The 57,671-nt window shown below is 65.7% G+C and carries 49 protein-coding genes and 1 pseudogene (2 of these 50 only partly in view); 26 read left to right on the top strand and 24 right to left on the bottom strand.

Going from position 1 to position 57,671, the window contains the following annotated elements; genetic code table 11:
* The 12 genes and pseudogenes from rpmC to E0E39_RS16255 all read right to left on the bottom strand — a co-directional run.
* A protein-coding gene (gene rpmC / locus E0E39_RS03405; protein WP_014847250.1) for a 50S ribosomal protein L29 crosses the window boundary here: on the bottom strand, positions 1-207 show its 5' portion. The gene continues 27 nt to the left of window position 1, outside the view; only the first 207 of its 234 coding nucleotides appear in the window; its start codon is at positions 205-207; its stop codon lies beyond the left edge, outside the window.
* The gene (gene rplP / locus E0E39_RS03400) at positions 207-626 is read right to left on the bottom strand and encodes a 50S ribosomal protein L16 (RefSeq protein WP_130873485.1); all 420 of its coding nucleotides are present in this window, start codon (positions 624-626) and stop codon (positions 207-209) included. The genes rpmC and rplP overlap by 1 nt, the downstream gene beginning before the upstream one ends.
* A gap of 3 nt (positions 627-629) precedes the next feature.
* On the bottom strand, positions 630-1,442 hold the full coding sequence (gene rpsC, locus E0E39_RS03395; RefSeq protein WP_130873484.1) for a 30S ribosomal protein S3: 813 nt from the start codon (positions 1,440-1,442) through the stop codon (positions 630-632).
* A gap of 2 nt (positions 1,443-1,444) precedes the next feature.
* On the bottom strand, positions 1,445-1,846 hold the full coding sequence (gene rplV, locus E0E39_RS03390; RefSeq protein WP_130873483.1) for a 50S ribosomal protein L22: 402 nt from the start codon (positions 1,844-1,846) through the stop codon (positions 1,445-1,447).
* A gap of 26 nt (positions 1,847-1,872) precedes the next feature.
* Positions 1,873-2,154 (bottom strand): 30S ribosomal protein S19, encoded by a 282-nt coding sequence (gene rpsS, locus E0E39_RS03385; protein ID WP_130873482.1) that lies wholly within the window; start codon positions 2,152-2,154, stop codon positions 1,873-1,875.
* Positions 2,155-2,172: 18 nt separating this feature from the next.
* Positions 2,173-3,009: a 50S ribosomal protein L2 gene (gene rplB / locus E0E39_RS03380; RefSeq protein WP_130873481.1), complete on the bottom strand. Its 837-nt coding sequence runs from the start codon at positions 3,007-3,009 to the stop codon at positions 2,173-2,175.
* A gap of 17 nt (positions 3,010-3,026) precedes the next feature.
* Positions 3,027-3,335: a 50S ribosomal protein L23 gene (rplW, locus tag E0E39_RS03375; protein ID WP_207302398.1), complete on the bottom strand. Its 309-nt coding sequence runs from the start codon at positions 3,333-3,335 to the stop codon at positions 3,027-3,029.
* Entirely contained in the window at positions 3,332-4,039 is a 708-nt protein-coding gene (rplD, locus tag E0E39_RS03370) for a 50S ribosomal protein L4 (protein WP_130873480.1), read from the bottom strand. The genes rplW and rplD overlap by 4 nt, the downstream gene beginning before the upstream one ends.
* Positions 4,036-4,698, bottom strand: a complete 663-nt coding sequence (rplC, locus tag E0E39_RS03365; RefSeq protein ID WP_130873479.1) for a 50S ribosomal protein L3 — start codon at positions 4,696-4,698, stop codon at positions 4,036-4,038. Before rplC ends, rplD begins: the two co-directional genes overlap by 4 nt.
* A gap of 8 nt (positions 4,699-4,706) precedes the next feature.
* Complete coding sequence (rpsJ, locus tag E0E39_RS03360; protein ID WP_014847259.1) at positions 4,707-5,018, bottom strand: 30S ribosomal protein S10; 312 nt, start codon at positions 5,016-5,018, stop codon at positions 4,707-4,709.
* 275 nt (positions 5,019-5,293) lie between these two features.
* Positions 5,294-5,968: a response regulator transcription factor gene (locus E0E39_RS03355; RefSeq protein WP_130873478.1), complete on the bottom strand. Its 675-nt coding sequence runs from the start codon at positions 5,966-5,968 to the stop codon at positions 5,294-5,296.
* Positions 5,969-6,424: 456 nt separating this feature from the next.
* Positions 6,425-6,673, bottom strand: a pseudogene (locus E0E39_RS16255) (histidine kinase); the annotation flags it as partial.
* 378 nt (positions 6,674-7,051) lie between these two features.
* On the opposite strand from E0E39_RS16255, the gene E0E39_RS03345 reads away from it, so the two are divergent.
* Together E0E39_RS03345 and E0E39_RS03340 are read left to right on the top strand one after the other, a co-directional pair.
* Positions 7,052-7,762 (top strand): ABC transporter ATP-binding protein, encoded by a 711-nt coding sequence (locus E0E39_RS03345; protein ID WP_130873477.1) that lies wholly within the window; start codon positions 7,052-7,054, stop codon positions 7,760-7,762.
* Positions 7,759-9,171 carry an FtsX-like permease family protein gene (locus E0E39_RS03340; RefSeq protein WP_130873476.1) on the top strand — a complete coding sequence of 471 codons (1,413 nt, stop codon included), beginning with the start codon at positions 7,759-7,761 and terminating at the stop codon, positions 9,169-9,171. The genes E0E39_RS03345 and E0E39_RS03340 overlap by 4 nt, the downstream gene beginning before the upstream one ends.
* Before the next feature lie 50 nt (positions 9,172-9,221).
* On the opposite strand, the gene E0E39_RS03335 is transcribed toward E0E39_RS03340, so the two are convergent.
* Genes E0E39_RS03335 through E0E39_RS03325 form a run of 3 tightly spaced genes read right to left on the bottom strand, consistent with a single transcriptional unit; the run spans position 9,222 to position 11,759 of the window.
* Entirely contained in the window at positions 9,222-10,007 is a 786-nt protein-coding gene (locus tag E0E39_RS03335) for an ABC-2 family transporter protein (protein WP_130873475.1), read from the bottom strand.
* Position 10,008: 1 nt separating this feature from the next.
* Positions 10,009-10,788 (bottom strand): ABC transporter permease, encoded by a 780-nt coding sequence (locus E0E39_RS03330; RefSeq protein ID WP_130873474.1) that lies wholly within the window; start codon positions 10,786-10,788, stop codon positions 10,009-10,011.
* On the bottom strand, positions 10,785-11,759 hold the full coding sequence (locus tag E0E39_RS03325; RefSeq protein ID WP_130873473.1) for an ABC transporter ATP-binding protein: 975 nt from the start codon (positions 11,757-11,759) through the stop codon (positions 10,785-10,787). Before E0E39_RS03325 ends, E0E39_RS03330 begins: the two co-directional genes overlap by 4 nt.
* A 243-nt stretch (positions 11,760-12,002) precedes the next feature.
* On the opposite strand from E0E39_RS03325, the gene E0E39_RS03320 reads away from it, so the two are divergent.
* From E0E39_RS03320 to E0E39_RS03275, 10 genes are all read left to right on the top strand, one after another.
* Positions 12,003-12,755, top strand: coding sequence for an NAD(P)H-binding protein (locus E0E39_RS03320; protein ID WP_130873472.1), 753 nt, complete (start codon positions 12,003-12,005; stop codon positions 12,753-12,755).
* A gap of 4 nt (positions 12,756-12,759) precedes the next feature.
* The gene (locus tag E0E39_RS03315; RefSeq protein WP_130873471.1) at positions 12,760-13,329 is read left to right on the top strand and encodes an LbetaH domain-containing protein; all 570 of its coding nucleotides are present in this window, start codon (positions 12,760-12,762) and stop codon (positions 13,327-13,329) included.
* A 52-nt stretch (positions 13,330-13,381) separates the two neighbouring features.
* Positions 13,382-13,810, top strand: coding sequence for a nuclear transport factor 2 family protein (locus E0E39_RS03310; RefSeq protein WP_130873470.1), 429 nt, complete (start codon positions 13,382-13,384; stop codon positions 13,808-13,810).
* A gap of 354 nt (positions 13,811-14,164) precedes the next feature.
* The gene (locus tag E0E39_RS03305) at positions 14,165-14,731 is read left to right on the top strand and encodes a flavodoxin (RefSeq protein WP_130873469.1); all 567 of its coding nucleotides are present in this window, start codon (positions 14,165-14,167) and stop codon (positions 14,729-14,731) included.
* Positions 14,728-15,414 (top strand): ferric reductase-like transmembrane domain-containing protein, encoded by a 687-nt coding sequence (locus E0E39_RS03300; protein ID WP_130873468.1) that lies wholly within the window; start codon positions 14,728-14,730, stop codon positions 15,412-15,414. Before E0E39_RS03305 ends, E0E39_RS03300 begins: the two co-directional genes overlap by 4 nt.
* Positions 15,415-15,516: 102 nt before the next feature.
* Entirely contained in the window at positions 15,517-16,125 is a 609-nt protein-coding gene (locus E0E39_RS03295; RefSeq protein ID WP_130873467.1) for a ferric reductase-like transmembrane domain-containing protein, read from the top strand.
* 426 nt (positions 16,126-16,551) lie between these two features.
* Positions 16,552-17,427 (top strand): cysteine ABC transporter substrate-binding protein, encoded by an 876-nt coding sequence (locus tag E0E39_RS03290; protein ID WP_130873466.1) that lies wholly within the window; start codon positions 16,552-16,554, stop codon positions 17,425-17,427.
* 28 nt (positions 17,428-17,455) lie between these two features.
* Positions 17,456-18,115 carry an amino acid ABC transporter permease gene (locus E0E39_RS03285; RefSeq protein ID WP_130873465.1) on the top strand — a complete coding sequence of 220 codons (660 nt, stop codon included), beginning with the start codon at positions 17,456-17,458 and terminating at the stop codon, positions 18,113-18,115.
* The gene (locus E0E39_RS03280; protein ID WP_130873464.1) at positions 18,096-18,776 is read left to right on the top strand and encodes an amino acid ABC transporter permease; all 681 of its coding nucleotides are present in this window, start codon (positions 18,096-18,098) and stop codon (positions 18,774-18,776) included. The genes E0E39_RS03285 and E0E39_RS03280 overlap by 20 nt, the downstream gene beginning before the upstream one ends.
* Entirely contained in the window at positions 18,773-19,531 is a 759-nt protein-coding gene (locus tag E0E39_RS03275) for an amino acid ABC transporter ATP-binding protein (RefSeq protein WP_130873463.1), read from the top strand. Before E0E39_RS03280 ends, E0E39_RS03275 begins: the two co-directional genes overlap by 4 nt.
* A gap of 113 nt (positions 19,532-19,644) precedes the next feature.
* Here E0E39_RS03275 and E0E39_RS03270 read toward each other — a convergent pair whose 3' ends face one another.
* Positions 19,645-19,875: a hypothetical protein gene (locus E0E39_RS03270; RefSeq protein ID WP_130873462.1), complete on the bottom strand. Its 231-nt coding sequence runs from the start codon at positions 19,873-19,875 to the stop codon at positions 19,645-19,647.
* A 622-nt stretch (positions 19,876-20,497) separates the two neighbouring features.
* Positions 20,498-21,877 (bottom strand): glutamate--tRNA ligase, encoded by a 1,380-nt coding sequence (gene gltX / locus E0E39_RS03265; RefSeq protein WP_245988401.1) that lies wholly within the window; start codon positions 21,875-21,877, stop codon positions 20,498-20,500.
* 120 nt (positions 21,878-21,997) lie between these two features.
* Between gltX and E0E39_RS03260 the strand changes: the two genes are divergently transcribed.
* The 12 genes from E0E39_RS03260 (at position 21,998) to E0E39_RS03205 (ending at position 48,730) form a co-directional block, all read left to right on the top strand.
* Positions 21,998-22,546: a DUF4112 domain-containing protein gene (locus E0E39_RS03260; protein WP_130873460.1), complete on the top strand. Its 549-nt coding sequence runs from the start codon at positions 21,998-22,000 to the stop codon at positions 22,544-22,546.
* A gap of 1,281 nt (positions 22,547-23,827) precedes the next feature.
* Positions 23,828-24,157 (top strand): DDE-type integrase/transposase/recombinase, encoded by a 330-nt coding sequence (locus tag E0E39_RS03255; protein ID WP_207302397.1) that lies wholly within the window; start codon positions 23,828-23,830, stop codon positions 24,155-24,157.
* Positions 24,158-24,170: 13 nt separating this feature from the next.
* Positions 24,171-24,404 carry an integrase core domain-containing protein gene (locus E0E39_RS03250; protein WP_130873458.1) on the top strand — a complete coding sequence of 78 codons (234 nt, stop codon included), beginning with the start codon at positions 24,171-24,173 and terminating at the stop codon, positions 24,402-24,404.
* Between the two features lie 710 nt (positions 24,405-25,114).
* Positions 25,115-26,167, top strand: coding sequence for a 2,3-diaminopropionate biosynthesis protein SbnB (sbnB, locus tag E0E39_RS03245; RefSeq protein WP_130873457.1), 1,053 nt, complete (start codon positions 25,115-25,117; stop codon positions 26,165-26,167).
* The gene (locus tag E0E39_RS03240; protein WP_130873456.1) at positions 26,164-27,141 is read left to right on the top strand and encodes a cysteine synthase family protein; all 978 of its coding nucleotides are present in this window, start codon (positions 26,164-26,166) and stop codon (positions 27,139-27,141) included. The genes sbnB and E0E39_RS03240 overlap by 4 nt, the downstream gene beginning before the upstream one ends.
* Before the next feature lie 32 nt (positions 27,142-27,173).
* Positions 27,174-27,929 carry an ABC transporter permease gene (locus E0E39_RS03235; RefSeq protein WP_130873455.1) on the top strand — a complete coding sequence of 252 codons (756 nt, stop codon included), beginning with the start codon at positions 27,174-27,176 and terminating at the stop codon, positions 27,927-27,929.
* Entirely contained in the window at positions 27,926-28,900 is a 975-nt protein-coding gene (locus tag E0E39_RS03230; RefSeq protein WP_165444621.1) for an ABC transporter ATP-binding protein, read from the top strand. Before E0E39_RS03235 ends, E0E39_RS03230 begins: the two co-directional genes overlap by 4 nt.
* On the top strand, positions 28,897-36,423 hold the full coding sequence (locus E0E39_RS03225; protein WP_130873453.1) for a non-ribosomal peptide synthetase: 7,527 nt from the start codon (positions 28,897-28,899) through the stop codon (positions 36,421-36,423). Before E0E39_RS03230 ends, E0E39_RS03225 begins: the two co-directional genes overlap by 4 nt.
* Positions 36,424-36,454: 31 nt before the next feature.
* Complete coding sequence (locus tag E0E39_RS03220; protein ID WP_130873452.1) at positions 36,455-36,703, top strand: MbtH family protein; 249 nt, start codon at positions 36,455-36,457, stop codon at positions 36,701-36,703.
* Positions 36,700-45,054 carry a non-ribosomal peptide synthetase gene (locus tag E0E39_RS03215; RefSeq protein ID WP_165444620.1) on the top strand — a complete coding sequence of 2,785 codons (8,355 nt, stop codon included), beginning with the start codon at positions 36,700-36,702 and terminating at the stop codon, positions 45,052-45,054. The genes E0E39_RS03220 and E0E39_RS03215 overlap by 4 nt, the downstream gene beginning before the upstream one ends.
* A 689-nt stretch (positions 45,055-45,743) precedes the next feature.
* Positions 45,744-47,423 carry a glutamine--tRNA ligase/YqeY domain fusion protein gene (locus E0E39_RS03210; RefSeq protein ID WP_130873450.1) on the top strand — a complete coding sequence of 560 codons (1,680 nt, stop codon included), beginning with the start codon at positions 45,744-45,746 and terminating at the stop codon, positions 47,421-47,423.
* 38 nt (positions 47,424-47,461) lie between these two features.
* Positions 47,462-48,730 carry a mechanosensitive ion channel family protein gene (locus tag E0E39_RS03205; RefSeq protein ID WP_130873449.1) on the top strand — a complete coding sequence of 423 codons (1,269 nt, stop codon included), beginning with the start codon at positions 47,462-47,464 and terminating at the stop codon, positions 48,728-48,730.
* A gap of 150 nt (positions 48,731-48,880) precedes the next feature.
* On the opposite strand, the gene tuf is transcribed toward E0E39_RS03205, so the two are convergent.
* Both tuf and rpiB read right to left on the bottom strand, forming a co-directional pair.
* Positions 48,881-50,080 carry an elongation factor Tu gene (tuf, locus tag E0E39_RS03200; protein WP_014847268.1) on the bottom strand — a complete coding sequence of 400 codons (1,200 nt, stop codon included), beginning with the start codon at positions 50,078-50,080 and terminating at the stop codon, positions 48,881-48,883.
* Between the two features lie 175 nt (positions 50,081-50,255).
* Positions 50,256-50,723 (bottom strand): ribose 5-phosphate isomerase B, encoded by a 468-nt coding sequence (gene rpiB / locus E0E39_RS03195; RefSeq protein ID WP_061788462.1) that lies wholly within the window; start codon positions 50,721-50,723, stop codon positions 50,256-50,258.
* Positions 50,724-51,142: 419 nt separating this feature from the next.
* On the opposite strand from rpiB, the gene E0E39_RS03190 reads away from it, so the two are divergent.
* On the top strand, positions 51,143-52,156 hold the full coding sequence (locus E0E39_RS03190; protein ID WP_130873448.1) for a TIGR01777 family oxidoreductase: 1,014 nt from the start codon (positions 51,143-51,145) through the stop codon (positions 52,154-52,156).
* Between the two features lie 352 nt (positions 52,157-52,508).
* Positions 52,509-52,919, top strand: coding sequence for an SEL1-like repeat protein (locus E0E39_RS15670; protein ID WP_014847270.1), 411 nt, complete (start codon positions 52,509-52,511; stop codon positions 52,917-52,919).
* Positions 52,920-53,109: 190 nt separating this feature from the next.
* Here the strand turns inward: E0E39_RS15670 and fusA are convergent, their stop codons facing one another.
* The 5 genes from fusA to E0E39_RS03160 form a co-directional block, all read right to left on the bottom strand.
* Positions 53,110-55,209 carry an elongation factor G gene (fusA, locus tag E0E39_RS03180; RefSeq protein WP_130873446.1) on the bottom strand — a complete coding sequence of 700 codons (2,100 nt, stop codon included), beginning with the start codon at positions 55,207-55,209 and terminating at the stop codon, positions 53,110-53,112.
* A 66-nt stretch (positions 55,210-55,275) separates the two neighbouring features.
* Positions 55,276-55,746 (bottom strand): 30S ribosomal protein S7, encoded by a 471-nt coding sequence (rpsG, locus tag E0E39_RS03175; RefSeq protein ID WP_014847272.1) that lies wholly within the window; start codon positions 55,744-55,746, stop codon positions 55,276-55,278.
* Positions 55,746-56,117, bottom strand: coding sequence for a 30S ribosomal protein S12 (gene rpsL, locus E0E39_RS03170; RefSeq protein ID WP_014847273.1), 372 nt, complete (start codon positions 56,115-56,117; stop codon positions 55,746-55,748). The genes rpsG and rpsL overlap by 1 nt, the downstream gene beginning before the upstream one ends.
* A 221-nt stretch (positions 56,118-56,338) precedes the next feature.
* On the bottom strand, positions 56,339-56,749 hold the full coding sequence (locus E0E39_RS03165; RefSeq protein WP_165444619.1) for a prolyl oligopeptidase family serine peptidase: 411 nt from the start codon (positions 56,747-56,749) through the stop codon (positions 56,339-56,341).
* Positions 56,750-56,917: 168 nt separating this feature from the next.
* A protein-coding gene (locus E0E39_RS03160) for an ABC transporter ATP-binding protein (protein WP_165444618.1) crosses the window boundary here: on the bottom strand, positions 56,918-57,671 show its 3' end. It continues 947 nt past the right edge of the window; 754 of the gene's 1,701 nt are visible here — the last part of the coding sequence; its start codon lies off the right edge, out of view; its stop codon occupies positions 56,918-56,920.

Below are 57,671 nucleotides of genomic sequence, written 5' to 3'. Positions count from 1 at the left end.
GACGATGCCGAGGTTGCGTTCCTGCAGCACGGTGTAGACGCGAGCGATGTCCTTGCGGACCTCGCGCAGCCGTCCGTGGGACTCCAACTGCCCCGTGGCCGCAGCGAAGCGGAGACCGAACAGCTCCTCCTTCAGCTCCACGACCTTGGCGTTGAGCTGCTCGCGGGACAGGCCGCGCAGCTCGTTGGCGGTCAGGGCCTTGCTCATCAGATCTCACCTGCTTCGCGTTTGATGAAACGGGCCTTGAAGGGCAGCTTGTGGATGGCGAGGCGCATCGCCTCACGGGCCACGTCCTCACCCACACCGGAGAGCTCGAAGAGCACCCGACCGGGCTTGACGTTGGCGATCCACCACTCGGGCGAACCCTTGCCGGAGCCCATGCGGGTCTCGGCCGGCTTCTTGGTCAGGGGACGGTCCGGGTAGACGTTGATCCAGACCTTTCCGCCACGCTTGATGTGGCGGGTCATGGCGATACGAGCCGCCTCGATCTGACGGTTGGTCAGGTAGGAGGACTCGAGCGCCTGGATGCCGTACTCACCGAAGGCGAGCTTCGTGGCGCCCTTGGCAACACCGTCGCGTTTCGGGTGGTGCTGCTTGCGGAACTTGACGCGACGAGGAATCAGCATGGCTCACGCTCCTGCGTTCGAGGTTTCGGGAGCAGCCTCGGCCGCGGCCTGGGCTGCTTCGGCGCGACGGCGTCCGCCGCGCTCGGGACGATCTCCACGGCCCTCGCCGCGTCCCGGGCGACGGCCCGAACGCTGACGACCGGTGGGGGCGGAGTTGCGGGCGGCCTTCTGGGCGGCGCGTTCGGCGCGGGTGCCGGTGACATCGCCCTTGTAGATCCACACCTTGACGCCGATCCGCCCGAATGTGGTGCGGGCCTCGTAGAAGCCGTAATCGATGTCGGCGCGGAGGGTGTGCAGCGGCACCTGGCCGTCGCGGTAGCCCTCGGAACGCGACATCTCGGCCCCGCCGAGACGCCCGGAGCACTTGATGCGGATGCCCTTGGCGCCGGCGCGCATCGCCGTCTGCTGGGCCTTGCGCATCGCGCGGCGGAAGGCCACGCGCGCGCCCAGCTGCTCGGCGACACCCTGCGCGACGAGCTGGGCGTCGATCTCCGGGTTCTTGACCTCGAGGATGTTCAGCTGCACCTGCTTGCCGGTCAGCTTCTCCAGCTCGGCCCGCACCCGCTCCGCCTCGGCGCCGTTGCGGCCGATGACGATCCCGGGACGCGCGGCGTGCAGGAAAATGGTGACCCGCTTGGAACGGCGCTCGATCTCGATGGAGGAGATGCCGGCGCGTTCCAGCGACTTGGTCAGGTAGTTGCGGATCTTCACGTCCTCGGCCACGTAGTCCGCGTAGTTCTTCGTCGCGTACCAGCGGGTGACGTGATCCGTGGTGATGCCGAGACGGAAGCCGTTCGGGTTGATCTTCTGCCCCATGCTCAGGCCTCCTTCGACTCTCGGGGTTCGACGACCACTGTGATGTGGGAGCCGCGTTTCAGGATCCGCGAGGCGGAACCCTTGGCGCGGGGACGGATGCGACGCAGGGTCACGCCCTCGTCGACGAATGCCTTCGAGATGTACAGGTCCTGGGAATCCAGGTCCTCGGTGTTCTCGGCGTTGGCGACGGCCGAGGCCACCACCTTGTACACGGGCTCCGAAGCCGCCTGGGGGGCGAACTTCAGGGCGGTGAGGGCCTCGGAGACGTCCATGCCGCGGATCAGATCCACCACACGACGCACCTTCATCGGGCTCATCCGGACATGACGCGCGATGGCGTAGGAGCCGGGACGATCACCGAGCAGGGCCTCGCGACGGGCGCTGTTGCCGTTTTCGTTGCTCATCGTTTCGTTAGTCCTATCCTCGCGCCTCAGCGGCGACGGGCCTTCTTGTCTTCCTTCACGTGCCCCCGGAAGGTGCGCGTGGGGGCGAATTCGCCCAGCTTGTGACCGATCATGGCCTCGGTGATGAACACCGGGACGTGCTTGCGGCCGTCGTGCACAGCGATGGTGTGGCCCAGCATGTCCGGGACGATCATCGAGCGTCGCGACCAGGTCTTGATGACGTTCTTGGTGCCCTTTTCGTTCTGAGCGTCCACCTTCTTCATCAGGTGGTCGTCGACGAAGGGGCCTTTCTTCAGGCTGCGTGGCATATTTCCTCAGGCTCCCTATCAGCGCTTCTTGCCGGTCTTGCGGCGACGCACGATGAGACGGCTGCTCGCCTTGTTCTTGTCGCGGGTACGGCCCTCGGGCTTGCCCCACGGGGACACCGGGTGGCGGCCACCCGAGGTGCGGCCCTCGCCGCCACCGTGCGGGTGGTCGACGGGGTTCATCACGACGCCACGGACGGTCGGGCGGATGCCCTTCCAGCGGTTGCGTCCGGCCTTGCCCCAGTTGATGTTCGACTGCTCGGCGTTGCCGACCGTGCCGATGGTGGCGCGGCAGCGGACGTCGACCATGCGCATCTCACCCGAGGGCATGCGCAGGGTGGCGTACTTGCCCTCACGGGCCACCAGCTGGATGGCCGCGCCGGCGGAACGACCCAGCTTGGCGCCGCCTCCGGGACGCAGCTCAACGGCGTGCACCGTGGTGCCGACAGGAATCTGCCGCAGCTCCAGGTTGTTGCCGGGTTTGATGTCGGAGCCCGGACCGGAGACCACGACGGTCCCCTGGGTCAGGCCGTTGGGGGCGATGATGTAGCGCTTCGCGCCGTCGCGGTAGTGCAGCAGCGCGATGCGGGCGGTGCGGTTGGGGTCGTACTCGATGTGAGCGACCTTGGCCGGAACCCCATCCTTGTCGTAGCGCTTGAAATCGATGATGCGGTAGGCCTGCTTGTGGCCCCCGCCGATGTGGCGGGTTGTGATGCGGCCCGAGTTGTTGCGGCCGCCGGTCTTCGACTTCGGGGCGAGCAGCGACTTCTCCGGGGTCGAACGGGTCAGTTCGATGAAGTCGGAGACGCTGGCGCCGCGGCGGCCCGGCGTCGTCGGCTTGTACTTGCGGATACCCATGACGATTCAGTCCTTCTTCACTCGCCCTGACCGGCGAAGATGTCGATGCGGTCACCCTCGGCGACGGTCACGATGGCGCGTTTGACATCGACCCTCTTGCCGATGCCGAAGCGGGTACGACGACGCTTGCCCTGACGGTTCTGGGTGTTGACGGCGATGACGCGAACATCAAAGATCTTCTCGATCGCGATCTTGATCTCGGTCTTGTTGGCGCGGGGGGACACGACGAACGTGTACTTGTTCTCGTCGAGGAGGTTGTAGCTCTTCTCACTGACGACGGGACGCAGAATGATGTCGCGGTGGTCGCGAATCTTCAGGTCGCTCACTTCTCCTCCTCGTTCTCCTGGGCTTCCGCAGCACCGGCGGATTCGGCGACCTCGCTCTCGGAGGCGACGGCCTCGGCCCCGCGGTTGGTGAAGGCCGCGAGGGCAGCGGATGTGAACACGACCGAATCGGCGACCAGCACGTCGTAGGCGTTGAGCTGGTCAACGGCCAGCACGTGGACGGTCGGGATGTTGCGCAGGCTCAACCAGGCGACCTCCTCGAAACGATCGAGAACCACGAGCACCTTCTTCAGCTCACCCAGCTGCGCCAGTGTCGCCATGGCGGTCCGGGTGGAGGGAACCTCGCCGGACACCAGCTCGGAGACCACGAAGACCTGGCCGTCGCGGGCGCGATCGGACAGGGAGCCGCGCAGGGCCGCGACGATCATCTTCTTCGGGGTGCGCTGGGAATAGTCGCGTGGCTTGGGGCCGTGAACGGTGCCGCCACCGGTCCATATCGGGGAACGACGCGAGCCGTGACGGGCACGGCCGGTGCCCTTCTGGCGCCACGGCTTGATGCCACCGCCACGGACCTCACCGCGGGTCTTGGTGGAGTGCGTTCCCTGGCGGGCAGCGGCAAGCTGGGCCACCACGACCTGATGGATCAGGGGGATGTTGGTCTGGACGTCGAAGATCTCGCCGGGCAGCTCGGCCGTCCCGGCCTTCCTGCCCTCGGGGGCGTGGACGTCAACGGTGATGGAACTCATGCCTGTTCACCCTTCTTTGCTGCGCTGCGCACGACGACGAGCGAGCCGTTGTTGCCGGGGACCGCGCCGCGAACCAGCAGCAGGCCGCGTTCGGCGTCGACGGCGTGGATCTTGAGGTTCTGGACGGTCACCTTGGCGTTGCCCATGCGACCCGCCATGCGGAGGCCCTTGAACACGCGGCCGGGGGTGGAACAGCCACCGATGGAACCGGGCGCGCGGTGCTTGCGGTGCACACCGTGGGAGCCCTTGAGGCCACCGAAGCCGTGACGTTTCATCACACCCGCGGTGCCCTTGCCCTTGGTGGTGCCGGTCACGTCGACGATCTCACCGCCGGCGAAGAGCTCGGCGGTCAGCTCCTGGCCGGGGGCGAACTCGGATGCGTTGGCGGTGCGCAGTTCGAGAAGGTGCCTGCGGGGGGTGACGCCGGCCTTGTCGAAATGCCCCTGGGCCGGTTTCGTGACCTTCCTGGACGCGATGGCCCCGAAGCCGAGCTGGACGGCGTTGTAGCCGTCCTTCTCAGGGGTGCGGACCTGGGTGACGACGCAGGGCCCGGCCTGGATGACGGTGACGGGGACGATCTTGTTGTTCTCGTCCCAGAGCTGGGTCATGCCGAGCTTGGTGCCCAGGATGCCCTTGACGATTCGTTCGCTGTTGCTCATCTCGGACCTCACGGAAGCTTGATTTCGATGTCGACACCGGCCGGAAGGTCGAGACGCATCAGCAGATCGACGGTCTTCGGCGTGGGGTCGAGGATGTCGATCAGCCGCTTGTGGGTGCGCATCTCGAAGTGCTCGCGGCTGTCCTTGTACTTGTGGGGCGAACGGATCACACAGAACACGTTCTTCTCTGTCGGCAGCGGCACGGGGCCTGCCACCTTGGCACCGGTGCGAGTCACGGTGTCGACGATCTTGCGCGCCGAGCTGTCGATGACCTCGTGGTCATACGCCCGCAACCGGATGCGGATCTTTTGTCCCGCCACAGTTCGTTCCTTCTACTCGTCCCTGATGGAGTTCTCATGAACTTTCTTGGGGCCTGGACCCCTTGCCGCTCCGACCCCCGAGGTCGGGAGTGTCGGGCCCGAAGCCGCAAGGAAAGACCCGCCTCCAGTTTTCCGGAGGTCACATCTTGCGCTTGGGCGACCTGCTCGACCTCGACAAGGAGAGCATTCGTCGCACACACGACAGACGCCACCCCTTGCGGAGCAACCTGCACATTCTTGCACGCCCTCGCCGAGGCGCCAAATCGCCGCTGTTTTCAGGGAGTGGTGCGGTTCAGGAAGGCGAGGATGGCGCGCACCCGGCGGTTCTCGTCGCCGGGTTCGAAACCGAGTTTGGCGAAGATGTTGGAAACGTGCTTCGCCACGGCGGCCCCGGACAGGAAGAGCCGTCCCGCGATCTGGTTGTTGGAGAGCCCTTGGGCCATGAGCTCCAGCACCTCGAGTTCACGCGGGGTGAGCTCCCCCAGCCCGGAACGGGAGGTCTGCATCATGGCCCGCGCCACCTCCGGGTCGATCACCACTCCCCCGCCGACCACCATCCGCAACGCCCCGATGAAGTCCGCGACCTGCGCCACTCGGTCCTTGAGGAGGTAGCCGGCCCCTCCCGCGCCGGGTGGGGCCGGGAGGGCGAACAGCTCCTGGGCGTGCAACGGGGAGACGTACTGGCTCAGCACCAGGACCGCCACCCGGGGATGTTCCTCCTTGATCCGGACTGCGGCCCGGAGGCCGTCGTCGGTCATGGTCGGCGGCATTCGCACGTCGGTGATGACCACGTCGGGCAGAGCCTCGCGCCCGGCCAGTTCGGCGACGGTGGCGAGGAGCGCGTCGGCGCGGTGTTCCTGTCCGACGATCTCGTACCCCTGACGTTCCAGGAGCCCGACGAGTCCCTCGCGGAGCAGGGCGGAGTCGTCGGCCATCAGCACCGTGGTCATGGGATCACCACCGCGGGTTCGCCCCGGTCCAGGAGGGGGGATGGTGGCGGCCAGCTGCGGGCCTCCGGGTGGGGAAGAGATGGTGAGTTCACCGCCCGCGGCCGCCAGGCGTTCCCTCATGCCCGCGAGTCCGCGCCCGGGAACGATCCTCGCGCCACCCGGCCCCTGGTCGACGACGGAGACCCGGAGGTTCCGGTCGGCGGCCAGCAGCACGGTCACGTCTGCACGGGGTGCGTACTTCGCGGCGTTGCCGATGGCCTCGCAGGCGAAGAAATAGCCGACGGCCAACACCCCCTCGGGAAGTTCGGGCAACGGTTGCGGGGCGACGATGCGGACTCGGTTGGCGGAGGTGGCCGCCACCTCCTCGAGCGCCGCCGGGAGGCCCTGCTGCCTGAGCAGCTGGGGATGGATTCCGCGGATCGTCCGGCGAAGCGCCCCCAGGCCCTCCTGAATGGCGGTGTTGGCCTCGGCCAGGAGTTGCGCGGCGACGGGGTCGTTCTCGACGGCCGGGGAGAGCTGCGCCTCCCCCACCTTCATGGCCGCGGCCACGAGGTACTGCTGGGCGCCGTCGTGGAGGTCGCGTTCGATGCGGCGGCGTTCCACCTCGTAGGCCTCGACGATGACCCGCCGCGACGCGGTGAGCTCGGCGATCCGCTGGGCGGCCTCCTGCTCATGGCTGACCCACCGTTTCCTTCCCCAACGCATGACAGGAATCTATCGCGCGTACCCCTCGAATCCCACGATCAAGGGTTGAACCGGTAACTGAACGCCCCTTCTCCGAAGTTGGTTGAGCCAGCACGTGAGCGAAGCGAACGGCTGAGTCGAAACCACCCCACAGCCGACAAGCACACCCGCCCCCAGCCCCTGACACCCCACCATGAGCTGACGGCCAGCTCGCAGAGCGAGCAGGCCGGCTCAACCAGCTTTGATCGGGATGATTTTCGACACGACCGATTCGCTGGCACTCGGCTCAACCCCCTTCGGGGAGGGCATGCGGTGGAGGAGAATGGGTAGTGCTGGCACCACCCCGAATGTGGAGTGCGCCCTGTGGCGCACGACCGATCCCGGCGATGGAATTGAGACATGTTCGACGACACCTATTCAGCGGCCCTGCTGGCCACCCACGACATCACCAAGAGCTTCGGCACGGTCAAGGCGCTGGCCGGGGTCTCCCTCACCATCGCCTCCGGGGAGTCCGTCGCCATCATGGGGCCCTCCGGCTCCGGCAAGTCCACACTCCTGCACTGCCTGTCGGGGGTGCTGGTCCCGAACGACGGCCGGGTGCTGTTCGCGGGCCAGGACCTCACCGAGATGTCCGATGCGCAGCGCTCCCACCTGCGCCTGGGCCAGTTCGGTTTCGTCTTCCAGGACGGCCAGCTGATCCCGGAGCTCCCGGCCCGCGAGAACGTGGCGCTGCCACTGCTGCTCACCGGCACCCGGCGTCGCGCCGCGCTGGCGAAGGCCGATGAGGTCCTGGCGAAGATCGGTATTCCCGAGCTGACCGATCGCCGCCCCTCCGACATGTCCGGTGGGCAGGCACAGCGGGTCGCGATCGCCCGTGCGCTGGCGGCGAACCCCCGGGTGGTGTTCGCGGACGAACCGAGCGGCGCCCTCGACCAGGCCACGGGCCACGAGGTGATGCAGCTGTTGACCGCGACCGTCGCCCAGGCCGGGGCGTCACTGGTGGTGGTCACCCACGACCCTGCGGTCGCCCGTTGGTGCTCGCGGCTGGTGGAGATCCGCGACGGCCTGGTCCACACCGACCGCCGCCTCGACGTGGAGGTCTCGCGATGAGCGCCGCCACCGGTTTGACCGGACTCACGTTCCAGCTCACCCGCGCACGTTTCGCGGTTCGCCAGGGCGAGACCCTGCTGTTCTTCGCCTCGGTGCTGGCGAACACCATATCCGCGGCCCTGGCTTTCACCGTCGCGGGTGGAACCATGATGTTCCACGAACGCTGGCGCCACCCCACGGGCCTGTTGGCCGCCCTCAAGGCGGAGGATTCCTCCTTCGACCTGGTCCTGATGTTCTACTTCGTCCTGGCCCTGATCGCCACGGCCCTGCTGGTGCCCACGATGATCTCGCTGTCCGCCTCGGCTGCGGTGCTGGGGGCACGGGGCCGGGAGCAGCGGCTGTCGGCCCTGCGGTTGCTCGGCCTGAGTTCCGGTGACGTGACCCGCATGTCGCTGATCGACTCGGCCATCCAGGCGGGCATCGGCACCCTCCTCGGCGGCCTGTTCTACCTGGTGACCGCCCCCGCCTGGGGAGCACTGGAGTTCCAGACCCAACCGGTGACGCTGGTGCTTCCATGGTGGCTGGCGCTGGCCGTTGCCGCCGCGAACATCGTCATCGCGCTGGTCGCCACCTGGTGGGGTCTGCGGCAGGTGCGGATCTCCCCGCTGGGAGTCGCACGCCGCGGCGTGAAGCCCCCCACGACCTGGAAGCGGGTCGCAGTGTTCGCCGGAATCCTGGTGGCCGCATTCGCCGTGCTTCCTCACCTCCAGGCCGGCCGGGAGGTCATGGGCTACGTGGTGTTCGCTGCGATCATCGGCTGCGTGATCTTCGGCTACAACCTCTTCGGACCGTGGATGCTCCAGCGCTTCTCCCGTTTGTACTTCCTGCTTCCCGGGCCCGCGGTGCTGATGGCCGGGCGCCGGATCCTGGCCGATCCCCGAAGCGCCTGGCGCCGCATCGGCGGGCTGGGGATCCTGGCCCTGATCGCGGGCTACCTCGGGAGGATGCCCATCGAGATGAACGGCAAGAACAGCGAGGCCCTCACGGCCTTCTCCGAAAAAGCCACGTGGGATTTCACCAAGGGGGTCGTCATCACCCTGGCTGTCGCTCTACTGCTGACCGCCACCTCCATCCTCATCAGCCAGGCCTCGTCGGTGTTCGAACGCTCCGACCTCACGATCGCGCTGCACCGCCTCGGTACCCCCGAGCCCTTCCACACGCGGGCGCAGTGGCTGGAGAACCTGGGACCGCTGGCGCTGGTCACCGCCACTGGTTATCTGCTCGGGTTCGGCATGGCACAGCCGATGGTGAACATAGCGGAGAAGCACGGGTATCAGCTGCCCACGACCGGGGTCGTGGTGGTGATCGCGGTGATCGTGACGGGCTTCGTGCTCGCGGCCCTGGCCCTGTTGGCCACCCACCCCCTCCAGAAACGGGTGCTGGGGACCCAGCGTCGTCGCAACGACTGAGCATCGCCGATCTCCCGGCCCGGATCAAGGACACGCCCCGGGCCGGGAGATCACCATTGTGCTCCGACGTAACCGCGGACCGCGAGTTTCCACGCACCGATGGCGAGCAGGACGGAGCCCGTGAAGGAGATCGCCAGTACAACCAGGTGGCGGCTCCCGTCGATGAAACTGCTCGCGGGGATGGTGATGGCCAACCCGACGGGGATGATGAAGGTCAGGACGATCTGCAGCGGAAGCGCATGGAGACCCAGGGGCCAGCGTCCCACGGCCTCGAGGATCTGATTCGCCACGATCAGCACCCCCTTGCCCCTGCGCATCATCATGCCGAGGGCGGCGATCAGGTGGCACCAGGCGGCGAGCGTACCGATACCCAGGGCGAGCGCCACGACGTAGTGGGCGAGCCTCAGCGGGCCACCGCCCTCGTTCAGCCAGGTCGCCACGGTGATCCCGACACCGAGCAGCACGTGCGTCAGGGGGCCGAACGCCACCTCCGACACACCGATCAGGAGTGGCCGCGGTCCGGGGTTCACCAGGATCAGGTCCGCGCTTCCGTCGTGGATGCCCTCGATGAACCGAACCGTGGACGGGTACAGCGTCACCTCGATGACCCCGAGGACGATGAAGTGCGTACCCAGCAGAAAGATCAGCCCCTGAGTGGACCACCCCGCCAGCACCGATGTCCTGGACGCGACGACCCACAACCCGAGAAGATCCGCGCCCAGTGTGATGGCGCTCAACAGGAGCGACATCCAGAAATCCGCCCGGTAGGCCCAGAGCCTGGTCAGGCTCATCCTCAACAACGCCGAGAAACACCGAATGAAGTACCGGATCGGCATCTCAGGCGGCCACCGTTTCGAATCGGGCCACCGCCCTGCGGGACAGCGCACCGGCCACCAGCAAAGTCAGAACGACCCATATTCCCTGCTGCCCCAGAACCACCCACCCGGAGACGCCGTCATCGAACAGGCTCAGGGGCAGCGCCAGCATGCTCGGGAACGGGGTCAGCGACGCGGCCGTGCCGAACCAGTCCGGGAGCAGCGCCAGCGGGGCGAAGGAACCCGAGGCCAGACCCTGAACCGCGAAGTACAAACCATTGACGGCGTTCATCCGCGTGGTCCAGAAGGACAGCTGCGCGAGCCCCCACTCGACCTGGAACCGGATCACGATCGCCATCGCCACTGAGACCACGAAGAACAGGGTCTGATCCCACCGAACGTCCAGACCTGCCCTCCCCACGACCCACATCACCGCCGCGCCGACCAGCGCCACGGGCCCGGAGAAGAGCTTCGACCCCAGCGTGAGCGCCACGTCACGACCCACGAGCGCGCCCGGACGCAGCAACTGGAGGGCGTAGTCGCCGGAGCGGATCCGATCGCCGTAGTCCCACATCAACCAGGTGTAGGACAGGTTGTTCACGGCGAACGCCATGCTGAAGTACGCCGTCAGTCTCGCCCCGCCGGCACCGCCACCGATCCCTTCCACGTTCGTCCAGATCGCCAGCATGACGACCGGTTGGAGGAGACTCAACAGGATCCACACGACAGCGGCCCCCGGGTACCGCCACTCCGCCCGGTAGAACACGAGGGCCTCCGCCCAGACTCCCCTGACCGTCCTCACCCGGCCCCACCCCCGGCATACAGCGCGGCAACCAGGTCATTCATGTCGGGCCGCCCGATGGTGATCTCCGTGAAAGCCACCCCCGCCCCGGTCAGGGCATCGACCACCTCACGCGAGGACGCGTTCGTGTCGAACCGGAACACCGAGGCGTCGGATCCCGGAATCTCCCTGTGCTCGAAAACCGCGATCACCTTCCTCGCCTCGTCAACACGCCCCGGATCGAGGGTGAGGCCCACCCGCAGAGGAAGGGGAGCGTGGGAGACCATTTCCTGAAGTGACCCGTCGAAGACGAGCCTTCCCCCGTCGAGGAGCAGGGCCCGATCACTGACCGCCTCGACGTCCTCCATGTAGTGGCTCGTCAGGATGATCGTCGCCCCCGTGTCGCGGTTGTACTCCCGCAGGAACCGCCGAAGCGACCTCTGCGAAGCCGCATCGAGCCCGATCGTCGGCTCGTCGAGCAGCACCAGCTCGGGGCGGTGCAACAACCCCATCACCAGCTCCCCACGCATCCTCTCCCCCAACGACAGGGTTCTCACGGGACGATCGATGTAGGGACCCAACCCGAGAAGATCCTCGAACCGAGCCAGGGTCTCGTCGAATTCATCGCGGGACATGTCGTACAACACCCGCTGCAACTCCAGAGAAGCACGCAGCGGAACATCCAGATTCGCCCGCTGCTTCTGCCCCATGATCAGGGACGTGCGCATGAGAAAACCACGAGACCGACGAGCCGGAACCTCACCAAGACACCGCACGGTCCCCCCACTCGGTCGCAGCACCCCGGCCAGCATCCGCATCACGGTGGACTTGCCTGCGCCATTCGCCCCCAACAGGGCCACCGACTCACCAGCCGAAACCCGAAACGACACATCCTCCACCGCCGCCTTCCAGTCACCCCGGAACCGCCGCCGATACACACGACTCACGTGCGAGACCTCGATCACCGGCGAAACCTCAACATCACTCCGCATCAATCCACCTCGGCACTCCAGGCCCTCGTCCTCGCGGGCCGGTGCACTTCACCCGTGCAACGAACACCACCGGCGTCATCTCCACTCGATGCGCCCGGTTTCCCCGTGACCCGTCCCGGATGGTATCAATCGCGAGGGACCCTGTCAGTTCCCCCGGCGGACCCCGGGAAACCGGGCAGACCGGTGGTCTTGTTCACCGCGCATAGGCTCGCGGCAACAAGTACCAACCGATGGAGCCATCCCATGTCCACTGTTCTGATCATCGGTTCCACGGGCCAGGTCGGTCAGGTCGTCGTCGAGGAGGCCATCGAACGCGGCCTCACCGTCCGCGCCCAGACCCGCAACGCAGCCAGGGCGCGGCAGACGCTTCCGGACGGGGTCGAGGTCGTCGAGGCCTCCCCCGCGTCCCCCGACGACCTGCGGCCACTCGTCGCGGATGTCGACGCGGTGGTCCTGACCCACGGCGGCGATGTGGACGGTGAGGGTGGAATCAGTTTCTACACCACCGTCGCGACGCTGCTGGAGGCGCTGGGGGACAGCAGGACCCACATCAGTCTCATGACTGCCATGAACACGAGTCGTTCGTCGGGTCCGAGCCACTACGGTTTCGTCGAGTGGAAGCGGCGCGCCGAACGACTGCTGCGCGTCTCGGGGCACCCCTACACGATCGTGCGTCCCGGCTGGTTCGACTACCAGGGGCCCGGTGACCGGCGCATCGATCTGCGCCAGGGCGATCTCGTCACGGGCCAGCCCGGCGTGGACCGGCGTCACATCGCCCAGGTCCTCCTGGCGGGTGCCACTTGCCCATCCGGGGTGCGCCGCACGGTGGAGATCTTCAGCGTCGCAGGCGATCCCGTGACGGACCTCGAATCCCTCTTCGCCACCACCCGACCGGACGAACGGGGCGCCCTAGACGGTGTCCTGGACACCAACAACGTTCCGTTGGGGGAGGAACCCGAACAGGTCCGGGACGACATCGCCCGCTTCTCCCGGTGATCCCATGCGAATAGAAGAAGACATCTGGGACCGCCTGAGCCGGGGCGACGACGTCAGCCTCTTCGAGCAGGATTACACCAACATCGTGCGCCCCGAGTTCGTCCGCTGCCGGGAGATCATGTTCCGCATCAACCAGGCTCCCCCGGCGGATCCGTCGCTGCCGGCACTGTGGGGTGATCTACTGGGACTCGGCGGCCCCCTGGACGCATCCATCAGTCTCCTGCACCCGATGCAGATCGACTTCGGGCGCCGCATCCACATCGCCCCGAAAGTCCTGATCAACCACAGTTTCACGGCCATGTCGATTGGTGGGATCACCATCGATGAGGGCACCTTCATCGGTCCCGGCGTCACCATCGTCACGGACAACCACCGACTCGACGACGTCACGATCCTCAACTGCCACCCAACCCGCATCGGGCGCGGCGTCTGGATCGGGGCCGGGGCGTCGGTGATGCCGGATGTCACGGTCGGGAACGACTCCGTCATAGCCGGCGGGGCGGTCGTCACGAAGGACGTCCCACCCCACACCGTCGTCGCAGGGGTTCCCGCACGGGTCATCCGCGAGAAGTGACGGCCTCCCCCGAAAATACCGACAACCCCGACAATCAGGAGGAAACAATCCCATGACGAACCTCTCCGAGCACAAGGAAGCCATCCGCGAGGTCATTGACCTCTTTGCCACCCTGGAGACCGACGTCGCCGAGCAGGCCAAACTGTTCACTCCCGACACCCACGTCGAGGTGTACGCCGCGGATGGCTCCCTCATGATGGAGTTCGACGGCAGGGACAGACTCATCGAGCTCTTCGGCGGAGCCATGGCGACGGTGAAGACCGCTTATCACATCAACGGTCAGCAGGTCATCACCATTGACGGCGACACCGCCACCGACGTCCATTACGGCAAGGCGCTCCTGGTTCAGCAGGAGGATGGAAAGGACGTGGTCGTGGACCACTCGATCCGCTACACCGACACCCTGGTCCTGGTGGACGGCAGGTGGCTCATCAGCCGCCGCGAACAGCACTTCGTCCTGAGCGAGACGCGGCCCCTGTGATCCGTTGGCGACAATGGCCCTCCCGGCGCCGCCCCGTTCGGCGTGCCCCGGGAGGCCAACCCCGCGCCTCGACACCTCCCCAGATCCTTCCTCGGCGGGCGCCGGGGTTCGTCGTCCCCGCCTCGTCGGCACGGTTGAATTCGATACAGGTCATGACAGTACCTGTCTTGGTGGTGGCCTTCTCGGGAAGCTGCTCCTAGGTTGGGGACATGATGACACCTGCCTCACGTCGCGCGTTTCTCACCCTGACCTCGGCAGCAGCCCTGGCCGCCGGGGGGTTGTTCGATCCTGGGCAACGACGAGAAGAGATCGAGTTCCAGCGCTCAGGGCACCGCCACGGGCCAGACCAGCCAGGTGACGGCTTCCTCGGATCCCGCTGGCACAGTCGTCGTGTACTTCTCCATGCCGGAGACCGACAAGACGACAGGGCTGACCACGGAGGAGGAGAACTCCGTGATCGTGGTGGACGGCGTGGCCCTGGGAAACACGCAGTACGCGGCCCAGCTCATCGCGCAGGGCACCGGAGCACAGATCGCCCGCATCGAAGCGGTCGACGCGTATCCGCTGAACCACGACGAGCTGATCGCCCTGGCACGAACCCAGCAGGACAACAAGGAACGCCCGGCCATCAAACCACTCCCGGACATGAGCGGCTACAGCACCGTTTTCCTGGGTTACCCCATCTGGTGGTCGGACATCCCGATGCCGCTCTACACCTTCCTCGAGGGCACGGACCTGTCCGGCAGGACCATCATCCCCTTCTGCACCCACGGCGGTTCACGACTGGCGGGAACCCCGGAGGCCATCGCCGGGGCCGCCCCCTCCGCGACGGTGGGCAGCAACGCCCTGGTGATCTCCCGTGACGACATGGAGAGCGCCCCCGACACGGTCTCCTCGTGGTTGAAGGACCTGGGTCTGTGAGCCCATCCGAGGACCTTCCCGCGTCACCCCCCGGACACGCGGAAATCGCTGAGGCGCCGCACGGCCCGTTCCCGGGATCCCGGGAACGGGCCGTGCGGTTGAAGCATCTGCTGGCCCGCCTGACCATGTGGCTCGTGGCCGTCCTGTCGCCGCTTCCCATGGTCGCCGCCTACGGAAGCCAGGCGGTGGGTCCCATGTCCATGCGTCAGGAGGTCGCCCTCGGCATCGTCGCCTACACCTGGTGGCTGCTGGCGATCCTGCTCTCCCTGCGGTGGCGGTGGCTGGAACGCCGGGTCGGTCTGGCATCCGTCCACGGACTCCACGGCATGCTGGGACTGGCCACCCTGCTCCTGGCCTGGCTCCACCAGGAATCCACCTACGGGGCCGACCCGTTGGGCGCCTGGCTGGGCACCTGGGCCTGGTACCTCTACCTCGTGACCGTGTCGTTGGCGGTCTTCTTCCTGTCGGGCTGGATTGTCGACCACGTCCCCGGAACCGCCCAGGCACGGGCCTGGCTGGAACGCGTCCTGCCCCACAACATCGGCGTCTGGATTCACCGGATCAACCTCGTGCTGGTGATCATGATCTGGGGGCACACCCATCTCCTGATCCGGCTCCGCGGCGGATATGCGGGTTTCCTCCTCCTGTTCGACGTGGTGACCGCCGCCGTCCTGATCGCGTAGGCCTGGCACGCCTGGCGTCGGCGACGTCCCAGGGCCACCGTCGCCCTCAATGAAGGGCTCACCGCGGACCTGCGTCAGCTCACCATCACCCCGGATGAGCCGGTGGAGGGGATCGAACCCGGGGATGTCTTCTTCATCAAGGTCATCTCGGCGTCCGGGGACGATTCCGGGCGCCCCCGAAGGCGAGGGATCCCCGGCGACTGGCATCCGTTCTCCGTCGTGCGGGCCGATCCCGACCGCCTGGGTTTCCTGATCCGCCAGCTCGGGGATTTCACCGGTTCGCTGTCCACCCTTCCCGTCGGTGCGCGCATCGCGTTCCAGGGTCCCTACGGCCGTTTCGGACGCATCGCGGAAGCCGGGGACGGGCGTCCCCTGGTCCTGGTGGGCATGGGAGCCGGGGCCGCGCCGCTGCTCAGCCTGCTCGACGCCCACGCGGCGAATCGCCCGGTTCATCTCCTGTGGAGCCTGCGCCCGACGGACCTGGGGGCCGCCCGGGGTCTCGTCGAGCGGTACGGGGGCACATCCCGCCTGACGTTGCAGGACCACCGTTTCACCGCGGAAACCCTGGCCTCCGAACTCGACGAGGCCGCGAAGACCGAAGGGCAGTTCTTCATCGTCGGACCTCCCCGGGCCGTCCTGGCGATGCGCCGCACCCTTCGCCGGCTCGGTGTCCCACGCGCCCGCCTCCACGACGAACGCCTCACCATGTGAGGGATCCCGGGGTGGGCAGGAAGTTCTGTCCGTCCGGCCCACGTCACGGCGCTGGTGATCGACGCCGCCGCTCTGGCGCAGTGACAACCGGAGGAACACACGGAACCCCTCCAACGTCGCCGGTCGGCCCGACAGATCCCCCGACTTGCAACACGCTCCTTCTTGACCCCGCACATGGCTCCGGCCTAGTGTCTGATCCCATGGAGCACCCCCGCATGATGCAGCTTGGCGCGCACTTCACCGCCTCCGCGTGCCGGTGTTCCCGCTCGGCCCGCCGGTTCTGACGCATCCGGAAGTCCGGATCGGTCCGGATTCCCCACCTTTGCTGCGTCATTCGCAGTTCTTCGTGCTTTCCCGACACCTTCGCGAACGGAACCGTCGCACCCACTGACGGTCAACGATCCACACCCTGAACAAGGAGTACCCATGTCCATTCCCCGTCGTCACGTCCTGGGTGGCGCACTCGCGTCGTTGACCCTGGCCCTCACGGCCTGCTCCGGGGCATCCCCTGATCCGGCCGCGTCCTCCGGCACCGGATCGGCCGGCAACGGACAGTTCCGGACCCTCGACCAGATCACGTCCTCCGGCACCGTCAGGATCGGGGTCTTCAGCGACAAGGCCCCCTTCGGGTACGTCGATGCCGAAGGCAAACCAGCAGGCTACGACGTGGTCTACGCGGAGCGAATCGGCAAGGACCTCGGCGCGAAGGTGGACTATGTTCCCGTCGAGGCCGCTTCCCGGGTCGAGTTCCTGCAGACCGCGAAGGTGGACATCATCCTGGCGAATTTCACCGTCACGCCGGAACGCAAGGAAAAGGTGGACTTCGCCAACCCGTACATGAAGGTCTCCCTCGGGGTGGTATCCCCCGATTCGGCGCTGATCACGGAGGAATCCCAGCTGGCAGGCAAGAAGATCATCGTGGTCAAGGGCACCACGGCCGAGACCTGGCTTGCCAAGAACCATCCGGAGATCGAGCCGGACAAGTACGAGCAGTACAACGACGCCACCAGTGCCCTGGCCGACGGCCGTGGGGACGCCTGGGTCACCGACAACACCGAGGCCCTCGCGTGGGCGATCGCCAGCAACGGCTTCACCGCGGGCATCACGACTCTCGGTGATCCCGACAGCATCGCGGGGGCCGTCACCAAGGGCAACGAGACGCTGTTGGCGTGGCTGAACGAGCACCTGGTCACCCTCGGCGAGGAACAGTTCTTCCACGCCGACTTCGAACAGACCCTGCGGCCCGTCTACGGCGATTCGGCGTCCGCGGAGGACCTGGTGGTCGAGGGAGGCCAGCTCTGAGCGCGGGAAGAACCACCGGGGAGCGAACATGAACTGGAGCATCGTCTTCAGTTCGGCCCCCGTCTACGCCGAGGCGGCCCTGCTCACGGTACGGGTCGCGCTGTTCGGCATCATCGGCGCCCTGCTCGTGGGGATCTGCTGTGCCGTGGCACAGCATTTCCGCGTTCCCGTGGCCCGTCAGCTGGCCGCCATCTACATCGAGGTCTCGCGCAACACCCCGCTGCTGGTGCAGCTCTTCTTTCTCTACTACGGGTTGCCGAAGCTCGGTGTGAAACTGGACCAGGAGATCTGCGCCATCATCGGGCTCGCCTTCCTGGGCGGCAGTTTCATGGCGGAGACGCTGCGCAGCGGGCTGGATGCGGTTGAGCCGATCCAGTTGCAGTCCTCCCTGAGCCTCGGCCTCACACCGTGGCAGGCGATGCGGAAGGTGATCCTGCCGCAGGCCGTCGCCGTCAGCATGCCGGGTATCACGGCAAACCTGGTGTTCCTGGTGAAGGAGACATCCGTGGTCAGCATCATCGCCCTACCCGACCTGGTGTTCAGGGCGAAGGAACAGATCGGCTCGAAATACCAGACCTCCGAGGCCCTGCTGCTGCTCGTCGTCTGCTACCTGCTCATCCTGCTGCCGGTCTCGCTTGGCGCCGGTTTCCTGGAAAGGAGGTTGCGTCGTGCAACGTTCGGGGATTGAGCTGCTCCTCCAGGGACGAAACTTCCCACGGCTGCTCGAGGGCTTGTGGGCCAGCGCATCCATCGCCCTGATCGCCATGGCCTTCTCGATCATTCTCGGGATCGGGCTGGGCATCGTCATGACGTCGAGAAACCCGGTGGTGAAGCTGCTCACCCGCATCTACCTGGAGGTGGTGCGGATCATGCCGCAGATCGTGCTGTTGTTCCTGGTGTTCTTCGACCTGGCCCGCTATCTCGGCGTCAACCTCGACGGCCAGGCGGCGGCCATCGTCGTGTTCACGCTGTGGGGCACGGCCGAGATGGGCGATCTGGTGCGCGCCGCAATCACGTCGATCCCGAAACACCAGTACGCCAGCGCGCAGGCGCTCGGACTGACGCCCTGGCAGGTGCAGCGTCACGTCGTGCTGCCCCAGGCCGCACGACGGCTGCTTCCCACCACCATCAACCTGACCAACCGCATGATCATGACCACCCCCCTGGTGGCTCTCATCGGTGTGGTCGAGGTGTTGAAGGTCGGTCAGCAGATCATCGACGTCAATCGTTTCACCCATCCCGACGGTGCCCTGTGGATCTACGGCACCGTGCTGATCATGTACTTCGTCGTGTGTTTCCCGATCTCCTGGGGCGCGCGGCGTCTCGAGAGGAAGTGGGCCACCACATGACCCCAACGCTGCGAATCTCCGGTTTGGGGAAGAACTACGGGAACCTCCGGGCCCTGGACGGAATCGACCTGGAGGTCGCCCCCGGTGAGGTGATCGCCGTCGTCGGGCCCTCCGGCTGCGGAAAGTCAACGCTGCTGCGTTGCCTGAACGGCCTGGAGGCGATCACGGACGGCACCGTGGAACTGGACGGCGTCGTCATCACCGGTCCCGGGACGCACTGGACCGAGATCCGCCAGCGCGTCGGAATGGTGTTCCAGAGCTACGAGCTGTTTCCGCACCTGAACGTGATGGACAACCTGCTGCTCGGTCCACGCCTGGTGCAGAGACGCGAACGTGACGAGGCCGCGAAGGAAGCCATGGGGCTGCTGGAACGCGTCGGACTCGCCGAGAAGGCGAGGTCGCTGCCACGCGAGCTGTCGGGGGGACAGAAACAGCGGGTCGCGATCGTGCGGGCGTTGATGATGCACCCGGAACTGCTGCTGCTCGACGAGATCACCGCATCCCTGGATCCGGAGATCGTCCGGGAGGTCCTCGACGTGGTATTGGAGCTGGCCGCCGATGGCATGACCATGCTCATCGTCACCCACGAGATGCCCTTCGCACGGGCGATCGCGGATCGGGTGGTGCTGATGGATGCGGGCCGGATCATCGAGATCGCTCCGCCGGAGAAGTTCTTCACCGCTCCCGAGACGGAACGCGCACAGGCGTTTCTCAAGACGTTCGAGTTCGACTCCGTCCGCCACCGGAAGAACTGACGAGGTGGCGCGAACCGGGGCCTCGCTCGCATGGCGGTTCTCAGCCGCGTCGTTTCAGAAACCGACCACGGTGCTCGCGCAAACCTCGGCGTGGTGTTCACCGCGCACCGCAGTCACTTTTCACGGACCGTTTCCGCATCCTTCCAGAAGAACCCCAGATACATGACGACACAGAGGAAACCCAGCAACCAGAAAAACTGGCTTCTGCCGGACAACTGCGGATAGAGGAGGAGGGGCATCAGCAGACTGGGCGGCAGGAACAGCAGACGCCACCACTTGTTCAAACCCATCCGCGAGACGATGACGGCGGCCACAGCCAGCAGCAGCAACAGACCCCAGGCCAAGAAAATCATCGAGAAACAGAGCCCCTATCTCAGGCGTAGCACCGAGTCAACCAAGAAACAACTTTGATCGGGGAGAGCGGAATGAACTTGACCGAAACGCACCTCCCCTCGCTGGCGGCACCTCCGACCACAGCACTCAAGACACCGCACGCCGCCGCCAAGGCCTTTGATGCGGTAAAGTCCGGCACCACCGCCATGACCGCGCCATCAGCACCCTTGGCCCACGCGGGATCGATCACTCCAACGGGCTCACCACACTCGCCACCCCGACGAATGATTACGCGACCATCTTCCATCTGCTCAAGATGTCACCCTGGAAAGCTCACCACCATGTCGGAAGCGTCGGACTTCTCTTCTACAACTTTGACGACCTGAAATCCATCATTCATTTCACGAAACGCCGCACGATCTTGCGCGATTTCACACACATGCGCTTACCCTGAAGTGATGACATTACGCCTCCACATCGCCTTTACGAGAGAGATTTTCCGAATATACCTCTCGAATCACAGCGAAGGCAGATAACCAAAGTTAACAGCTTGGCGCTTTCACAGGTGGGCCCCACCGGCGCAATCTTCTGGTGAGGGGGCGGCCAAGGATTCGAGAGCCAGAGGCCCGCCGTTCAGAGGGTCTCGCGAAGCGCGCGCAGTCTCGTGAGAGTCTCCTCGCGACCCAGGATCTCCATGGATTCGAACAACGGGGGCGACACCTTCGCCCCGGTCAATCCGACCCGCAGCGGCCCGAAGGCGAACTTCGGTTTGATGCCCAGCCCGTCGACGAGTTTCTCCCGCAGCCCGGCCTGAATCGATGCGGCGTCGAAGGGCACCGCCTCCAGCACCTCGATCCCGGCGTCGAGAACCTCCGCGGCGTTGCCGGGCAGCGCCGCGCGGGCCGCTTCCTCGATCTCCACCCGGTCGGTGAACAGGAAACCAAGCTTCGGCAGGGCATCGCCCAGCAGGGTCATGCGTTCGCTGACCAGCGGCACCGCCCTGCGCAGCACGTCGACGTCGATGGCAGCGTCCCAGTCGCCGCGTTCGGTGTGGAAGGCGACGATCCGTTCGGTCAGTTCGTCGGCACTGAGGGCGCGGATGTAGTGGCCGTTCAGCCAGTCCAGTTTCTTCACGTCGAAAACCGGGCCGGTGGTGTTGACCTTGTCCCAAGAGAAGTTTTCGACGAAATCCTCGAAGGTGGCCACCTCGGAGTCGTCGTCGGCGGGCGGATACCCGAGCAGCTGCAGGAAATTGCGGACGGCCTCCGGCAGGTAGCCCTGTTCGCGGAACCACATCAGGCGGGCGGCCGGGTTGCGGCGCTTGGAGATCTTCGACCTGTCGGTGTTGCGCAGCAGCGGCATGTGTGCGTACTGCGGTTCGGGGAAACCGAGCCAGCGGTACAGCAGGAGGTGTTTCGGGGTGGAGCTGATCCACTCCTCGCCACGCACCACCGTCGTGATCCCCATCAGGTGGTCGTCGACGACCACTGCCATGTGGTAGGTGGGGAAACCGTCGGCCTTCAGGATCACCTGGTCGTCGGGGAAGGGGGCCTTCACCTCGCCGCGGATGATGTCGGTGAAGGTCAGGGGCGCGTCGTCGGGCACGAGCATCCGCACCACCGGGGTCTCGGTGAATCCAGGAAGCTTCGCGCGTTCCTCGCGGGTCTTCCCGAGGCAGAGCCGGTCGTAACCGGTCCTGGCCGCCTTCGTGGCGTCCTGTTCCTTGCGCAGCTCCGCGAGTCGCTCCGAGGAGCACCAGCAGTGGTAGGCGTGCCCGTCGGCGATCAGCCGCTCGACGAACGGCCGGTAGGTGTCGAGCCGCTCCGATTGCCGGTAGGGCCCGAACTCGCCGCCCTCCAGCGGCCCCTCGTCGGGAGAGAGCCCGAGCCAGGCGAGGGTGTCGTGGATCTGCTGCTCGCTGCCCGCCACGAGCCGGTTCTGGTCGGTGTCCTCGATCCGCAGCACGAACGCACCACCGGTTTTGGCGGCCCACGCCTTGTCGAACAGGGCCATGAACGCGGTACCGACGTGCGGATCGCCGGTCGGAGAAGGGGCAACTCGGGTGCGGGCAGGTAGCTGGGCAGTCATAGTGGACCCAGCCTAGTGGTTGAGGCCGTGTGGGAAGCTAAAACCATGCGCGATCCCCACCGACTGCCCCAGCCCGCCGCGGTACCCCCGGCGAACCTCAACGAGCCCGTCGAGCAGGAGCTACCCGATAGCCCGACAGTGCTGAGCCAAAAACTGGTGTGGTGGCTCGACGAGGCGTTTTTCGTGCCCGGCACAAAGTTCCGATTCGGCCTGGATCCGATCCTCTCGCTCGTCCCCGTCGTCGGGGGTGCCGTGCCAGCTGCGCTCGGCTGGACGATCCTGTTCGACGCGATCCGCCTTCGCGCCCCGATCCCCGTGCTCACCAGGATGGTCTTCAACGCCGGCATCGACTGGCTCATCGGTTCGATCCCCTTGATCGGCAACGTCTTCGACTTCGCTTGGCGCTGCAACACCAGGAACCTGAAGCTTCTAGAGCGCACCATCAACGACCGGGAGCAGGTGCGCCGCGCTTCGATCGCCTACCTCATCACGTCCCTGGCCGTGGTACTCGGTGGCGCCCTCCTGCTGCTAGGCGCCTTCGTTGCGAGCGCCATCTGGTTGGTGACGCAGGTGCTCGGCCTCTGGTCGCGCTGACCAGGCACTCGGCACGATCCCGGCCGGCAACGGCGTCATACCGACTAGCTCCACTGCAACGACTTCGAGGATCGCCGCAACCCACTTGCACTTTCCCGGCCTTCGAAACGCAAGTCACTAGGCGCTTCATTTCCCTGCCGTACAGGCGAGGCTGATCTATCATTCCCGGAACGCGCCGACAGCATTAGTCACCACCACCGAAGCGGCCGCGAAGGGCCTTGCCCGGCACGTGCGGTCTAAGCGCGACCTCGTGAGGGTGAGGTGCCGGGCCTCTCCCCGTGCGGCGGGCGCCCCCCAGCCTTGAACCTCTCGGGGGTTCATGTCCCCACCCGGGCACGCATAGCTCGCACAAAACAAAATCTTGCCGCTGGGTAGCCAATCAAAAATCACCCCCAGCAGGCAAAGAAGCTTATTCTTGGCCCTTCCCAAGTGCGTGCTGACTAGGAGGTTTTCTGACTGATGCGCCGTCTGTGAATAAGCCTCAGGATCTGTATCATGTCAGCATCGAAGCACGGCGAAAAGTTCAAGCAGCAGGTCGTGTCGGGTGGTCGTTGAGAAGTCCCGCACGATCAGTGAGGTGGCGAAGTCCTACGATCTGATCGCGCAAACCGCGGGAAACTGGGTCAACAAGTGAAGGAAAACCCATTCCGGCGTTGAAGGCGAGGAAACGACAGCGGCTCAACTTGCTGAGCACAAGAAAAACAAAGCCGAGCTGCGTGAGGCCTGGACGGGAGACGGACTTCAGAGATAAAGCGGTGGCCTTCTTCGTGCGGAGGCCCGACAAAAGCACGATACGCGTACATCCGCCACAAAGAAGGTAACTACCCGACCAGCTTGACGTGCCGCTGCCTGGAGGTACCGCATTTCGGCTACTACACCTGGCGGGGCAGGGGCATATCGGAAACCCGAAAACACTGTGAAGAACTCGCCATTTTTGTGACGCATTTCTTCAATGAGGCTTATTCACAAACGACATGTCGACCGGCAAACCCCCGCCCAGACCGCAGCTGAGGTTGACCGCGAATAAGCCTCAATGAGTCCAAACAGATCCACTGCTGTAGCCCGCATAAAACAAAATCTTGCCACTGGGTGGCCAATCAAAAATCACCCCTGCAAGCAAAGCCCCTAGTCAGAACCAGGTTGGCCTCCATTGCTCCTTGGTCGCGGGGAAAGAATTTTGTTCAAAGGGCGCCATATAGGCGGATCCACAAAGTCCTGGAACGCAATGGCGTTGCAACCAGTCCGGAGACAGTACGCAAGCTCATGCGCCCGGAGGACCTGGTGACGTGTCAGCCCCGCCCCAGGGCCCGCGCCACCGCGCCGGCGGCCCACCTGGCGGGACGTCCCGGCCTGATCGAAAAAGACTTCACAGCCGATACTCCAACCCGGAATCCGGTGGGCGACATCACCTACATTCACACCAGGGAAGGATTCGTGTATCTCGCGACCGTGATGGACTGCTACTCGAAAGGAATTGTTGGCTACGCCATGGCGGAACACATGCGAACCGAATTGCCTCAAACCGCTTTGGACATGGCGGTGCGGAACTCCCGGCCCGTCAAGGGTGTGACGATTCTCCCATTCAGGTTCGGGGATCGCGGTATACATTGACTACACCAACACCATGAAACAGTATGGCGTTCTCACATCACTGGGAAGAATCGGCGTCCGCTACGACAACGCCACAGCGGAATCGTTCAACGCCACACCCAAGAAAGAACTCGTCAACCGGAAGATCTACCGAACCAGAAGAAAAACGATCAAGGATGTGACATCATGGATTGAACACTGCCACAAGCAGACCACGCTTCATTCCTCGCCCGGGTACCGCACCCCGAACGAAGTCCTTCAGGGTTGAAGGAAAACCGAGACAGCAACCTAAATCATGGAGGCCTATCACAGGCGGCGCGTTGGCCAGCGAAACCCTTAGTCAGAGCACACTTGAGGATGGCTGTGAATAAGCCTCATGATCCAAGTTTTTCGCTGCCGTTCACAAAACCTATAGCAGTCCACACCGGCCGCGCGCGGTAGGAGTATTTGCGACCACGCGTCTTCCGACGGTCGATCACCGCGGCCGCGGCCACCGCCCGGCCAAGGGCTATTTCAGCCGGGCGACGAGCTGCTGACGGGCATGGTCCCGGTTCCAGCCCGCGACCTCAATCACCTGGCTCAGGATCGCTGTCCTGCCCTTCTTCGATGTCACAGCATAGGCTGGGCGTACTTCTTGGTGAGCTCAACCCTGACCGCCATCGACAACTTCTCTCGAACCTCCACACCCCGTCATGACTAGCCCCGACGTTCCCGGGGGAACTACGTGAGATACGCCCCCCACCCACGCGGGGACTCTACGTGAGTGTCGTTCGGGGCATCTCAGCAAACCGGCCCTCAACAGGTGGGGCAAACTTTGGTATTGTCTGTGACTCGTACTCTACAACTTCACAACCTTCATCTGGCGTCTACGTAATCACTCGCTGCCACGGCTCTCATATCCCCCAGATAGCGATCTTCGCGAGATCGGCTGCGGCTGGAATGCTTTGACACGCCCGAATAACCCTCCAGGAGGCTGTCATGCCCGAATCGCGTTACCCCGACTTCGGCCTTATGCTGATCGATGCACGTGCCGTCAGCGCGACACTCGATGAGGATGAGCAGCACACGCTAACGGTCATCCACGATGCCTACCTCGCCTTCGACCGAGGTGAGTGCGTCAACCCGCCTTCGCTCTTCCTGCGCTTCCCGACCTTGCCGAGTTGTCGTACCATCGCTCTGCCTGCGATTTCGGCGTCTCCGTCGCCGATGGCTGGGATCAAATGGATCAGTTCCTTTCCGCAGAACGTCGCGCGGGGGTTCGCGCGAGCCTCCTCTGTCATCGTCCTCAACGACATGGAGTCGGGGTACCCGATCGCGCTCCTGGAAGGCTCGGTCATCTCCGCGACGAGGACTGCGGCATCGGCAGCGATCACCGCGCGCGCGCTACTCCCGCAGGGAGCAACCTGCCTGGGGATCATCGGGGCGGGTCTGATCGCGCGCGAAACGCTTCGTTACTTAGCGGCCGCCGGCATCAAGCCGGCCGTGATCCGGGTCCACGACCTCGATCCCCGACGCGCCGTAGCGTTCGCCGAACAAGCGGCCCGGCATGTTCCTGGGGCGAAGTTCGAGACCGTCGGCGTTGAGGAAGCCCTCAGTGCGAGCGAACTCGTGGTCTTCGCCACGATCGCTTCCGAGCCACACGTGCATGATGCCTCGCTCTTCGCGCACCATCCAGTCGTGCTCCACCTGTCCTTGCGCGATCTGGACCCCGCCATCATCTTGAGTGCCGAGAACATCGTGGATGACTTTGAACACGTCACGACCGCGAACACATCGATCCACCTAGCTTCCCAGGCCGACTCGGCCGGTGAGGTCGAGACCCAGACAATCGGCTCCTTGCTCATGGCTCCAAGGAACGAGGGCCGGCGGGAGCGCACGACGATCGTCTCGCCGTTCGGACTCGGTGTGCTGGACATTGCCCTCGGCACAGACGTGGCTGAGCGATGCCGCGCCTCCGGGCGGGGAACCCATCTCGCGGAGTTTTTCTCCGGTGACACCGTGCCGCTGACCGCTGACGGGATGGCCTCATGATCATCAGCGAGCCATGCCAGTTCAACATCCCTGACCTTTTCATCGACATCCCGGAGAGCAACGGACGTTTGCTGCTCAAGTACGAGGGCATGAACTTCGCGGGATCGATCAAGTTCAAGACGGCTGCCGCTCTGGTGGCCTCCCTTGAGGAGTCCGGGAAGCTCCGCCCGGGAATGACGCTAGTGGAGAGCACGTCTGGCAGCCTCGGGATCGCGCTAGCGCAGATCGGTGCTGTGCGCGGCTACCACGTCGTGTGCGTCATCGACCCGCGGTGTTCGCTCCGATCGCGGCAGTTGATGCTCAGCTTGGGGGCCAGGTTGGAGCTCGTGACGGAAGCGCACCCGACAGGCGGTTTCCTCGGCGCCAGGCTCGATTGCGTGCGAAAACTACTCGCCGCAGATCCCGACTGCGTATGGACGGACCAATACCATAACCCGGCAAACTGGCAGGTACACAGGAGCCACACGGGTATGGAGATCGTGCGTGCGTTCCCCAACCAGCTCGACGTGGTGTTCGTTGGCATCGGGACTGCGGGTACCGGCATGGGCGTTGCCCATAGCATCCGGGAGCATTCACCAGGAACGGCTCTGGTCGCGATCGACGTCGTCGGCTCGGTGACCTTCGGCGGGCCACCCGGGACGCGCTATTTCTCCGGCCTTGGCGCGGGTGTGCAACCGGTGTTCTTCGACCGGGCGATGTTCGACGACACGCTCCTCGTCACCGAAGAGGAGACGGTCATCGAGTGTCGTCATCTGGCGCGGCGCGGCTTCGTGCTCGGAGCGTCAACCGGATCGGTACTTGCGGGAGCCAGGCGTTGGCTGTCCGAGCACTCGTGGCGCGACGATCTTTTATGCGTCGCCGTGGCGCCGGACGGCGGGGATCCATACCTCACGACGCTGTACGATGATGACTGGGTCACGACGACATTCGGTCCCGAGGTTCTGGACCTGGAGCGGAAGCTGGCCGCCCGGTGAGTGCCTTGGCTGCCCCTCCGCGGTCGACTGGCATGGGGCATGAGGTTGCCCTTCTCATCGCACGACGGGCCCGCCACTTCGCCTTGGCGCCGGGCCGCGTCATAGGGGTCCTCGCGAACCCCGTCATCTATCTGCTGGTCTTCACCGTCCTGTTCAGCGGAGCCCTCGTGGTCCCTGCCGGTTACCCCACCATGGTCGACTATGTCGCTCCCGGCGTGGCCCTCATCGTCGCACTGTCGGAGATTCCGACGGGTGCCATCGCGCTGCGACTCGACCTCTCGAACGGCCTCATGGACCGAATGCGGAGCCTGCCTACCCGCCGTGCATCAATTATCGTCTCGTTCTTGCTGTCCGAGACGCTTCTGACGCTTGTCGTAACGGCCCTGGTCCTGGGGCTGGCTCGCCTATTGGGGTGGGAGCCACCGGGTTTGGGCGAGCACCTAGGTGTATCTCTCGCCCTTCTTGTGGTGTTCGCGTTCCTGTGCGCAGGCATCGCTGTGTTGGTGGGACTGCTGCTGCGCAGCCCCACCACGATCGACTCCGTGGCTGCCCTGATCACCGTGGTTCTCGCGTTCTTCTCTAATGCGCTGGTCCCCATCACGGCCCAGCCGCCGTCTCTGCAGGCGATCACGGCCTTCAACCCCATGAATCCGGTCGTTGACTCACTACGCCGAATGTGGCATTTCGGCGAACTGGGAGACGCCGGAACGGTCGTGCTCGTGATGCTCGGATGCACCCTGGCCCTCGGCGTGGCGCTCGTAGCGCTCTTCGATCGGGGGGAGCAGTGAATACCACAGGTTCAAGATACCGGGGAGAATACGCGGTCGAGGCAGTCGATGTCTCCAAACACTACGGCGAGAAGGCCGTCCTTGACCGCGTATCCCTCACGGCAGCGACCGGGCAGGTGCTCGGGATCCTCGGCCACAACGGCGCGGGCAAGAGCACCCTGTTACGTATCATCACGACGCTCACCCGACCCGATCCTGGATCGACAGTCCGGATCGCCGGGGTTGACGCGCTGGCCGATGGACGCCGCGCCCGGACCTTGTTCGGCTCCGCGGGGCAATCCAGCACGCTCGACCCTCTTCTAACCGGGTCCCAGAACCTGTGCCTGATAGCCGGGCTGCGCGGCATGCGCCGATCGCAGGCGCGCGCGGCCGCCGCGAACGCCCTCCATGAGTTCGACCTGGCGGACGCTGGGGACCGTCCCGTCAGCACCTATTCAGGTGGTATGGCACGCAGACTCGATTTGGCATCCGCCTTGATCGACACCCCTCCAATACTGTTCCTCGACGAGCCCACCACAGGCATCGACCCCCAGGCCAGACGGACGATCTGGGACCGAATTGCGGCCGTGGCCGCGGCCGGTACCTGTGTGGTCCTGACCACACAGTACCTGGAGGAGGCCGAACAGCTGGCCGAGAGGATCCTTATCCTCCGAGCGGGCCGCATCGTGGCCGACGGCACACCGGCTGAATTGAAGCAGGGCGTCGCCACCGAAAGGCTCGACCTCACCTTCGACTCCGCCGCAGCCTGCACTCTTGCCCGCCAACGCCTCGCTAGGGAATTCGACGTGAGCGATATGGACGAGTCCTCGCTCTCGGTCGCGGTGCCGAGGGGCAACACCGACGCGCGAGCAGCCCTCCAAGTCGTTGCCTCCCTCGATGCGCCACTCCTCGAAGCGAGACGCCGGACCGCATCCCTCGATGACGTTTTCTTCAGCACGTTCACCCATAGCACCCAACGAGGCAACGCATGACCGACCGCGCCCCCACGACCCCGAACCAGGCCACCAACGAACTGCTGCCGCTGCTCAACTCTCAATACTGGATGTGGCTCCGCGTCAAGCAACACGGCGACGTCCCGGCTTCCATCATGCGGTGCCGACTCGACTTCGACGGCCCGGTGGACCCCCAGCGCCTCGCCTGGGCCTGGGCCACGGCTGTCGGGGCCATAGAGTCACACAACATCGAGCTCTCTGTCGTTGACGGAGTCCCCAGACAGCGGGTCGTAGAGCGCGCCCACCCCGTGACCGTCGTCGCAGCAGACGACCACATCGACGTGGTGGAGCTGACGACCACTCAGATCGGCATGGAGACGGCTTGGGACTCCGCCGTCGTCGTACACTCCGATTCCAGCACCCAGCTCTGCGCGGCAGCACACCACCTCGTCAATGATGCCTCCGGGGCACTCGCCCTGTTCCACCTCACTGCCCACCTCTACCGCACAGGCGACCGCGAGGCGCTCGCGGCACAGCAGGGCGGGCTCCGTAGCCTCCTCAAGGAGGATCAGGGGTACCTCAACGGACGGCGCATCGACACCGATGCCGCCTACTGGGCTGCGACGCTGGCTGGCTTCGTGCCGCCTCAGCCGCGCAAACAGGCAACGTGGTCCCCACCCACGGACATTTTGGGTACTTCTTGGCTGATGGACACTACGGTCGCCCGCGCACTCGCCACTCGGATGAGTGACCTGGGCGTCCCCTGGCACACGTATGCATTCGCTTCCACCGGCATCCTCACCGCGCGTCATAGAGCCAGTTCGGACGTTGTTGTGATGGTCCCTGTCTCGCAGCGCCGCACCAAGCGCAGTCGTATGCTCCCTGCCCTATACACGAACTTCCTGCCCCTACGGCTCGACGCCCACCCCAGAACCCCGACGAAGCAGTTCCTCTCCGACGTCGCGGATCGTATGCGACGACTCATCCTGCACCAGGGGTACCCCTCCAGCATGGCCCGCGCGCTCGTGCCCACGGACACGGGTGGCGCGCCCCTTGGCCCCTCGGTCAACGTGTTGCCTGCGCGGGCCCCGTTCGACTTTGGTCATGTGAACGCCCACCTGACCGTCACCGACTTCGGGCCGGTGGACGACCTGCAGTTCACCTTCGCGGAGAACCAAGACGGTTCAGTCCTGGTGTCGTGTCACGTCAACCCGAGCGTCCACGACCTCACTTACGCCGAACAATCCCTGGCCGAGATGCGGGTACTCCTGGAGTCTCTCGCCGACACCGGCGACTTTCCGAGGCACCAGGGCTCGCCGGAGGGACTCCTCGTCGGCCCCGAATCCCCGATCGACCAGACCGCCCTCTTCGCGCGCCTCGACGACGTGGTACGAACCGACCCAGGGCGCATCGCAGTGGTCACCGCCCAAGGGTCCGTCGACTACGGGACGCTCGCTCGGGCGGTCGTGGACCGCACCACGACGCTCCGGGCGGCAGGCGTTCGTCCCGGCCATGCAGTCGTTCACCTGGGTCATCGCACCTTGGACACTCTCGTCAACATCCTAGCCTTGTGGCAAGTGGGTGCCACCTACATCCCGGTGGGCGTTGACTGGCCGCCCAGCCGGGTCTCGGATGTCGTTACCGACTGCACACCCCACCTGATGATCGTCTCGGACGGCGTTGCGCCAGGCATCGTGGAGTCCACCCCTGGAGTACCTGGTCTCCGCACCAGCACCTCAATCCCTCCAGAGGCCCACGCGGTCGGCTCCGGCCTCAACCGCTGGGCGCGAGCAGACGTTCCCTATGTCATCTACACGTCGGGTTCAACGGGCCGCCCCAAGGGGGCCGCTGTTACTTGGGAGGGCATGACCAATCACCTGTCCGCCAAACAGGACCTGCTCGCTGCCTCGGCGGGCGACGCTCTCGCCGTCACCGCACCCCCCACCTTCGACATCTCCATCTGGCAGTTCATCCTGCCGGCGTTTACAGGCGGCTGCGCGGTATTGTTGGGCGACGATGAGGTCCAGGCCGTTCACACCTTGGCGAATCGGATCGACCAGACCGGGATCACTGTTCTGGAACTGGTGCCTGGCCTCCTCGGGGCACTCTTCGAACACTGGCGGCATGTGGGGCGGAACCCCGAATCGCTCCGGGTTGTCATGTCAACCGGGGAGGCGCTACCCCCTTCGCTGTGCAGCGAATGGGAAGAAACCCTGCGCAACGTCCGCCTCGTCAACGCCTACGGACCCACTGAATGCTCAGACGACGTCACCCATTGGGAGGTTACGCACGGTGCCGCCGCATCCGGATCGCCGGTCCTCATCGGTTCGGCGATCCGCAACGCACACCTATACGTCCTGGACGCCTGGCTGCGTCCGGTGGCAGTCGGAGAGACGGGTGAACTGTACATCGGGGGTCCTGTCGTGGGCCTCGGGTACCTGGGTCGTGCAACCCTAACGGCAACCAGTTTCATCGCCGATCCGTTCTCCCGAGTCCCCGGATCCCGCATGTATCGCACTGGCGACCTCGTCCGCCTACACCCTGGAGGTGCCCTTGAGTTCGCAACCAGAGTGGACGGCCAGGTCAAGGTCAGCGGGCATCGCATCGAGATCGGCGAGGTGGAGGCTGCACTGGGCCGGGTGCCAGGGGTCCGGCGCGGCTCGGTGGTTGCTGTGGGCAGCGGGTCGAGCGCCCGGCTCGCGGGTTTCGTCGTCGGCGACGCCACCCTGGACACGATCACCGAGACTCTCGGTTCCCTGCTTCCTCCTTACATGGTTCCCTTGACGTGGCGCTTCGTCGACTCCCTTCCGAGCACCCCGAATGGGAAGGTTGACCGGGATGCCCTGGCCGCGACCGTCGCCCGGCACGGAACGCGCCGCGATGAATTCAGTGACGAGGTGGCTGAACTCATCGGCCACCAGATGGCCGTCGTGCTTGGCGTCGACCACGTCGGCCCGCATGACGACTTCATCGAGCTGGGAGGTAACTCTCTTGCGGCGATTCGTCTCGTGGGACTATTGCGTGCCAAAACCAGTTTACCCATCAACCTCGAAGACATCTTCCTGCACCCAACCCCTGCGGGGCTCGCCCGGTGCCGGACGAACCCGCCCTCAGCCTTCCACACAGACGCCGGCCTGTCGGCCATGCCGCCCGTCGCCACACCTGGCCAGCGGCGCATGTGGCTCTTGCAGGAGTTCCTACCCGATGACTGGTCGTACAACGTCGCACTTAGAATCGACAACACCGGACCCGACGCGGACCGCTTCGTGTGGCACGTCCGTGAAGCCATCCGCAATCACGATGGGCTCCGCACCCGGCTTGTGAACGACACCTGCGGACTGCTGCAGCAGGTCGTCGCCCCGGACGACGTCCCATGGGAGCGCGTCCACGTCGTCCACAATCTGGGCGCCGCACCCGACGATGCCACTCTCATCCGCCTCGCCGCAGACCCCGTGCCCCTCACGACCGACATCCCGGTGCGGTTGCACGAGTGCCGGCACCCCGGTGGGGTCACGCTTCTTCTCGTGGTGCACCACGCGGCCTGCGACGGTTGGTCGCTGCGTCATCTGGCCCAAGAGCTAGACGACACCTTGGCCGGCGTGCAGGTTGCTGCCAGCCCCGATCGGGCATCGCTGGTCGATTACGCGCGGTGGATGGCCTCACCCCGCCTCCGCGAGTCCGCCTGGTATGCAGAACAGCTCGACTACTGGACGACCACCCTGGCAGATACCCCAGGACCGTTCCGCTGGCCAGGAACTAGCACGCATGCCGCCTCCCGCCGTCCAGGACGACGTCCGGCCGCCACCCTTGCGCTCGAGTTATCCTCCAAGGTTTTCGCCGACATCAAGCGGACCAGCCGCGAGGTCGGCGGCACGCCCTTCATGGTGATACAGACCGCAGTGGCTGCCGCCGTGGGCGCTGTGGTCGGTCGCGACGAGGTACTGATCGGCACCGCGGTCCACGGACGCGAGCCACAGTTCGAGGGCACCGTCGGCTTCTTCGCCAACACCGTCCTGCTGCGGACCCCGGTAGATCCAACAGCCCCTGTCGGCGTGCGCCTCGAATCCTCACGTCGTGCGCTCCTCGGTGGCATCGCCCACGGGACCGTCCCGTTTGATGAGGTCCTGGCACATGTGCGGCGGGACACCCCAACCCTGACCCCCGACGTGGTCCAAGTGATGATCTCCTACCAGCGAGAAGAGCGATTCCACCAGTTTGACGCCCGCTCCCTCGGCACGGGAGCCGCCAAGTTCGACATCGCCCTCGAGTGCGAGGAGCGCGGCACTGTTTCCGAGCCCAGCCTGCACATCAACCTGGAGTACGCGACCGATGTCATCCCCGAGTGGGTGGCACACACTTTGGTGCGCGGCATCGAGGCGCAGGTCACAGCGCTGACGTCGGTCCCTCTCAGTTCCCCCGCGCCCACCGCGCCAGGGAACGGGGCAGACCCCGGAATCGCAACACTGCTCAATGCCCTAGACGAGGGCTTCCGGTGCAACCCTGATGGCGTGGCCGCCATCCACGACGGCGCGGAGTTGACCCACGCCCAACTCCATGAACGAACGGTGAGATGGGCCGAGGCTCTCCGCCGACGCGGATTGGGCGAAGGTGCATTTATCCCGGTCGTCGTACATCGGTCACTCGAGTGGCTGTGCGCCTTCATAGCCGTACTACGGTGCGGGGCCGCAGTGGTGCCGATCGACGCCCAGCAACCCTCGCGGCGGCTTCGTCATCACTTCACGTGCGTCGGGGCAACCCATGTGCTGGGTGATGCGTCCTTCGCAGATTCCGAGGCGGCCGAGGGCGTCACGGTGTTGACCCCGGCCGATCTGGACGCCACCGACTCCGACATCGGCGACCTGCCGCGTCCGCGCCCCGACTCCGTCGCGTACGTCATCTTCACGTCCGGCTCCACGGGACGCCCCAAGGCCGTTACTGTCAGCCACCGCAGCGCGGCCACGTTCGTCTCCAACATCCGCGAAGTCGCCCGGAGCAACACCCCAACGCGCGTCGTCCAGTTCGGGTCGACCGGGTTCGACGCGATCATCTGGGAGATGGGCGTGAGCCTGGGTCTCGGGGGCACCTTGCTGCTCCCGAAGCCCGCCGAGCGCTCCCCCGGTCCCGGTCTTGCTGAGTACTTGGAGACATCCCGGGCCACACACATCCTCGTTCCGCCCAGCGTCCTCGGTACGATGCCTTCCAGCATGTCCGTTCCGACTGAGTTCTTCGTCGGAGGCGAGGCACTGCGGCAGTCGCTCATCGACCGCTGGGCAGGCCGCATCCATATGCGTAACGTCTACGGACCGACCGAGACAACCGTTGTGTGTCTGGTCGGTGAGCAACTGGCGGTGTCGGACCCGCCCGCCCTCGGCAGCCCGGTAGCCGACTGCGTAGTCCACGTGCTCGACAAGCGGCTGGCACCCGTCCAGGCCGGCGAGGTGGGCGAGCTGTACCTCACCGGAGAAATGGTGTCGTGGGGTTACATCACCGACCCGCCCCTGACGGCATGCCGTTTTGTCGCATCGCCGTACGGGCCGCCCGGAACACGCATGTACGGCACTGGCGACCTAGTGCGGCTTCAACGGGACGGTGGATTGGTCCACGTAGGCCGGATCGACCAGCAGGTCAAAGTGCGTGGTAATCGGATCGAACTCACCGAGGTGGTCACTAGCCTGGAGTCACTCCCCTACGTCGAAGTCGCCGCCGTTCTTCCCATCGACGAGGGTCCCAGCCTTGCCCTGGTGGGTTTCGTGAAATACGTCGACAATCTACCAATCGACAGTGACGCGGTCTTGGCGCGTCTCCGGGACGAACTGCCCGCCGCCGCCGTACCGCACCGTCTCGTCGCCTTGGACTCGCTGCCGATGACGATCAATCAGAAGGTTGACACGAAGGCGCTCCGAGCGATGTACGCACGGCTGACACACACGGAGGACGCCCCCGCCGACCTTGGGACAGAAGCCGCGCAGTCGGACGATGACGTCACCGACCGGATCGTGGCTGCCTATCGGCAGGTGCTGCGACGTGCGGACGTTGATCCGACCACAGACTTCGTCACGGCTGGCGGCGACTCGATTTCCGCGGTGTCGCTCGTGGCGCACCTCCGCGCCGACGGTATATACCTCTCCCCCCACGACATTCTGTCGCGGCGGACGCCGTCTCGACTGTCTCTCCTGGCCCGTGCCGCACAGGACGACGATCCCGCGACCCACCGTGGCCGCATCACACTGCCGCCGGTAGCGCAATGGTACGCCTCTCAGGTCGACGGGACGGTCGGGTTTACCCATTCGGTCGCGCTGGGCTTACCTACCGGACTGACCATCCGCGACGTCGAAGCGGCACTCCACCACCTCGCCGCCACACACCCCATACTGAGCGCCCGACTAGCCAGCGAGAGCCCGGTCGTGCTGCAGGTGGGCGAACCCGGTCCCTTGCCCCTGACCCGGGGGCTCCCCGTCGGTCCGCCCGACGCAAAACCGTCAGCGTGGCTGGAAAACCCGCTCGACCCCGCTGCGGGTGCCCTGTGGCGGACTCACCTGGTCCATGACGATCAGGAACGCCCGCAGGTCCTGTGGATACAGGTGCACCACTATGTGGTAGACGGCGTCTCGTGGCGCATCCTCCTTGGAGATCTCGACCGTCTCCTCGGCCCCAACCCCGCTGTACGCACCGGCAAGGGTGGCCCCACGGGCGTGTCTTTCCGGCGCTGGTCGTCGCTGCTCTGGCAAAGCCTGGACAGTGAGCCTCGCGACCGCATCGCGGCCCGCTGGGCGCGTCTCATGCCTGCCGGAGAGGACGCTCAAGGTGGTCCCAGAAGCCGGGTCGCCGCCTTGCGCACATCGTGGTGGGACGCTGCGGCGTCGGCGCCCGTCGTCGCCACCGACACGACGACGGCCGAGCACCTGTTACTCGCGGCCTTCGCCACGGCACTCGCTCAGCGAAGCCTCCCCGACGCGGGGGATACCCTACTCATCCGGCTCGAGGGCCATGGCCGAGACTCCCTGCCTGGGGACCTCGACGTGGCACGCACCGTCGGCTGGTTCACAGTCGAGCATCCCGTGGCCATCCCCGTGCGATCCCCAACCGGCTTGCCTGCTTCGGCACTGGAAATCCTCGACCGCACCCGAGACGCCCTCGCCGCACTCCCCTCACGGCGTGCCACGTACGGTCTGTTGCGTTGGGGTCCCGATGGTCACCCAACGCTTGCCACCGAGCCACGCGTCGCCTTCAACTTCCTTGGCCGACTCGACCATGCCGACGCTGAGCATGTGACTCTCGTCCAGGACGTTCGCCCGGACAGGGAAGCACATGCCCCCGCGCTGCACAACGTGGCGCTCACGGCCGCAGTGATAGTCACTCCCGAGGGATCGCAGGTCCGACTCGACTGGGAATGGGACACATCCGTGGTGTCATCGAGCGAGATCGATTGCCTTGAGGCTTCCTTCGCCACCGCACTCGCCAACCTGGCAGGGACACCGACCACCGCATCCACGGGTCCCCTGCGATCCTGGCGTGGCGATATCGCTGGAGCTTTGACCGAGCTTGGCCTCGACCTCGACTGAACCTGCCCCTGGAAAAAGATGGAGAGAACCAATGAACCCGTTCGATGATGACGACGCGACTTTCCTCGTGCTCCGCAACGCCGAGGAGCAGCACTCCTTGTGGCCGTCGTTCTTGGCCATTCCCGACGGTTGGGACGTCGTCTTGCCCGAGTCGACGCGCAGCGAGGCGCTCGCATACATCGAGCGCGCCTGGCCGGACATCCTGCCGTTGAGCGTGCGGAAACGGCTGGGCCGAACAGAGGCTCACCCGACCGATGGCACCGCCGGCGGTGCAGCGTGAGCCTCGTTGTTGAAGAGATCGCGGAACTGACACCCCTGGCATCCTCACTCACCTACCTTCAGCAGACCTCCCGGGACGGAACCGATCCCTACCTGGTGCAGGTGCTTGTCACCCTGACCGGACCTGTCGACGCTGATCGGCTTCGTGAGGCCGTGATGTCCCTTGCCGCCCGTCACGACCTTCTCCGGGCGTCGATTCAGACCAGCAAGCACGGGAACTCGCTGTTCGTCATCGCCACGAAGGTGGACGTGCCGTTCGAAGTGGAGACCTGCCCCTCGGGCGGGCTGACCGCAGCACTTGACGCCGACCTCAGGCAGGGCATGGACCTCAGCCACGCCCCCCTGTGGCGCGTGCGCCTGATCCGTTCCACCACGGACACCACTTTGTGCATCACGGTGCACCACACCATCATCGACGGGACGTCCACGTCGATCCTGCTGAACGACCTGTTTCTCGCGTACACCGGCCAGCCCTGGCCCACTCGTGAGGTGCCTCGCTACAGCGACCATCTCGCCTTTGTCGGCGACGTCGAGTCGCCGGACCGCCTCGGTGTCTGGCGGGACGCCCTCACCGACGTGTCGGCACCCTGCTTAATCGATGCCAATACCCGTGAGGGAGGCTTCGCCGGGGACCGGGTGCCCACCGGTGTGACAGCGGCGACCCTCGCCGACGTTGCCGAATGGTCACGGTCGTGCGGCTTCACGCTACGCACGGCCATAGACGCCGCCTGGGCGCTGACCCTCTCCTCAACGATACGCACTGACCGTGTCGTGTTCGGCACCGTCGTCTCGACCCGCAAGCCTGGCCAGGCCGGTCACGACCTAATGGTGGGACCTTACGTCAATATGGTCCCCCGCGTCGCCGTCCTCGACCCCCGGATGAGTGTCCTTGATCTGCTCGCCGACATCGAGGAGCGTCGGCTGCGCACCCTCGATGCGGAGGACGCCGGACTCGCCGCGGTCCAGCGTGCGCGTGGCATCGGAACCCTGTTCGACACGGCCGTGGCCTTCGAGAACTACGAGCGCCTGCCGAGCAGTCGCCGTCTCGACGCCGACACCCGAGTCGATTCGGTCACCGTGCGTGACGCCACACACTACCCGATTTCCCTGGTCGTCGTTCCCGACCGTGGTGCCCACCTGCTCGTCGATCCGCAGCGCGTCGACCACCGGTTGGCCAAGGCTGTCGCCGAGCTTTTCACCCAGTTTCTGACCCGGCTGGCACAACACCAGCACGACCCGCTCACCCGGGTCCGCGCGGCCGACGGCAAGCCCACCCACGCCGAGGACGACGCGTCCGAGTCACTCCTCACCGAGTTCTTCGCCTGGGCTCGTCGGACCCCTGAAGCAGAGGCCGTTTCCGACGGTGAACGCACGTACACGTACTCGGAGGCAGCCGCCTCGGTCGAAGCGCTGGCAACCGAACTCGTCGACGAAGGGCTCCCGGCCGGCTCGGTGGTCGCTGTCGCGGCACGGCGTAGCGCGGATCTGCCGCTCGCCTTGCTCGGAGTAGCGGCTGCCGGCGGCGTCTTCGTGTGCCTCGATGTCGAGTCCCCACGGAAACACCTCAGCCATATCCTCCGCCAGTCCGAACCCACGAGAGTCCTCGTGGACGACCTCGGTGCCGAGATACTGGCTGACATCGCCCCGCACCTGGACCAGCGCGACCTTCGCCCGCGGATCCCCCACCAGCAGTCCCTAAGGCCCGACGTGCAGCCCTGGCACGGTCAAGCGGGGTTTTGCACCATCTTCACGTCCGGCTCGACAGGCACCCCGAAAGGCGTCCTGCTAAGCCACGCCCGGACCAGCCGAGCCTTCGAGCTCCTCGCCCGCGCGAACAGCGTGTCATCCGCGACACGCTGGCTGTCGGTCAGCGCAATCTCATTCGATCTCGCCCTCTGCGAGTTACTCATCCCGCTCACCGTCGGTGGTCACGGCCACGTCGGCGTCCCGGGTATAGGGCGCGATGTCGACCAGCTAGCCGACCTCATCAAGGCATGGTCGCCCACGATGCTGTCGGCCACGCCGTTGCTGTGGGGCGCCCTTCTCCAGGAGCACCCCCGGATAGCCGACAACCTGGCCGGTGCGATGACTGTGGGCGAGGCACCGCCGTCGGCCGTCGTGACGGCGTTACGCGAAGCTGTCCCGACTGTTACAAACGGGTATGGACCCACCGAAACGACGATCTGCGCATCGATCGGCCCCCTCCGTCCTGACACGCAGGACGTCGGTAGGATCAACGAGGGCTATGAAGCATACATACTCGACCCATGGCTGCGTCCCCTACCTCCCTACGTGTTGGGCGAACTCCACGTCGCGGGCGACTGCTTGGCAGTCGGCTACCTGGGTGCCGCGGGATTGACGGCCGAGCGATTCATCGCGAATCCCTTTGGCACAGACGGTAGCCGTCTCTATCGAACCGGCGACCTTGGCTATCTCGATCGATTGGGTGTCCTTCACCTCAAAGGCCGCGCGGACGGCCAACTGAAGATCCGCGGTAACCGTGTCGAGCTCGGCGAAGTCGAGCAGGCACTCCTCCGGTGCGGTGCCCAAGAAGCGGCCTGCGTACCTGCTCGTCGACAAGACGGGACGCTGGCCATCGCCGCCTTCGTAACTGGCGATGCCTCCGAACCTGTTCTCTGGCGAACCCGCCTGCGCCGCATCGTACCCGACTATATGGTCCCAACCGCCATCGTGCCGCTGGACTCCCTGCCGGCGAACACCAGTGGGAAGGTCGATCGTGCCGAACTCGCTAGGCTCGCGACGGCCGTCCTGGCCCGAGAGGTCGAGGATGTGGCCGCCGACAGCGAGGATCCCGTGGTGGCCGCCATCGTTGAGGAGTTCGCCAGCGTGCTCGGACGCTCGTTCGTCGGGGCGGACAGTGACTTCTTCGCACTCGGCGGCCACTCGCTCACGGGGGCGCAGGTGATCAGTCGCCTGCGGCGTCGGTTGAGGGTGGACCTCGCGGCGAGTGCACTGTTCGAGGCGCCGACACCAACGGCTCTGGCCGGCATGGTCAGGGCTGCGTCTGCGGCGGAAGAACGCCCCGTCGCCGGGGGTGCGGACCGAGCCCCGGTCACTGCATCCCAGCGTATGGTGTGGCTCGCCGAAAAGCTGTCGGACGGCGGGGCAGCGTACGGCGGCGGGCTCGAGTTGCTCTTCCCCGCTCCAGTCGACGAGTACGCACTCACCCGGGCCGTTGACGGCCTGCGGGATCGGCACCGAATCCTACGAAGCACATTCCACGCGGTCGCCGACGGAGTCGAACAGCGTGTCACGGACCTCGGGCCGCTTCCACTCCTTGTGGTGACGGTGCCACCAGACGCCAACACGGATGCCGAGGTGACACGCGCATTCCGGTCGCTGGTGGCTCGCCCCTTCGACCTCACGCACGAGCCACCGCTACGGATCGCCATCGCCCCTTGGGATGGACATCGTCAACGAGTACTGCTGGTAACCCACCACATCGCGGTTGACGGGCACTCCATGACGTTGCTGCTCAATGACCTTGCCCGAGGGTACACGTCTCCCGACGCCCCCGCAGCCCCCCGGCTGCAGTTCACGGACCTCGTGGCGTGGCTCGGCACCAACACCCGCACCAGGCAGGCGCGGCTCGACACCGAGTGGTGGATCGAGCACCTCCGTGACCTACCGGAGACTCTCCCGCTGCCATACCGTTCCGCCGGGGAGATCGGTGGGCCACTCATCGCCGATCGCGTGTCGGCGCGCCTGACGCGAGACACCCATGCTGATCTCGAGAAACTGGCCGCGCGGACCGGTACCACCCTGAGCACTGTGCTGCTGGCAGGGCTCGCCCATGTGCTGTCCTCCTTGACTGGAAGCCGGGAGGTGCCGATTGGGCTGGCCGTGAGCGGCCAAGCCGACGCAGAGTTCGATGATGTCATCGGGATGTTCGTTAACACGGTCGTGGTGCGTGCGGTACCAGGCCGTGCCCTCTCCGTGTCAGATCTGGTATCCGGCATGCGCGGAACGCTCAATGAAGTGCTGAAGCACCAGCAGGCGCCACTCGACGCCGTCGTAGCCGGGCTTCGCGAAGGACGCACTGATCCGGGCAACCCCCTGGTCCGTGTCTACACATCGCACGTGACCCAGCCCGCCCTCCCGGGCGACGCCCCGTTCGAAGTGGGGCCTGTCGTCGGCAGCACCAAAGCCAAGTTCGAGATCTCGGTCGACTTCGTCGAGCAGCGCGACGCCACCGGCAATCCCAGCGGGATTAACCTCGAAGTTGAGTTCGCGGCCAATCTCTTCGACCGGGAGGTGATCGTCGACCTGGTGGCGTCCTTGGCCGGCGTCTACGCCAACCTCGGCACCGATCCTGATGCCGCCCTCCCGGGGGTAACCACCCCCGACCAAGTCGCCCGACTCGAGCGATGGGGGGCCACGGACAAGCTGTCGGAAGTGCCCATTGCGATGGGCACGCTCGCGTCCTTGTGGCAGAACGTGGCGACCCTCGGTCCCGCTCCCGCAGTCATCGACCCTACGCGGGGGGAATGCCTCTCTTACGACGATCTGCGCGACCGAGTCGCAAGCGCCCGCGAACGGCTGCTCACCAATGGCGTCAGCCGTGGTGGGCACATCGCGCTCCTCGCTTCCGACGGCGCCCTAGCCCTTCCGTGGATCTTGGCGGCGTGGAGCCTCGGGGCGGCTTACACGCCTCTGGACCCGGATGCGTCGGCGGACCGCTCCGCACGCATGGTGCAGGACTGCGGCGCCACCCTCATCCTTCGGGAAGCTCATCTCGAGAGCATCGCCGACGGAATCGTCGCTGCCTGTGGCAGCAAAGTTTCGTGCATCGATGCCACGGTAACCGCCCACCGTGCCCGCCGGCTCGGCATAGAAGATCTGCACCCCGACGACCCCGCGTACACCCTGTTCACGTCCGGGTCGACCGGGGCCCCCAAGGGCGCCACCATCCACATCGCGGGGCTCGAGAACCACGTACGTGCCAAGATCGACCTGCTCGGCCTGACGTCCAAGGACGTCATCATGCAGAACGCACCCCTGACCTTCGACGTCTCCATCTGGCAGCTCATCACGGCTCTCGTCGTTGGCGGTGCGGTAATCTGCGTGGACCGCGCCACTGCGGCGGACCCGCACCGCCTGCGGGAGGTCGCCGAGCGACACGGCGCGACGGTACTCGAAGTCGTGCCTTCGTTCCTGCGGGCCAGCCTCGAGCTGTTCCGGCACGAGCGGGCCTCACTGGCAACCTCACACCTCCGGTGGCTCCTCTCGACCGGGGAGGTGCTTCCGGTCGACCTCGCCCGCGCCTGGCTGGACAATTATCCCGATGTCCCCCTCGTGAACGCCTACGGCCCCACCGAGTGCAGCGACGACATCACGCATGAGATAGTCGTCGCCGTTCCGCCTCTCCACATCGGTGGGGCGGCAGTGGCGGTAGGAACGCCGGTGAGCGGCGCCCGGATCCACCTGCTGGACGAGCATCTCGCGCCCACCCCACCAGGGTGGATCGGTGAGGTCTACGTGGAAGGGCTCTGCGTAGGGCACGGTTACACCAACAATCCGGCACGTACAGCCGAGTCTTTCGTCGCGAGTGTCTTCACTCCCGGAGAGCGCATGTACCGCACAGGCGACCTCGCCCGGTGGGAGCTCGACGGCAAGCTGGTCTACGTCGGCCGACGAGACCAGCAGATCAAGATCCGGGGCCAACGTGTCGAAATCCTCGACGTCGAAGCTGCGCTACGAGCCATGGCAGGTGTGGCCGACGCCGCCGTAGTACCCCACCGGGCCCCAACAGGCGACCTTGAACTCGTCGCGTTTCTCGTCTCGAAACTGCCGGAGGCCGACCTAGCCACTGCCGCTTCCCGGTTGGCCTCGGCATTCGTGCCAGCACGAATCCATCGTGTTGATGACCTTCCCAAGTCGACGACTGGCAAGGTCGATCGAAGGCTACTCGGGGCACGCGCCGCCGAGGGACCGAAGGTGGACCCAGCCCACAGAGGCCCTACGGCTGTTGCCGACCTGACAGATACAGTCCGCCGCATTGCCGAAGCCTTCGGCACCGTGCTTGGCACGACGGTCGGCCCCGAAGAAGACTTCTTCTCGCACGGGGGCGACAGCATCCGGGCCATCCAGTTGGCGGCGCTCTTAAAAGCCTCCGGGATCGACGTCAGCCCCAACGACGTGATGCGTGCGCCAACACCCGCCCGGCTGTCAGCCCTTGCTGCGGTCACCCCGGTCGAGGCGGTCCGGGGATCAGGCAGGTTCACGATGCCGCCCTCAATGCGATCAACCCCCCTTGACGTGCTGCTCGCCCCGGAATTCTCTCAGTACGCCGTCGTCCATGTCCCTTCCGCAGTGGACGACGCGGCCCTCGAGCATGCGCTCACCGCGCTGGTCCGGCGGCACGATGCCCTGCGGCTCCAGGTCCTGGACAACGGTGACCTCTTCTCCTCTGATCCCGGCCACGCCTCGTTCGCCCTCTCCAGCCCTCAGGATGGAGATCCGCGCGACCCTGCGGCACTTCGGGCCGCTGTGGTCAGGTTGCGGGCCGATCTGGCTCCTCGCGAGGGTCGGCTCATGGCTGCATGCACCGTCGTCGGCGCGGGCACTGAACGAACCTTGGTCCTGGTCGCCCACCATGTCGCCGTCGATGCCGCTTCGTGGGGCATTCTGCTCCCCGAACTGTTCCACTTGGCCCAGGGCGGTGAGCCCGGCGACCTACCGACAGCCCCGTCCTACCGTAGCTGGGCCGAGAACCAGATGGCTGCGCTGCCTCGCGTTCGGGACGAGGAGGCGTACTGGGCGGCCCAGAATTCGGGCGGGTCCCTCCTCCATCCGGCCGCGGCACCGACCGCGGCCGACGCGCACAGCCGTGGGTCAGTCGCGACCGGCCCCGAGGTCGGGCGGACCATCCGGTCTCTGGCGCGCAGCCTGGCCGTGTCCGAGCAGGACGTCGTCACCGCTGGTGTCCTTGTTGCCATCCGCACCGTCCGCGAGGCCGCACATCAGCCTGATACCCCCCTGACGATCGGTGTGGAGACACCGGGGCGCAGCGGCGCCCTCGGCCTGCCTGCGGACGCCGTCGTAGGGTGGGTTGCCTCTGTCCATCCCCTTCTGGTCGAGCCGGTCAGCGACGGCAAGGACATTCTCGGGCTTGTGCGAGCGGTCCATGCGGCGCGGGCAGCCGCACCCCATGGCGGGGCGGGATATGGCCTCGTCATGCACCACGCACGTGAACGGGCCGCAAGCCTGCTGCATCCGCCAGCTGTCGTGGTGAACTTCCTCGGCGCAGTGGAGGGCGACATCCAGTTCGGGGAGTGGACGCTCGCAATGACCGATCTCGATGACAGGCCCATCAGCGACGTCCCTGTGGAAGTCTCGATCCGACGGGTTTCCGATGGTGACGGTCTGATCCTCACCTGGGTGGCTCGCCCCGATGTCGCTGGCCACCCTGCCCTTGAAAGTTTCTCCGATCACCTCACGGCCGCGTTCGAGCGGCTGGGCACCACGGTTGTGCCGGATGCCGCTGCCCCAAGCCCCGACGCCGCCCTTCCCCTGTCCGGGACCCTGCTTTCGGAAACTGAAGCTGTCGACGCAGCGTTCCAGCCGCTAGTCGAACTCAAGAAGGGCACGGGAACCCCACTGTTCTGCATCCATGGCGGGGTGGGATTGAGTCTCCCGTACCTGTCGCTGACCCCCTACGTAGAAGCAGACACCCCGGTTTACGGGATTCAAGCGTTCGGGGTACCTGACGACACACCCACAATGGCCGACCTCGCGCGACATTATCTCGACAGGATCGCGCCGCTCGTCGAGAATCGCCCCGTCCGGTTGCTAGGTTGGTCATTCGGCGGGAACGTAGCGTTTGAGATGGCCTGCCAGCTCCAGGAGGCGGGCCGCGAGGTCGGGTGGCTGGGTATTCTGGACCAGTTCCCCACGGCCCGGGCGGGGGAGGACCCGTCCCGCCAGGAGATCTTGCACGACCTATTGGTGCTCCTCGGATACGACGTCACTGCGCCCGAGATACGTCATGCGATCGAGGTCGGCGGCACCGATGACATCCTCGCTGCGACTCGGACGGGCATTCTCGCTCAGGTGACCGCCACCCAGTTCAACTCGGTGATGCGGAGCATGTCCCGCCACCACCGCCTCATCGACACCTTCCGACCGCGCCAGTTCGATGGGGACATTCACGTGGTGGTCGCGCAGCACGAACTGGTTCCTGGTGAGCCGAGCGCCGAACTTTGGGAGCCGTGGGTTTCCGGGAAGGTCGTGCGCTACGACGTCGCCACCGACCACGACTCGATCCTGGCCGAGCACGCAGCGTATGCAACGCGCCTGCTGGGTACCCTCAACGAGGACGGCACCGCATGACCTTGGACGCTGGCAGCGCTCCTCACGTCTCCCATCGAGGCGGAGGAGCGCGTCCTAACCGGCCTGTATGACGACGGCTACCCGGAAAGACACGCAGCGGTCACGGGCGGCGGTCCCCGCGCGAATCCTGGGGTTCATCACAGCCCGGGGGTGCTCCACGGCCTATTCCTGCCGGACCGGGCACGCCCCGTGTGGCCACCGGATCCCGCCGGTTCGCTGCCGCACGGTGCGGGACGCTGAGCTGTGGCCGTGACTCCGGCAACCAACGTCATCTTGCTGGGCATCGGCATCGAGACCAACCGGTCTCTTTCCTCCGAGTTTCGCCCGCTCGTCCTCACGGCACAGGAGACAGCCATGGTCACGACGCTGCACGCGACGGATGCCAACACCGCTTGGTTCTGCCTCGCCTTCAGGCCGTCTTCAAGTTCATGTTTCCCTTGGACCGCAAATGGATTGAGATTCCTCTGGATCGTGGAGGCATCGATAATGAGAATTGAGATGTCAAAGAAGCGTAAGTGATAACTGATGCCTCCACACTCCAGGGGAACCTCACTCAGTGCGTCACACTCAACGGCGAAGAGCCCGCTAACCGGACAGACCCAGGGCAAACCATCGTAACGAGCGTCGCAACAAGCCCGAACCTGCCGCAGCCAAGGCGGCGAGTTTCCATAAGTGATAGCTTCGCCTGCATGAGCGAATCGGGTGTCCCCAGCAACTTCATCACCGATGCCATCCGCCGCGACAACGAGGCGGGAACCCACGGTGGCAGGGTCCAGACCCGGTTCCCACCCGAACCCAACGGTTTCCTGCACGTCGGCCACGCCAAGGCCATCGTCGTGGACTTCGGCACCGCCGAGGACTTCGGCGGCACCTGCATGCTGCGCCTCGACGACACCAACCCGGAAACCGAGGAGGAGGCCTTCGTCAACTCCATCGTCGAGGACATCGAGTGGCTGGGTTACGAACCCACGGAGATCCGACACGCCTCCGACTACTTCGAGACCCTCCACGACTGGGCCGTGCAGCTCATCGAGAAGGGCCTGGCCTACGTCGACGACCAGGACGGCGAGACCATCTCGGCCACCCGGGGTTCCTTCAGCACCCCCGGTGTCGAGTCGCCGTTCCGCAACCGCAGCGTCGCGGAGAACCTCGACCTGTTCGAGAGGATGCGCGCCGGCGAGTTTCCCGACGGCTCGCGGGTGCTGCGGGCGAAGATCGACATGGCGCACGAGAACATGCAGCTGCGCGACCCCGTGATGTACCGCATCCGCAACGTCGCGCACCACCGCACGGGTGAGGCGTGGTCGATCTACCCCACCTACGACTGGGCCCACGGTCAGTCCGACGCCATCGAGGGCGTCACACATTCCATCTGTACCCTCGAGTTCGAATCCCACCGCCCCCTCTACGACTGGTTCCTGGAGCAGCTCGAGGTTCCCGCTCCCCCGCGCCAGTACGAGTTCGCGCGCCTGGAGCTGACCCACACCGTCACGTCCAAGCGCCGCCTGGCGAAACTGGTCGCGGACGGCGTCGTGGACGGCTGGGACGATCCGCGGATGCCGACCATCCGGGGGCTGCGGCGGCGCGGCTACCCGGCGGCCGCCATCCGGGCTTTCTGCCGCGAGGTGGGCACCACCCGCACCAATTCCCGCAAGGCCATCGAGGAGCTGGAGAGCTACGTGCGTCGCACGCTGAATGCGACCGCGCAGCGCCGGATGGCCGTCACCCGGCCCTTGAAGCTGACCCTGCTGGACTGGCCCACCGGCCCCGACGGCGGCCCGCTGGTCGAGTGGTTCGAAGTGGTCAACAACCCGGAGAAGCCGGACGATGGCACCCGTCTGGTGCCGTTCACCGGGGAGCTGTGGATCGAGCAGGACGATTTCCGGGAGGTTCCGCCGCCGAAGTACTTCCGCCTCTCCCCCGGCCGTGAGGTCAGGTTGCGTGGCGCCTATCTGGTAACCGCCCGCGACGTGGTCAAGGACGAGGCGGGCAACATCGTCGAGGTGCGTTGCAGCTTCGACCCGGAGTCCCGGGGCGGCACCCCCGCCGACGGCCGGAAGGTGAAGTCGACGATGCACTGGGTCTCGGCCCCGCACGCCCTGGACGCCACCGTCGCCCTGTACGACAGGCTGTTCACCGCCGAGGCCCCCGGGGAACGCACCGGCGAGGCCCTTGACGACCTCAACCCCGCATCCCGCGAGCTGCTCACCGACGCGAAGGTGGAGCCCGCGCTGGCTGACGCCGCCCCGGGAGAGGTGGTGCAGTTCGAGCGGCTCGGATACTTCGCCGCCGACGACCACACCCCGCTGCTGTTCCACCGCACGGTGGGGCTGCGGGACGAGTGGGCCAGCATTCAGAAACGCGGCTGAAAGGCCACCCACAGGAAGCAGCGGCTACGGTTGTCTGCATGCTTCCCACCGACGAAACCGCCACCGAAGTGGCCTTGGATCTGTTGACCATTCTCGGATACGCGGCTATCGGATTCCTGGCCGGCGTCGTCATCTCCGTGATCATCTCGATCATCATGCGGCAACTGGCCAGGCACCAGGAGGACCTGGGTTTCCTCAGCCGGAACCTGCGACTCCCCCAGCGCCTCATCCTGACCGTCTTCGGTACCGGCATGGGGGTGCTGATCGCCAGCGCCCCCACCCCGTGGCAGGCGGCGCCGTCGTGGCGGGCGAACTTCGAGCACGTTTTCCTGATTGTGATGATCTTCGCCGCCGCATACGGCATGACGGGGGTCATCAGAACCATCGAGGACGCCATCCTCGCTCGCAAGAAAAACGCCCGGGAAACCCCTCAGTTCCGGCGCATCCGCACCCAGATGCAGGTCATCGCCCGGGTGCTGATCGGGGTGGTCTGGATCGGGGCCACCGCCGGAGCACTGCTCACCTTCGACCAGTTCCGGGCCATCGGAACCTCCCTGCTGGCCTCCGCCGGTCTGGTCTCGCTGGTTGCAGGTCTCGCGGCGCAGTCGTCGCTCACGAACGTCTTCGCCGGACTCCAGATCGCCTTCACCGGTTCCCTGCGCGTCGGCGACATCGTCGTCACGGACGACAACCAGGGAACCGTCGAGGAAATCACCCTCACCTATGTGGTGTTGAGGAGCTGGGACGAGCGGCGCTGGATCGTGCCGTCGACACTGTTCACCACGAAAACCTTCGAGAACTGGAGCCGGGAGGAACCGCGACAAACGGGGGTCATCGAGTTCGACCTGGACTGGCTGGTTCCCGTGGAGGCCATGCGGATCGAGCTGCTGCGTCTGGTCAAGACCACGGACCTGTGGGACGGCCGCACCGTTGCCCTCCAGGTCATGGACGCCACGGGAGGCTCGGTCCGGATTCGCGCCGTCGTCTCCGCGACGAACTCCGGAAGATTGTTCGAGCTGCGCTGCATGCTGCGCGAACAACTCATCAACTGGCTGCAAACCCAGGCGGTTTACGCCCTGCCCCGCACGCGCCTGGAACCGGACACCGCCACCGCTCCTCCCCAGGAGCAGCGCCAGGACTTCGTCGAGCAGGTCAAAGCCGACTGGGAGGCTGAGCAGGCCGACGAGAAGGAGGCCCAGCTTCTGCCCCCCTCGGAAAGTTCGGAACATCACGGGCAGGAGGAGAACCAGCAGAACTCCGGGGGCCGTCTCGGCTGGTTGAGGGCATTCCGCCGCACCCTCGGCTGAATGTTTCCGACAACCGCCGCTGGTTTCGCGACGCACTCCGTTCACCGATGCCCGCGGGACGGTTCAGCCGCCTTTCCAAATACACGGAAACACGGGAAAGGGGCCCGCACTCTCGTGCGGGCCCCTCCCTCGTTGCCTGTCAGGCGAGGATCACTTGATGATCTTGGTGACCTTGCCGGCGCCGACGGTGCGGCCGCCCTCACGGATGGCGAACTTGAGGTTCTCCTCCATGGCGATGGGCTTGTTGAGGTGAACGGTCATGTCGGTGTTGTCGCCGGGCATGACCATTTCCTTGCCCTCCGGCAGCTGGACCACACCGGTGACGTCGGTGGTGCGGAAGTAGAACTGCGGGGAGTAGTTGGAGAAGAACGGCTTGTGGCGGCCGCCCTCTTCCTTGTTGAGCACGTAGACGGTGGCCTCGAAGTCGGTGTGCGGGGTGGTGGAACCGGGCTTGATCACGACCATGCCGCGCTCCACGTCCTCCTTCTTCGTGCCGCGGAGCAGCAGGCCGACGTTCTCGCCGGCGCGACCCTCGTCGAGGATCTTGCGGAACATCTCGACGCCGGTGACGGTGGTGGTCTGCTTCTCCGGACGGATGCCGACGAGGTCGACGGTGTCGCCGGTCTTGACGATGCCGCGCTCGATGCGGCCGGTGATGACGGTGCCACGGCCGGTGATGGTGAAGACATCCTCGACGGGCATCAGGAACGGCTTCTCGGTGTCACGCTCGGGCTGCGGGATGTACTCGTCGACCGCGTCCATGAGTTCGAGGATGGTGCCGGCCCACTTCTCGTCGCCGTTCAGCGCCGGGAAGGCCGCCACGCGGACGATCGGGAGGTTGTCGCCGTCGAACTCCTGGGCGGAGAGGATCTCACGGAGCTCCATCTCGACCAGGTCGATGAGGTCGGCGTCCTCCTCGGCGATCATGTCGCACTTGTTGAGGGCCACGACGATGGCCGGCACACCGACCTGGCGGGCGAGCAGGATGTGCTCGTGGGTCTGGGCCATCGGGCCGTCGGTGGCGGCCACGACGAGGATCGCACCGTCCATCTGCGCGGCACCGGTGATCATGTTCTTGACGTAGTCGGCGTGCCCGGGGCAGTCGACGTGTGCGTAGTGACGCTTCTCGGTCTGGTATTCGACGTGAGCGATCGAGATGGTGATGCCGCGCTGGCGCTCTTCGGGGGCCTTGTCGATGCTGTCGAACGGGGACAGTTCGTTCAGGTCCGGGTACTTGTCGTGGAGCACCTTGGTGATCGCCGCGGTCAGAGTGGTCTTGCCGTGGTCGACGTGTCCGATGGTGCCGATGTTGCAGTGCGGCTTGGTCCGCTCAAACTTGGCCTTTGCCACGTAGGGCTCCTTCTTGGTCCAACCACGCACCGTGCGTGGCCATTAATCTGGTGCACCCCTGAGCTATGGGTCACACCAGGGGTCCGGCACCCAAGCTTGTTACCCGGGCGCATACCCGTGTAATGCTATCGGCCCGGCCCCGGAAGTCAAACTCAGGGCCGTATCCCAATCCCTTTCAACAACCTTCGCCCAGGAAGGACACATCCCCAGCGTCGAGCTGCCGGAGCTGCGCCACCCGTCCGGCGTGACGCCCACCCTCGAAGGAGGCCCCCAGGAAGGCCTCGCAAATGGCCAGGGCGACGTCGGGACCCACCACTCGGGAGCCGAAACAAAGGACGTTCGCGTTGTTGTGGCGCCGGCTCATCGCGGCCGAGTAAGCCTCGGATACGCAGGCCGCCCGGATCCCCTTGATCTTGTTGGCGGCGATGGAAATGCCGATGCCGGAGCCACAGATCGCAATTCCAACGTCGAAACGCGCGGCGGCCACCTCCCGGGCCAGCTGCACCCCCCATTTCGCATAGTCGGTGCGCTCGGACGTGGCTGGTCCGCGGTCCACCACGTCGTAACCGAGCTCCCTCAGGCGGGGAATCAGGTCGATGCGCAGATCGTGGGCAGCGTGGTCGCTGGTGATTCCAATTCTCATGCGACTACGTTACTGATCCCGCCCTGGAACCTTCCCCGCCCCTGTCGCATTGCCCCCGGTGCACAACGCGCGGAATTCCCGCGTCCTCCTTTTGTCCGACCGGACAGCACCGCCCCCCAAACCACCCAAACCCGCCCTGACAAGCACTTTTGCTCTTTTTTGGGTGGTTTGTCCCCGCGTTTGGGGTGTTTCACGGCCCTCCCGGTCCGAAGCAGACCCGGTCAGTCGCCATCCCATGTCACAGGACGTCGAAACACTGACTGACCTCGGCTTCAAGGCTTACGGGCGAGGCGGCGTGGGCGAGTTCGGACACCTCGGTGACGTTGAAGCGCGTCAGGTCGCCGATCCGGTCGATCACCGCCTCCGGCACCAAGGGCCCAGACGGGGCCAGGGGCTGGCCGCGGGCCTAAAGTGGGTCAGTGGGCACTCATGACATTCCCGCAGCATCGCCCGACCGGCGCAGCGGCCCGGGGCTGCTCGTCGTGGCCGGGGCGGGCCTCATCGGATCCCGCTTGGCGGACATGGCTCGGGACAGCGGCTGGAAGATCCGGATCCTCCACCGCAGCGGACCGGGCAGGGCGCCGCGGGAAGGCCTCGAGGTCGATGCCTCCGGTAGGGAGCACGCCTGGTGGGCCCCCGCCGAGCACCTCCTGGCGCCCGGAACCCTGGAGGGAGCAAGAGCCGTGGTGTGCTTGTCGGGCGCCCCAATCGCGCCGCGTCCCTGGACACCTGCGCGCCGTCGCGTGCTCGCGGCCTCGCGCCTGTCCACCACCGCCCTCATCGCCCGGGTCGCCGCGGGCCTGCCCCCGGCGGTGCGGCCCGAGGTCCTGCTGAGTGGGTCGGCCACCGGCTTCTATGGGAACCGGGGGGATGAGATCTTAACCGAGACGTGCGGTCCGGGCGAGGGATTCCTGTCCGAGCTGTGCCAGCGCTGGGAGGCCGCCGCGGGCCCGGCGGCACGGGTCGGGCTGCGCACGGTCCAGTCCCGCACGGGCTTGGTGGTCAGCCCCTTGGGCGGGCTGGGCAGGATCCTCGGCGCGGCCTACCGGGTGGGGGCGGGGGCCCGACTCGGCCGCGGCGACCAGTGGCAGCCGTGGATCGGGCTGGAGGACGCCGCGGCCGGGCTCCTATGGGCCATCGAGCACGACGACGTCTGCGGGCCGGTCAACCTGACCGCACCCGAGCCCCTGCGCAACCGCGACCTCCACCGGCTGCTGTCCCGTGCCTGCGGCCCACCCTCGCCAGCGGTGGTGCCTCAGGTCCTGTTGAACCGGGCGAGGAGGACCGGGGCGGCCGGCGGTACCAGCAGCATCGGCAGTATGCTCGCCGAGCTGCTCGGCGCCTCCCAGCGTGCGGTCCCCCAGGCGCTGCTCGCCTCCGGCTTCCGCTTCACTGCGCCGGGCGCGGCCTCGATCTGGGGACTCGGCGCCTGACTCCCGCCCCGGCACCGCGATGACCATGATGTGGACATCGCGGTGTCGACTGCCTCGCCGGCCGATGGGAGCGTGGGATGGGGCCACCGGCCGCCGGGGTGCGACTGCCCTGGCCCCGACGGGGTCCGACACCATGGTCAACCTGGGTCTCCTGTCGCATTGCCCTCGGTGCACGACGCGCGGGATCCCTGCGTCCTCCTTTTGTCCGACCGAGGAGCACCGCCACTTCTCAACCCCAAACAGCCAAATCGGCTCTGACAAGCGCTTTTATCTTTGTTGGTGGTTTTTCTCCCCGTCTTGGGACGTCTCACGGCCATTCTGCTCAACCAGGTGCCGGGTTAGTCTCCATCACATGTCACAGGACGTCGAAGCACTGATTGACCTCGGTTTCAAGGCCTACGGGCGAGGCGACAACACGCAGGCTGCGCGTTGGTGGCGAATGGCGGCGGCGCAGAGGCGATCCGACGCCATGGTCAACCTGGGTCTCCTGGTCAACAACCCCGCGGACCGCGACGAGGCCACCCAGTGGTTCTTCCGGGCAGCCCTGCTGGGCAACACCGACGGCATGCTGCTCCTCAGCGGGATCCTCCAGGAACAGGGGGACCACGCCGTCGCGCAGAACTGGCTGCAGAAAGCCGCCGACCTGGGGGATCCCCGCGCCGTCGATGCCCTGACCCGGGCCCGGAACACCCCCAGGCGCATGGAGACCGACCCGAAACACGGCGAGACGGACCAGCTCGACGACCTGACCCTGGTGGACTGACAACCCGAGACTCCTTTCCCCTCCCCTCCCGGCCCCGCCCGCCCCTGTGCGAGCGGGGCCACTCCTGTGGGATGCCATCCAGCGCGCCGGAGGCGCCCGTCCCTGTGCGCACGAGGGCGGCAAAACCGTCCGGGAAGGCAACCGGCCCGGGACCGTGGGTCCCGGGCCGGTTGGGTTTCAGCTCAGCGAATCACTCGCCTCCGCGAGCCTTGGCGACGATCTCCTCCGAAATGTTCTTCGGGGTCTCGGCGTAGGAGTCGAACTCCATGGAGTAGGAGGCCTGGCCCGAGGTCTTCGAGCGCAGGTCACCGACGTAGCCGAACATCTCCGACAGCGGCACCAGGGCGCGCACGACGCGGTTGCCGTGCAGCTCATCCATCGACTGGACGTGGCCGCGGCGGGCGTTCAGGTCGCCGATCACGGTTCCGAGGTAGTCCTCGGGGGTGGTGACCTCGACGGCCATCATCGGTTCCAGGATCGCCGGGTCGGCCTTCCGGGCGGCCTCCTTGAAGGCCATGGAACCGGCCAGCTTGAACGCCAGCTCCGAGGAGTCGACATCGTGGTAGGCACCGTCGGTCAAGGTGACCTTGATGTCCTCGACCGGGTAACCGGCCAGCACACCGAACTGCATGGCCTCCTTGATGCCGGCGTCGACCGCGGGGATGTACTCCTTCGGGATGCGCCCGCCGGTGACGGCGTTGACGAACTCGTAGCCCGAACCCGCCTCGGTGGGCTCCAGATCGATGATGACGCGGCCGAACTGGCCGGAACCACCGGACTGCTTCTTGTGGGTGTACTCCACCTTCTCCACCTTGCGGCGCAGCGTCTCGCGGTAGGCCACCTGCGGTTTGCCGATGTTGGCCTCCACCTTGAACTCGCGCTTCATGCGGTCGATCAGCACCTCGAGGTGCAGCTCACCCATGCCCGCGATGATGGTCTGGCCGGTCTCCTCGTCGGTGTGCACGCGGAAGGTCGGGTCCTCCTCGGCGAGCCGCTGGATGGCCACCGACAGTTTCTCCTGATCCGACTTCGACTTCGGCTCGATGGCCTGCTCGATGACGGGATTCGGGAACTCCATCGACTCCAGGATGATCGGGTGTGCGGGATCGCAGAGGGTCTCACCGGTGGTGGTGTCCTTCAGCCCCATCACCGCGCAGATCATGCCCGCGCCGATCGAGTCGATCTCCTCACGCTTGTTGGCGTGCATCTGGTAGATCTTGCCGATGCGTTCTTTCTTGCCCTTGGTGGCGTTCAGCACCTGCGAACCGGCTTTCAGGACACCGGAGTAGATGCGGATGAAGGTCAGCTTGCCCAGGTGCGGATCCGCGGCGACCTTGAACGCCAGGATCGACAGCGGCTCGTCCTCGGAGGGCCTGCGGGACAGCTCGACGGATTCGTCACCCGGTTTGAAGCCCTCGATGGCGGGCACGTCCAGCGGCGAGGGCAGGTAGTCGACGACGGCGTCCAGCAGCGGCTGCACGCCCTTGTTCTTGAACGACGTGCCGCACACCACCGCGGTGAAGGCGGAGGACAGCACGCCGCGGCGGATGGCCGCCTTGAGCTGCTCGACGGTGATGGCGTCGGGGTCCTCCAGCCACAGCTCCATGAACTCGTCGTCGTTCTCGGCGATGGTCTCCAGCATCTCGGCCCGGGCCAGCTCGGCGGCCTCCACCATGTCGGCGGGGATGTCCGTGACCTCGTAGTCGTCGAGGGCCGGTTTGGTGACCTCGAGCGGCCAGATGTTCGCCTTCATGGCGACCAGATCGACCTGCCCCCGGAAGTTGGCCTCCGCGCCGATCGGCAACTGCAGCAGCACCGGGGTGGCGTTGAGACGTTCACGAATGGTCTTGACGCAGTGATCGAAGGATGCGCCCGTGCGGTCCAGTTTGTTGATGTAGCAGATGCGCGGCACGCCGTACTTGGTTGCCTGCCTCCACACCGTCTGCGACTGCGGCTCCACGCCCGCGACGCCGTCGAACACCGCGACCGCGCCGTCGAGCACACGCAGGGAGCGCTCCACCTCGACGGTGAAGTCGACGTGCCCCGGGGTGTCGATGATGTTGATCTGGGTGTCGTGCCAGAAGGCGGTGGTGGCGGCGGATGTGATGGTGATGCCGCGTTCCTGCTCCTGCTCCATCCAGTCCATGGTGGCGGCGCCGTCGTGGACCTCACCGATCTTGTAGGACTTGCCGGTGTAGAAGAGGATGCGCTCGGTTGTGGTGGTCTTGCCGGCGTCGATGTGCGCCATGATGCCGATGTTGCGAACCTTGGACAGGTCGATCTTGGCCACTGTAGTCCTTTGCTGAAGAAGTCTGTGAAGCGGTGAGAGCCCCCGGGAAACCCGGGGGCCAGGCAATCACCAGCGGTAGTGGGCGAAGGCGCGGTTGGCCTCGGCCATCTTGTGGGTGTCCTCGCGGCGCTTCACGGAAGCGCCGAGACCGTTGGATGCGTCGAGGATCTCGTTCATCAGCCGCTCGGTCATGGTCTTCTCGCGACGGGCCCGGGAGAAGCTGACGAGCCAGCGCATGGCAAGCGTGGTCTGACGACCCGGCTTGACCTCGATCGGCACCTGGTAGGTGGCGCCACCCACACGGCGGGACTTGACCTCGATGGAGGGCTTGACGTTGTCGAGAGCACGTTTCAGGGTCTGGACGGGATCCTGCCCGGTCTTGGCGCGAGTGCCCTCGAGGGCGTTGTAGACGATGGACTGGGCAACGGTCTTCTTGCCGTCGAGCAGAATCTTGCTGACGAGCTGACTCACCAGCGGGGAGCCGTAGACCGGATCGACCATGACGGGGCGCTTGGGCGCGGGTCCCTTGCGAGGCATTACTTCTCCTTCTTCGCGCCGTAACGGCTTCGGGCCTGCTTGCGGCCCTTGACACCCTGGGTGTCGAGGGCGCCGCGGATGATTTTGTAACGAACGCCGGGCAGGTCCTTCACACGACCACCGCGCACGAGCACCATCGAGTGCTCCTGCAGATTGTGGCCGACGCCCGGGATGTAGGCGGTGACTTCGATGCCGGAACTCAAACGGACACGCGCAACCTTGCGCAGGGCGGAGTTCGGCTTCTTGGGGGTGGTGGTGTAGACGCGCGTGCAGACACCACGACGCTGCGGAGAGCCCTTGAGAGCGGGCGTTTTGTTCTTGCTGACCTTGTCGGTGCGGCCCTTGCGGACCAGCTGCTGAATTGTTGGCACCTGTTGGTATCACTTTCGTTGTCTGGATGGGTATCCCTGGCTCGCAGCCGTCCCCAAGGAGCGTCCCGGGTCACCGTTTCCGTGAGCATCACTGGTGCGGCTGCTGTGCGAACTCCGCACAGACCCGTGGACTTCTTCGCAACTCAAGGATCCTCGGGGTCATGCCAGGGCACGCACAAGGTGCCCGCTCGCGGCGGACACATTCGGTAAGGCTACAACGCTCAGTTGTCGGGGTCAAACATGATCTCGGAGGACCCCGTACCATCCCGCATGACCCGGCCGGCGAGATCGCTCGGACGAGATTGTTCTGCGGTTTTCGCGGGGAACTCCTCTTGTTGTTCGAGTGTGGTGGTGACCCAGGTGGTGATGGGGTTGGTTTTGGTGGGGGTGCTGGTGTCGTGGGTGCCGTTGGGGTCGTACCAGAGGGTGGTGTTTGCGCCGAGTGTTCGGGTGTGGAGTGTCCATGTGAGTCCTTGGCGGGGGTTGACGCGGGCGTCTTTGGCGGAGATGACTATCAGGGTTGGTGGTGGGGTGGTGGTGAGTTTGCGTAGGGGGGAGAGTTTCTCCAGACCGTCCTCACATACGGACTCACCCCAACAGGCTAGAACACCCCCGATTAGTGCACACCACACCAACCAAAACCCCTAGCCAACACCCCCTCCAACCCCAAAAACACCAAACATGAGCCAAGTCAGGTCTCACACTTCACAACGCATCGACACATCCATCAGCGAAGTCTTTGACCACGACACACTCAAGAAAGCCCGCAAACAACGCACCTTCTGTCTGCTTGATATTCATCAGGCTGCTACGAGAGACCGGAACAGTGCGGAGCGTCGGTGTACTTCGGCGGGGGGTCCGAACTCGACCAACCGGCCCTTGTCGAGTACGAGGACCAGGTCGGCGATGTTCATGCCGAAGTGGCCGTGTCCGGCAGCGAAGGTGGTGATCCCCCCCATCGTGGTTCGGATGAGGTTCATGATCTGTTCCCGGTTCACCACATCAAGACCGGAGGTGATCTCATCCAACAACAACATGCGTGGCTGACCGACAAGGGTTCTGGCTATCGCCAACCGCTGGCGTTCGCCACCGGAGAACGCATACGCCGACTCCCCCACCGGCGTGTCCAACCCACCCTCACGGGCACTGATCGTCTCACCCAAACCAACCTGACGAATGATCTCCCAACACCGGTCATCATCAATGTCGCGTCCCAACAGCAGGTTGTCACGCACCGTCCCACTGAACAACGGACACGCCTGCTCGATGTAGCCGACCTGACGCCGATACCCATCATCATCGTGCTCACCAAGCGGCACCCGATCCACCACGATCGTCCCCTCCGTGGGAACGATGAACTTCTCCAACAACGACAACACCGTCGACTTACCCGAACCCGACGAACCGGTCATCGCCACCCAGGAACCAGCCGGAACACTGAACGACACACCCGACAACGCGTACTCACGATTCCCACCACCCGCCTGCGGGTACCGCACCGACACATCACGGAAACCAACCTCACCCACCAAACCAGACCCCACCGACGGCACA

The organism is [Pseudopropionibacterium] massiliense, assembly GCF_900607225.1.
In the GTDB taxonomy this organism is placed as follows: Bacteria; Actinomycetota; Actinomycetes; order Propionibacteriales; family Propionibacteriaceae; genus Arachnia; species Arachnia massiliensis.
The sequence above is the reverse complement of the archived record's forward strand: the minus strand, read 5'-3'. Positions and strand labels throughout refer to the sequence as shown.

Coding starts and splice junctions, on each gene's coding strand:
- rplP (WP_130873485.1), bottom strand. CDS start 626: ATGCTGATTCCTCGTCGCGTCAAGTTCCGCAAGCAGCACCACCCGAAA.
- rpsC (WP_130873484.1), bottom strand. CDS start 1,442: ATGGGGCAGAAGATCAACCCGAACGGCTTCCGTCTCGGCATCACCACG.
- rplV (WP_130873483.1), bottom strand. CDS start 1,846: ATGAGCAACGAAAACGGCAACAGCGCCCGTCGCGAGGCCCTGCTCGGT.
- rpsS (WP_130873482.1), bottom strand. CDS start 2,154: ATGCCACGCAGCCTGAAGAAAGGCCCCTTCGTCGACGACCACCTGATG.
- rplB (WP_130873481.1), bottom strand. CDS start 3,009: ATGGGTATCCGCAAGTACAAGCCGACGACGCCGGGCCGCCGCGGCGCC.
- rplD (WP_130873480.1), bottom strand. CDS start 4,039: ATGAGTTCCATCACCGTTGACGTCCACGCCCCCGAGGGCAGGAAGGCC.
- rplC (WP_130873479.1), bottom strand. CDS start 4,698: ATGAGCAACAGCGAACGAATCGTCAAGGGCATCCTGGGCACCAAGCTC.
- E0E39_RS03355 (WP_130873478.1), bottom strand. CDS start 5,968: ATGACCACGGTGCTGATGGCCGACGACTCCGCCCTGCTCCGCGAGGGA.
- E0E39_RS03345 (WP_130873477.1), top strand. CDS start 7,052: ATGTTCGACGACACCTATTCAGCGGCCCTGCTGGCCACCCACGACATC.
- E0E39_RS03340 (WP_130873476.1), top strand. CDS start 7,759: ATGAGCGCCGCCACCGGTTTGACCGGACTCACGTTCCAGCTCACCCGC.
- E0E39_RS03335 (WP_130873475.1), bottom strand. CDS start 10,007: ATGCCGATCCGGTACTTCATTCGGTGTTTCTCGGCGTTGTTGAGGATG.
- E0E39_RS03325 (WP_130873473.1), bottom strand. CDS start 11,759: ATGCGGAGTGATGTTGAGGTTTCGCCGGTGATCGAGGTCTCGCACGTG.
- E0E39_RS03320 (WP_130873472.1), top strand. CDS start 12,003: ATGTCCACTGTTCTGATCATCGGTTCCACGGGCCAGGTCGGTCAGGTC.
- E0E39_RS03315 (WP_130873471.1), top strand. CDS start 12,760: ATGCGAATAGAAGAAGACATCTGGGACCGCCTGAGCCGGGGCGACGAC.
- E0E39_RS03310 (WP_130873470.1), top strand. CDS start 13,382: ATGACGAACCTCTCCGAGCACAAGGAAGCCATCCGCGAGGTCATTGAC.
- E0E39_RS03290 (WP_130873466.1), top strand. CDS start 16,552: ATGTCCATTCCCCGTCGTCACGTCCTGGGTGGCGCACTCGCGTCGTTG.
- E0E39_RS03285 (WP_130873465.1), top strand. CDS start 17,456: ATGAACTGGAGCATCGTCTTCAGTTCGGCCCCCGTCTACGCCGAGGCG.
- E0E39_RS03275 (WP_130873463.1), top strand. CDS start 18,773: ATGACCCCAACGCTGCGAATCTCCGGTTTGGGGAAGAACTACGGGAAC.
- gltX (WP_245988401.1), bottom strand. CDS start 21,877: ATGGCCCTGTTCGACAAGGCGTGGGCCGCCAAAACCGGTGGTGCGTTC.
- E0E39_RS03260 (WP_130873460.1), top strand. CDS start 21,998: ATGCGCGATCCCCACCGACTGCCCCAGCCCGCCGCGGTACCCCCGGCG.
- E0E39_RS03250 (WP_130873458.1), top strand. CDS start 24,171: ATGAAACAGTATGGCGTTCTCACATCACTGGGAAGAATCGGCGTCCGC.
- sbnB (WP_130873457.1), top strand. CDS start 25,115: ATGCCCGAATCGCGTTACCCCGACTTCGGCCTTATGCTGATCGATGCA.
- E0E39_RS03240 (WP_130873456.1), top strand. CDS start 26,164: ATGATCATCAGCGAGCCATGCCAGTTCAACATCCCTGACCTTTTCATC.
- E0E39_RS03235 (WP_130873455.1), top strand. CDS start 27,174: ATGGGGCATGAGGTTGCCCTTCTCATCGCACGACGGGCCCGCCACTTC.
- E0E39_RS03225 (WP_130873453.1), top strand. CDS start 28,897: ATGACCGACCGCGCCCCCACGACCCCGAACCAGGCCACCAACGAACTG.
- E0E39_RS03220 (WP_130873452.1), top strand. CDS start 36,455: ATGAACCCGTTCGATGATGACGACGCGACTTTCCTCGTGCTCCGCAAC.
- E0E39_RS03210 (WP_130873450.1), top strand. CDS start 45,744: ATGAGCGAATCGGGTGTCCCCAGCAACTTCATCACCGATGCCATCCGC.
- E0E39_RS03205 (WP_130873449.1), top strand. CDS start 47,462: ATGCTTCCCACCGACGAAACCGCCACCGAAGTGGCCTTGGATCTGTTG.
- rpiB (WP_061788462.1), bottom strand. CDS start 50,723: ATGAGAATTGGAATCACCAGCGACCACGCTGCCCACGATCTGCGCATC.
- E0E39_RS15670 (WP_014847270.1), top strand. CDS start 52,509: ATGTCACAGGACGTCGAAGCACTGATTGACCTCGGTTTCAAGGCCTAC.
- rpsG (WP_014847272.1), bottom strand. CDS start 55,746: ATGCCTCGCAAGGGACCCGCGCCCAAGCGCCCCGTCATGGTCGATCCG.